This window comes from Micromonospora sp. NPDC006431 (genome assembly GCF_042870725.1).
Taxonomy (GTDB): Bacteria; Actinomycetota; Actinomycetes; order Mycobacteriales; family Micromonosporaceae; genus Micromonospora.
The window spans coordinates 57672-115342 of sequence record NZ_JBIAHQ010000007.1 but is presented as its reverse complement, the minus strand read 5'-3'; the positions used below and the strand labels follow the sequence as shown (position 1 = coordinate 115342).

Below are 57671 nucleotides of genomic sequence, written 5' to 3'. Positions count from 1 at the left end.
CGCGCGGAGGGCACAAGGTGGCCAACCTGCGCCGCCGGTTTCCCCTACGACGAGCCGCCCAGGCCGAAGAGCGAGCTGATGACGCGGCTGCGGGCGGCGACCACCGCCGACGAGATCATCGACGTGCTCGGCGAACTGGGCCGCGGCCGGCGCGGCGGTGCCGAGGAGCTGGCGTACCTGGCCGATCATCCCGATCCGGACGTACGCGACACGCTCGAAGGCATCCTGCGGGCGTACCGCGGCCGCGAAGCGCGGCGACTCCGCGAGCGGTTGCAGCTCAGCGCGTCATCGGGGTCAGATCAGAACAGCTGCTGATCTCCGTGCGGCCCAGTCGGGCGCAGCCAACAGGTGGCCGGGCAGTGTGCTTTAGCGCCGCCATCGCCGGCTGACTCCGCCGCGGTTTGGTGGCGGCGTCGGCGGGAAGCTCACGGATTTACGACCACATGGAGAGGGATTTCTCGTGACATCGACGCGTCCCGGCGGGACGTTCACGCTGGGGGATCTGACGGTCGCCCGGATGGGGTACGGCGCGATGCAGTTGGCCGGCCCGCACGTCTTCGGCCCGCCGGCCGACCGCGACGCGGCCGTGGCCGTGCTGCGCGAGGCCGTCGAGCTGGGCATCAACCACATCGACACCGCCGACTTCTACGGCCCGTACGTCACCAACGAGATCATCAGGGAAGCTTTGCACCCATACCCGGACGATCTGCACATCGTGACGAAGGTCGGATCATTGCGTGACGCCGAGGGAAACTGGCCCCGGGCGCTCGCTCCCGAGCAGCTGCGCCAAGCCGTGCACGACAACCTGGACCACCTCGGGCTCGACGTGCTCGACGTCGTCAACCTGCGCGTCGGCGGGTTCGACCGGCCCACGCCCGGCTCCATCACCGAGCCGTTCACGGTCCTCGCGCAGCTGCAGCAGGAGGGCCTGATCAAGCATCTCGGTCTCAGCACCGTCAACTACGAACAGCTCGCCGAGGCACAGTCCATCGCGCCGGTCGTGTGCGTGCAGAACTACTACAACATCGCAAACCGGGACGACGACGACGTGATCGGCTCCCTAGCCGCGCAGGGCATCGCCTACGTGCCTTACTTCCCGCTCGGCGGCTTCTCCCCACTGCAGTCCGAGGAACTGAACGCTGTCGCCGCCCGCCTCGGCGCCACACCGATGGCCGTCGCGCTGGCTTGGCTGCTCAAGCGCTCCCCGAACATCCTGCTCATCCCCGGCACCTCATCCGTCGCGCACCTGCGCGAAAACGTCTCCGCTGCCGCGCTGGCCCTTCCCGAGGACGCGTCGACCGAACTCGACAGGATAGGTTGACACTCAGCGGCGCCACCGCGTTGATCTCGGTCAACGCCGCGCTGTGCGAGATCACCGCGAGCCAGCTGGCGATTTCCTTCGGCCAGCGCGGCAGCTCAGGCAGTAGCCGCACAGCGACGCGGACCCGAAACGAAGCCCCAGGGAGGCTCGCGGTGGCCAAGGCCGTGGCATCGTGGAGGCATGTGCCGGAACATTCGAGTGCTCCACAACTTTGAGCCACCTGCGACCGATGACGAGATCGAGGCGGCCGCCATCCAGTACGTGCGCAAGGTCAGCGGCGCGACGCGGCCGTCCGCGGCCAACGAGGAGGCGTTCGACGAGGCGGTCCGCGCTGTCACGGCGGCCACCCGGACCCTGCTGGACAGCCTCGTGACGAAGGCGCCTCCCCGCGACCGCGAGGTGGAGGCCGCGAAGGCCAAGGCGCGCGCGGCTGAACGGTACGGGGTTCGAGCGACGGCCTCGGGCTGACCGCCAGGGCGGGCGGATCAGGGTCAGCGTCAATCTGGTCCGGCCGCCATCGGTACAGCCAAGGCAGCCGAAGCCCGCGGACGACGCCGAAGATCGGGCCGTCCACCTGTCCACACTCCGGGCGCGGCCACCGCAGCACGCTGGCGGTGCGCCGGCATTTTGATGAGCCGCGAAGTGGGTGTTCGAGCAATGTCGCACCCCTGTGGTGGAGTGCTCGCCATGGGCGTGCTGTATGACTACTTCCGGGCAAAGGATGACGCTGCGGCTGTCCGAATGATGGAGGATCTCGGTGGCGGGCCGGCCGCCGTCAGCGGAGACGGCGCAGCTGTCGATGCGATTGACCTCAAGGGCATCGAGCCGGCAGTGACCCTCGGCAAGCTCGTGAGCTTCGTTCGAGGCGTCGACTGGGAGGTGAATCTGGTCGATCTCAACCTGCTGTGGAGCGCGGACGACCAGGAAGGACCGTGGCTGATGTCCCTCGACGGCGCCACGCGGGACGCCCTGGCCTCGATCAACGCCGGGCAAGTGCGTGAGTTGTCGGCGCGATGGGGCCGGATCGAAGAGCTGGCGTGGAGCGGCCCGTTGCCTGAGGACGAGATGTTGCCCGTCATCGAGGAGGTCGCCGCCCTTGCCCGGCGTGCGCGAGACGCGGGCGAGGACCTGTACTGCTGGTGCTGCCTGTGACTCGTGCTATCGAGCCGCTCGCCGCCTCATCGGAGGAGTCGCGGACGTAGTCGCTCTGGTCTCGCGCTGGCGAAGGGCGTTTCCAGCGGTCAGCCGGATCCAGGCACATTTGCGGGGGCGTCTCGAATTGCCAGTGCGGCCTGGACGAGCGCCGCGTGGGTCAGCGTCTGGGGGTAGTTGCCGAGGTGGGCGCCGGTCGCGGGGTCCAACTCCTCGGCGTAGAGGCCGAGTGGGCTGGCGTGGTGGAGCATGGTCTGGAACAGTTCCTCCGCCTCGAGGCGGCGTCCGGTACGGGCGAGGGCCTGAACGAGCCAGAATGAGCACGGCAGGAACGCGCCCTCGGTGCCGGGGAAGCCGTCACGCCCCGGCGGGTAGCGGTAGAGGAGCGGACCGCCGGCGGAGAGCCGGTCCCGAATGGCCTCGATGGTGCCCCGCACACGGGGCGAGTCGACGCTGTCCATGTCCAGCAGCGGCAGGACGAGCAGGGCCGCGTCGAGGTCCTGGGAGCCGTAGTTGCGGACATAGCTGCCCATCGTCGGGTCGAAGCCGTGCGTCCGGACCTCGGCGGCGACGGCATCTCGTGCCGTCTGCCAGCGTCGACGTTGGCGCTCTGGCAGCGGGTGGGTGTCGGCGATGCGCAGTGCCCGGTCCAGGGCGAGCCAGCCCATCAGCTTGGAATGCACGTGATGGGCGGGCGAGCGGACCTCCCAGATCCCGGCGTCGGGGTCCTGCCAGCACCGGGCGACGAGGTCGGCGAAGCCGCGCACCGCCCGCCACGTCTCCGGGTAGAGGAGGTGCCCGGCCTGCGCGAACGCCCAGGCGGCGTCGATCACCCAGCCGTAGCCGTCGAGTTGGTGTTGGCCGGCGGCACCGTTACCGACCCGCACCGGGGCGCTGCCGAGATAGCCGGGCCAGCCCGGTACTTCCCGTTCCGTCGGTACGTGGCGGCCATGAAGGGTGAGCAGTGCCGGCAGGCGTGGCCGCTGCAGTCGGCTGGCGTGCAGCAACCAGGCGAGGAAACCGTGAGCCTCCTCGGGCTTGCCGACGCTGAGGAACGCACTGACGCCGATGCTGGCGTCACGGGGCCAGACGTAGCGGTAGTCCCAGTTCCGTACCCCGCCGGGATCCTCGGGCAGTGACGTCGTGGGTGCGGCCACCGGGGCTTGCGAGGGCGAGTAGGTCAACAGCCGCAGGATCAGCAGGCTTCGTGCGACGTGTTCTCGGAAAGGCAGCGATTCGTCGATTTCGGCGGTCCAGGCCCGCCATCGGTTCTCGTCCTCGACGAGCAGTTCCCAGGCCGCTGCCGGCTCGACGTGGATCAGAGGTTCGCGGTGGGCCACGGCCAGCACGATCGTGACCGGACGGCCTGGCCCGACCGTGATCGACGCGGGCCGACCCGGTTCGATGGTGAGCCTGGGTGCACTGCCCAGCGAGACCGCCAGCGACCCCCACTCACACACCAGGGCTTGGCGCCGCTGGTGGACTCGTGGCCGGCGGTGCCGTACGCCGAGGCGGGGATCGAACTCGACGACGGCGTCGACCGTTTCCACCTCGGCCGACAGGCGCCGCACGATCAGTGTCGTGGGCAGCAGGTGGCCTCTGATCTCGGCCACCATGCCCTCGGTGAGGGTGAGGCGAGCGTTGCCGACCGCCCAGGTCGTCTCCAGGGTGGCGGTGTTCTGCCGGTAGCGCCGTTCGACGACCGCGGCCGGCCGGGCCGGCCCGACCCGGAACGTGCCCGCCTCCGGGCCCCCGACCAGCCGGCCGAACAGGGGCTCACCGTCGAAGCGGGGCACGCAGAGCCAGTCGAGTCGGCCGTCACTGGCGACGAGGGCGGCGGTGCGGGTGTCGCCCAGCAGGCCATAGTCGCTGATCGGCGCCGAGGGCGGAGGGCTCGTCACGTCAATCGGCCTTGAGGAGCAGTCCGAGGACGATGCCGAACATGACGTGGACGACAGCCGTGACCGCGGGAGTCTGGATGCCGTAGTTGAGAGCGAACAGCCCGGGTGGCTCCAGCACCGCGGTGCTGGCCAGGCCGGCCCGCTGCGAGGCCATGCGTGGGTGGACACCCGGAAGCAGCGGCAGGAGCACCGTCAGTGCGATCCCGACGTGGAGCAGCCCGAGCAGCGCGCCGATCCACCAGGTGGCGCGGTGCAACAGGGCGAACGTGGCCGCGTAGCCGAGGGCGAAGCCCTGGCCGGCACAGAGGTGGATGAAGAACCCGGCGACCCGGGCCCGGTCGGGATCCTCGGTGACGAGGGTCCCGAGCACCAGGGGAAGGTCGAGGCGAGTGAGGCCGGCGAGTTGAGCGGTGATCAGCGCCGCGGTGAGCGCCGTGGTGGCGACCAGCCCGAACAACGCCCATCCGGCCCAGTCCATCTCAGCAGGGGTCGACGCCGCGGGCGTTCCGCCCGACGAGCCTGCCGACGTGGGCGGCACCAGCGCTGGCGATGCCGGGTCGCCCGGCGTCGGTCATGGCGACGCCGGCACCGGTCGGCCGCGCAGATGGCCGGGTCTGAAGTGCCGAGCAGCGGCTGCGCGCCGCAGGCACCCGGCTCGGCGACGGCCTCGCAGTCATCGGTCCACCCTTCGGCTGGACAACGTGAAAGGTTCTACTGACTTGATCGGGACGCCCGCGTCGCCCGCAGCTGCGACTACAGTGGCCATTCCGGCTTTTCACCATAAGCCACCGCACCTGTGACACCGGCCCGCTTGCGGAGATACACCTGGGATGCGCAGCCGGGTCTGTCGACGGCTCAGGAGCAGAAGTCGGCGATGGTGCTGGTGAGGCCGAGCACGGCGGTCAGTTCGCGCTCGACGCGGTCGGGACTCTCGCCCGGGACGGTGCGGCGCTCCAGGGTGATGCGGCAGTGCGCCGGGTAGGTGGAGGCCTCCTCGCCGCCCTGGATGACGGAGGCGTGCACGGTGCCGGTGCCCAGGAGGGGGTGTGCCGGGCCCGCCATGAGGCGCTGGCCCAGTTCCTCCAGCGCGACCAGGAAGTGTCCGGCTTTGGCGATGGCGTCGATGCCGAATTCGGGCCGCGAACCGTGGGCGGCGCGGCCCTCGATCTCCACCTCGAACCAGACGAAGCCCTTGTGGGCGAGCGTGACTTCGAGCTGGCTCGGCTCAGTGACGATCGCCGCGTCGGCGGTGACGGACTCCAGCACCTCCTCGGTGCCGGAACTGCCGTGTTCTTCGTCGGCGACGCAGGGAGCATGACGTCACCGCGCAGTGGACCGCGGGCGGCGCGGGCCACGGCGACCATCATGGCCGCGAGGCCGCCCTTCATGTCGAAGGCGCCGCGGCCGAACATCTGGCCGTCGCGAATCTGCGGGTCGAACGGGTCGCCGTCGTAGTCGGCCGCGCCCACCGTGTCCAGATGGCCGTTGAGCATGAGTGACCGGCCGCCGCCGGTGCCGCGGGCGATCGCGACGAGCGAGGGCCGGCCGGGGCGCTTCTCGAGTCGATGCACCTCGAAGCCGCGAGCGTCCAGCCATGCGCCGCAGAAGTCGGCGATCTCGGTCTCGCCGGCGCCACCGGGGACGAGGTCAGGATTGACGGAGTTGATGGCGATCAGCCTGGCCAGCAGGCGGCCGGGATCATCATCCGGGTCCAGGGCATCGGGGGCTGCGGGAGTGGTGGGAGTCTCGAAGAGCATCGGGGACCTTCCATGGTCATCAGGTTCCGGACGGGCGCTCGGACCTGCAGGTCCGGAGGGAGGCGGAAAGCGTCCGGCGGCTCTTCCCGGACGAGCTGCGCACTGCTCGGGTCGTTGCCGGGGTGGCGGACGGTCAGCCTTGGTTGGCGAGGCGCAAGAGAGTGGTGGCCAGGACGTCGATGCCGTGGGTGCAGGCCTCGGGGGTGGAGTATTCCCGGGGGTTGTGGCTGATGCCGTCGTACTCGCCGCGGACGAAGATCATGGCGCTGGGGCAGAGCGCGGCGATCTCCTGGGCGTCGTGCCCGGCGCCGGAGAGCAGGGAGACGTGCGCCAGATCGTGGTCGTCGGCGGCCTGCGCGATGACCTTCTGCACCCCGTCGTCGAACGGGACGTAGGCGGTCCTGGCCATTCGCCGGGTGGTCCGCGACAGGCCCGGCTGGCTGCCCTCCAGGTCGTGCAGGAACGCGGCCAGGGCCTCCTCGGCGCGGGCCATCTGGGCGTCGTCGGGGTTGCGCAGGTCCACGGTCATCTCGGCGCGGGCCGGGACGATGTTGGTCAGGTCCGGGTGGACGATGAGATGGCCGACGGTGGCCCGCAGGTCGCCGTAGTCGCCGGAGTCGACCAGGGACCGCAGGTGGACGATGATCTGGGCAGCGGCGAGCCCGGCGTCGGCGCGCAGGTGGGTGGGGGTGGTGCCGGCGTGGGCGGCGCGACCGTGGATGGTGATCTCCTGCCAGGAGATGCCCTGGACGCCGGTGACGACGCCGATCTCGACGCCGTGCTCGGCGAGGACGGGGCCCTGTTCGATGTGGCATTCGACGTAGGCGTGCGGCGCGACGAGGCGTACCTCGACGGGGCCGTCGAAGCCCGTGCGGGCGAGCTCACCGCCGAGGGTGCGGCCGTCGCGGTCCGTCAGCGCGTGGGCGTACTCCACTGTCAGGCGACCGGCGGCGACGGCGCTGCCGAGCATGGCGGTGCCGAAGCGGACGCCCTCCTCCTCGGTGAAGATGCCGACCTCGATGGGGCGGCGGGTGGTGATGCCGCGTTCGTTGAGGATGCGGATGACTTCGATGCCGCCCAGGACGCCGAGACAGCCGTCGAAGGCGCCGGCGGTGGCGACGCTGTCGATGTGTGAGCCGGTCAGCACGGGGGCCGCGGTGGGGTCGGTGCCCTCGCGGCGGCCGTAGATGTTGCCCATCTGGTCGATGCGGACGGCCAAGCCGGCCTGTTCCATCCAGGCGATCACCTGGCGGCGGCCGGCCGCGTCGGCGTCGGTCAGGGCGAGGCGGTTGACGCCGCGCAGGCCGGTGCGCTCGTCGTGGTACGCGCCGATCTCGGCGAGGTCCATCAGCGACTGCCACAGGCGCTCGCCGTTGACGGTGATCTTGCTGGGGGTGAGGCTCGTCAAGGTCTGTCTCCCAGGAGCTGTCGGTGACGGTGGAGTTGGGGGGCGAGCGGGTCAGCCGGTCGCGGTCGCGGGCTGCGGATGATCAGTGATCGAGCGTGGAGTGCGGGTTGGCGGCCGGGCCCTCGGTGCTCAACAGCACGACCACCGAGGCCGAATCGAGTCCCAGTGCCGTTCGGCGTTCTCCGGCCCCCACGCCGGTGAGCACCGCACGTAGGCCGGCGAGCGCTGCCGCCCCGCAGGGGCCCGCGTAGACACCGAGAGCGGCGAGGTCAACGGCCGCGCGGGCGCTGTCGGCGTCGGGGATGGCGACGGCGGCGTCCAGCCCGCTGTGCAGGTAGGGCCAGGCGATGCTGGACGGGGTGCCGCAGTTGAGCCCGGCCATCGTGGTGTCGCCGGTGGTGACGCTGACCGGTGCGCCGTGGGTGAGGCTTTCCAGGACGCAGGCGGCGGCCGCCGGCTCCACCGACAACAGCGCGGGCGCCCGTCCGGACGGGCGGCTGCGGTAGTGGGTGATGACGGCCTGGGCCAGCGACCCGACGCCCACCGGTACCGCGACGAGGTCAGGCCCCGCGACGATTCCCTCGGCGGTCAGCTGCTCGTCGATCTCGACGCAGAGCGTGGAGTAGCCCTCGACAATCCAGCCCGGGATCTGCTCATAGCCCGGCCAGGCGGTGTCCTGGACCAGGACCGCCGCCGGCGCGGCAGCGGCCTCCGCCGCCAGGCGGACGGCCTCGTCGTACGGCCCGGCGACCTCGGTCACCTCCGCCTGCTCGGCGACGATGGCCGCCACCGCCTGCGGATGCACACCGTGCGGCACGAACGCGTGGGCGTGGTGTCCGAGCAGGCGCGCCGTGCGGGCCACCGCCCGGCCGTGGTTGCCATCGGTGGCGGTCACCAGGGTGACCGGTTCGTCACCGCTCACGGCCCGCGTGGAGAGTACGCGGTGAACCGCCCAGGACGAACCGAGCGCCTTGAACGCGGGCAGCCCCAGCCGGCACGACTCGTCCTTGACGAAGACGCGGCCCACCCCCAGCTCCGTTGCCAGCGGCGGGAGTTCGGTCAGCGGCGTGGGCGAGTAGTCGGGCAGGGTGGTGTGGAAGCTCCGCACCTCGGCAGGTGCGGGTGTGCACCTCCAGGCGCGGGCGCCGGGCCGCGCAAGCCACGGCATCAGCACGGGGGAGGAGACATTCTCGGTCACAGCTCCAGGGTGCGACGGACTCCTATGATCGGTCCAGCGAATGTTTCCGACCTATACTCATCGAGAAAACCGACCGTTTCGGGTTGCTGCGCGACGGCGAGGAGAGCGTCCATGTTCGACCTGCATCGCCTGCGCCTGCTGCGCGAACTCAAGCATCGCGGCACGCTGGCCGCGGTCGCCGCCGCCCTGTCCTACGCCCCCTCCTCCGTCTCCCAGCAGCTCTCCCAGTTGGAAGCAGAGGTCGGCGTCCGATTGCTGGAACCGGTCGGGCGGCGGGTGAAGCTGACCGAGCAAGCCGAGATCCTCGTCGCCCACACCGAAGCGGTTCTTGAACGCCTGGAGCGTGCGGAGTCGGAGATCGCCGCCTCCCTGACCGAGCTGACCGGGACACTGCGCATCGCCTCGTTCCAGACCGCCGCCCTGGCCCTGGTCCCGGCTGCGCTCGGCCTGCTGCGCGATCGACACCCGCACCTGCGCGTCCACGTCGCTCAGCTGGAACCCGAAAAGGCCCTACCCGCCCTGCAGGCCCGCGACTTCGACCTGGTCGTGGCCGAGGAATATCCCGGCAACCCCAACCTGCGCCCCGCCGAACTCGAACAGGAAGACCTGCTCGACGACCCCCTGCACCTCGCCCTGCCCGATGACGGCCCGGACACTCACGGCCCCATGGCGGCGCTGCGCTCACTCGCGGACCACCCCTGGGTGATGGAACCCGAAGGCACCACCGCGCGGCACTGGGCCGTGAACCTGTGCCGCAACGCCGGCTTCGAACCCGACGTACGGTTTGAAACCACCGACCTCCTGCTGCACCTTCGCCTCGTCGAGCAGGGGCATGCTGCCGCCTTCCTGCCCGACCTCGTCTGGAGCGGACAACGCCCAACGGTCACACTGCGACAACTCCCCCGGGATCAGCGCACCCGCCGGGTCTTCACCGTCGTACGCCGCGGCCGCAGCCGGCACCCCGCCGTCCAGGCGTGCCGGCGCGCCCTCCGCCAGGCGGTCACCCTCCGCCCGAGTCAGGCACCCGGGCGGCAGAGCTGACCGCTGTCCGCTCCCTTGGCAGCCACACCCCGGGGAGCGGGACGAGGCGAGGCTGCGGGTCCGGCTGCCGCCCGGGCAGGACCGGGTGTCAGCCGGTCCGCGTTGGCGTCGCCCCCGGCGTCCCCGACGCCGGGTTGCGGTCAGCCGCCGTCACGCAACAGGCGGCACGAGCTCGGGTGCGCCCCAGCCGTCAGGAACGGGCAGGCCGGCCTCCCGTCGGGCCATGGCGGCCGCGCCGACCTGTGCGGCCTGGGCACCGAAGGTGGAGCGCAGCACCGGGGGCGGGGTCCGCCAGGCGAGGGCCGCCCGGAGGGCGTCGCGTACCGGGTCGAAGAACAGCGCGCCCGCGTCGGCGAGCCCACCGCCGAGAACGATGCGGGCCGGGTCGAGGGTCAGGGTCAGGGTGGCCAGGGCCGTCCCCAGAGCCTGGGTCGCGTCGTCCCAGACGGCGCGGGCCACCCGATCGGTGGCCACCGCGTCGGCGATGCCCCGGCTGTCCAACCCCGAGGTTCCGCCGAGCCGGGCATAGCGGCGGGCCAGCCCGCCGGCGGAGGCGTACACCTCCAGGCATCCCCGCTGCCCGCAACTGCACGGCTCCCCGCCGGGGTAGACCGGCATGTGGCCGACCTCGCCGGCCGAGCCGGTCGCGCCCGGCACCGGCGCACCATGCACCACCACCGCCGCGGCGATGCCGGTGCCCAGCGGTAGCAGCAGGAAGTTGTCCAGCCCGCGGGCTGCTCCGGCCACCGCCTCAGCGACGCCGGCCGCCCGTGCGTCGTGCCCGACCGCCACCGGCAGTCCGAGGTCGTCCCCGATGAGGGCGCGTAGCGGCACATTGCGGAACCGGATGTTGGCGGCGTACCGCACCACCCCGTCGATCTCGTCGACGAGGCCCGGTGTGACCACGCCGATCGCGGCGGGTGTGGCGCCGAGGGCGAGCGCGTCGTCGCGCAGCTGGAGGCACAGGGACCGGACGGCCTTGACCGGGTCGTCGTCCGCCCGCGACGGCACGGTCAGCGAGTGCCGGAACTGGCCGTCCTCGCCGACCACGGCCCCCTTGATGGTCGTTCCACCGACGTCGACGGCGAGGACGCACTGGCCTTCGGGCTGCGTCACGCGATCACCCGGTCACCACGGTGAGGTCCGCGGTGAAGTCGCGGTCCAGGGGAAACACCGGTCGCACCACACGCTGGTACGGCAGCCGCGCGAGGTCCTGGTCGACGCCGCCCGGGGTCAGCGCGAGCAGCCAGTCTCCGGCCGCGTCGAACAGTTCGGGTTCGAGGTAGCCGATCTTCACCACGACGAGATCCATCTCGTCGACCGCGATCCCCAGCCGGGCGTAGGAGTCCAGCAGGCGGTACTGCATCCGGCGGGACGTGACGAAGACGCTCAGCCCGCCGACCCGTACGCTGGCGCACCGCCCACCGTCGGGATCCTCGGCGACCGCCTCAAGGATCCCGTCGAGCGGCAGCGGGCCCGGGTCCCGGGAGTCGATCCGCCCGCCGACCGTCACCCGCACCGGCGAGCCGAGCGGCTGGTCGGCGATCTGCGCTACGGCCTGCGGGTCGACCAGCGAGGCGAACACGGCGCGTCGGGAGCCGTCGCGGATCTCGGGGCGGGCCAGCAGCCGGTCGAGGGCGAAGGTGACGTCGTCGGCGCCGCCGGCGCCAGGGTTGTCGCCCGAGTCGCTGATGAAGAAGGGTCGCCGGGCCGGATCCGCGATCGCGGCCAGGGCCCTGTCGAGGCACTCGTCCATCGAGCCGGTGGGGGCGACGAAGGCGAAGTCGTCGCGGGCCGCCCAGAAGTGCCCGCCGAGCTCGCGGGCCGCCTCGGTGGTGGCGGTGGCGTCGGTGCCGGTGACGACGACCGCGCCCCGGCAGCGCGGCTGGTCGGCCCAGGCGAACCCGATCCAGATCGCGGCGTCGACGATGCCGTCCCGGGCCTCGACCTCGGTGATCCTCGCGTAGAGCCCCCGGGCCGGCTCCTCGCGGGTGCTGGTCATCTCGCCCGGCAGCAGGATCGGCACGTGGACCAGGGCCTTGTGCGGGCGCCACTGCCGGCGCAGCGCCTCGACCAGGTTCCGGGCGGCGCGCTCACGGGTCTCCCACACGTCGATGTGCGGGGCGGTGCGATAGCAGGTGAGCAGGTCGCAGGCATCGAAAAGCACCTGCGAGACGTTGCCGTGCAGGTCCATCGCCGCGGAGACGAACGGCTCCGGCCCGAGCACCGACCGGATGGCGGTGACCAGGTCGCCCTCCGCGTCGTCGCGTCCGACGACGCTCATCGCACCGTGGATGTCCAGCAGCATGCCGTCCACCGGGCCGGCGGCAGCCAGCTGCTCCACCAGCTCGGTGGCCCAGGCCTCGTACGTCGCCGGGTCCACCGCCCCGCCGGGCAGGGCCCGGGCGTGCACGAGCGGTATCCATTCGACGTCAGCGGCCCAGGGCTCGGCGGGGGAGAGCCAGTCGTAGCGCGCCAGCAGCGCATCGCCCCGGGTGACCTCGAAGTCGTGGGCGGTGCTGAGGTGGGGCGAGAACGTGCTGGATTCGATGTGGATGCCGCCGATGGCGATGCGGAGGGGACGGGGCACGGGTGTTGCTCCTCAGGAGGGTCGTACGTCGGCCGTCGTGCGCAGCAGGTGCCCGAGGCCGACCAGGGCCGCATCGGGGCCCGCGACGCTGGCTTCGATGGTCAGGGACTGGGTCATGGACGGTAGGCAGCGCTCGTAGAGCATCCCCCGGGTCGCGGCCACGTAGACGTCGAGGCTGGACAGCGCGCCGCCGATGACGACGGCGTCGGGGTTGAGGAAGTTGACCAGGCCGGAGAGCGCCACGCCGAGCAGCCTGCCGGCGTGACGCACCATGGTCACCACGGTCGGGTCGGCGTCGCTGACCGCCGCCATGATGTCCCGGACGGTGGTCGCCGATGAGCCCTGCTCGGCCAACTGGCGGGCCAGGGCGGCACCGCTGGCAACGGTCTCCAGGCAGCCCCGGCTGCCGCAGGAGCACTCCCGCTCGCCACTGTCCGCCACGCGTACGTGGGTGACATCGCCGCTGAGGCCGCGACCGCCCCGGTAGACCTGTCCGCCGCTGACCAGACAGGCACCGATGCCGGTGCCGGCCTTGACGTAGATCATGTCGCCGAACTCGTTTCTCCGGGTGACGTACTCGCCGATCGCCGCCGCCTTGGCGTCGTTGTCGACGGCCACCGGCACCTGGAAGCGCGCGGCGAGGTGGTCCCGGGCGTCGACGCCGCTCCAACCGGGCATCCGGGCCGGGCCGACCAGCCGGCCGCCGGGGAACTCGACCGGGCCCGGTAGGGCGACGCCGACCCCGAGCAGCTCCTGGCCCGGCGCGGCCGCCGCCTGGAGCCGCGCGAATGTCGCCGCGACGACGTCGAACACCTCTTCGGGCCCGGCGGCGATGTCGAGGGCCACCTCCTCGGTGGTGCGCAGCCCGCCGTCGGGCGCGCACAACCCCACCCGGGCGTGCCGGCCGCCCAGCTCGGCGACGGCGAGGACCCCCTTGGTCTCCCGCAGGCGCAGGATCCGGGGGCGCCGTCCCCCGGTGGACCGGCCCACCCCCTCCTCCAGGATGACGCCCTCCTCGAGCAGGCGGCGTACCACGCTGGTGACGGTCGAGGGGGCGACCTGCAACGCCTCGATGAGGTCGGCGCGCGAGGTGGCCGCGCCGCTGGCCAGCAGGTCGAGGGTCTGGTCGCGCAGGGTGGCGGAGATCGATGGTTCCAAGGTGCTTCTCCTTGTTTGGGCGGTCCTCCGGCGCCGCCTCAGTGTGTCGCAGTGCCACGGCCGGTGCGCTCCGGAGCCCACGCGAAGAGTATCGGTCGATGCTTCGCCGACTTCGATCGTACCTTGGCCAAAGTCGCCGAATAAAGAGGGTAACTTTCGTTGACTCAGCACTTCGGCGCGGTTACATTCTCCGCGTCGAACGTCGAGGAGCAGCACCAGGCGGCGGGACGCATGCCGACGCCGCCGGCGCCCGGAGACGCGGGGCACGTGCACATCAATCGAGGAGACTCATGAGGAGCAGATTTCCCGGGCGCGCCCTCCGCGGCGCGGTGGCGGTAGCCAGCGCGGTCGCCCTCGGGGCGGGCCTGGTCGCCTGCGGTGGCGGCAGCGGTTCGTCGAAGGCGGGCGGGAGTCAGGGCAAGGACACCGTGACTGTCGCCTTCCGTACCCCCAACTGGATCCTGCCGATCTCGGCACCCGGCTTCACCCAGGGCGAGAACGCCATCTTCGGGCAGGCGCTGTACCGATCCCTGTACCAGTACAAGCTGGACGGCACCGCGCAGTACAACATCGACCGGCAGCGCTCGATGGCCGAGCCGCCGGTGGTGAGCGACGGCGGCAGGACGCTGACCATCACGCTGAAGGACAACACCTGGTCCGACGGCAAGCCCGTCACCACCAAGGACATCCAGTTCTGGTACGACCTGGTCACGGCGAACAAGGACAAGTGGGCGTCCTACCGGGCCGGCGGCCTCCCGGACAACATCGCGCAGTGGTCGGTCAAGGACGACAAGACCTTCTCGATCACCACGAAGGAGGTGTACAACACCGCCTGGTTCGTGGACAACCAGCTCAACAAGATCACCCCGATGCCGGAGCACGTCTGGGACAAGGACTCCGCCACCGCGGCCGTGAGCAACCTGGCCAGCACGCCGGAGGGCGCGAAGAAGGTCTTCGACTTCCTCACCGCGGCCTCGAAGGACCCCAAGACGTACGACTCCAACGAGCTGTGGAAGGTCAACAGCGGCCCGTGGAGGCTGGCGAAGTACGTGCCGAACGGCGAGGTCACCCTCGCCGCCCAGCCGAACTACTCCGGGGTGGACAAGCCGAAGCTCGCCAAGGTCGTGCTCCGGCCGTTCACCGGCGACGACGCCGAGTTCAACGTGCTGCGCGCCGGTGACATCGACTACGGGTACGTGCCGGCGGCCAACCTGTCCCAGGAGGACTACCTCAAGTCCAAGGGCTACACGGTCTCCCCCTGGTACGGCTGGTCCGTCACCTACCTGCAGCTGAACTTCAACAACCCGAAGACCGGGGTGCTGTTCAAGCAGCCGTACCTGCGGCAGTCGATGCAGATGCTCATCGACCAGCCGACGATCAGCAAGGTGATCTGGTCCGGCACGGCCGCGCCGACCTGCGGCCCGGTGCCCGCCAAGCCGGGCACCAACGGCACCGACGCCGCCGGCTGCGTGTACTCGTTCGACCCGGCCAAGGCCAAGGAACTGCTCGAGAGCCACGGCTGGCAGGTGACCCCGGACGGGCAGACCACCTGCCAGACGCCGGGCACCGGACCGAACCAGTGCGGCGACGGCATCGCCGCCGGCACGGCGCTGAACCTCACCGTGACCAGCCAGACCGGCTTCGCCGCCACGACCAAGATGTTCGCCGAGATCAAGTCGCAGATGGCCAAGCTCGGCATCCAGCTGACCATCAAGGAGGTGCCCGACTCGGTCGCGGTCACCCCGGCCTGCAAGCCGACGGACGCGACCTGCTCGTGGGACATGTCCTTCTTCGGCTCGCAGGGCAGCTGGTACTACCCGGCCTTCGCCAGCGGCGAGCGGCTCTTCGCCACCGACGCCCCGGTGAACCTGGGCAGCTACAGCAACCCCGAGGCCGACAAGCTCATCGAGGCCACGCAGTTCTCCGGCGACGAGAGCGCGCTCAAGGCGTACAACGACTTCCTCGCCAAGGACCTGCCGGTGCTCTGGATGCCGAACCCGGTGTTCCAGGTCTCGGCATACCGGGCCGGTCTGCAGGGCGTCGAGCCGCAGGACCCGATGAACTTCATGTACTTCCAGGACTGGTCCTGGAAGTAATCGATCACTGATCGTCCCGGCTCCGGCGGCGCCCACCGCGCCGCCGGAGCCCCGACCGGGAGGAGGAACCGCCCAGGTGGTCCGGTACCTCATCACGCGCTTGGGCCAGGCCCTCATCGTCGTCGTGCTCGTCACGGTGATCGCGTTCCTCATCCTGCACCTGCTGCCCGGGGGCGCGGCGCGGGCCACCCTCGGCAAGGAGGCGACGCTGGAGCAGTTGGCGGCGTTCAACCACGAGATGGGCTACGACCGGCCCTGGATCCAGCAGTACGGCATGTACGTGCAGCGCCTGCTGCACGGCGATCTCGGCTACTCGTACCAGCTCAACCAGTCGGTCGTCGAGGCAATCAGCCAGCGGCTGCCGAAGACCATGGTGTTGTCGCTGCTGTCGACCCTGCTCGCCATCGTGCTGGCGATCCCGCTCGGGGTGGTCCAGGCGGTGCGCCGCAACCGCTGGCCCGACTACACCATCACCTCGCTGTCGCTGCTGGCGTACGCCACGCCCATCTTCTTCATGGGCCTCATGATGATCATCCTCTTCTCGCAGGTCTGGCCGATCCTGCCGCCGGAGGCACCGCAAGGGTTCACGGTGGCGGAGGTGCTCGCCGATCCGGCCGGGCTGGTCCTGCCCACGGTCACGCTCGCCATCGTCACCATCGCGGTCTACTCGCGGTACGTACGCTCCGCCATGGTCGACAACCTCAACGAGAACTACGTCCGCACCGCCCGCAGCAAGGGCCTCTCCGAGCGGCGGGTCGTCCTGCGGCACACGCTGCGCAACGGGTTGTTCCCGGTCATCACACTGCTCGGGATGTACCTACCCGCGCTGTTCAGCGGGGCGTTGGTCGTCGAGTCGCTGTTCAACTTCCCCGGCATGGGGCAGCTGTTCTGGCAGGCGGCGCTGAAGCGTGACTTCCCGATCCTGCTCGGGGTCACCGTTATCATCTCGATCGCGACGGTCGTCGGCGCGCTCGTCGCCGACCTGCTCTATGCCGCCGTCGATCCCCGGGTCCGACTCCGCGGGAGCGCGTCATGACCACCCTCTCCCAGGCGGTCCGCCCAGGCACCGCCCCCGACCAGCCGGCGGACGCGGCCGAGGCGCCGGTGCGCGGACTCTGGCGGCAGGGGCTGGTCGTCTTCTGCGAGAACCGGCTCGCCCTGGTGGGCCTGGGCCTGTTCGTCCTGCTGGCCGGGATCTGCTTCCTCGGCCCGCTCTTCTACCACACCGACCAGGTGCACACGGACCTCACCGCCGTACACCTGGCCCCGGGTGAGCAGGGGCATCCGCTCGGCACCGACGGGGTCGGCTACGACCAGTTGGGGCGGCTCATGCTCGGCGGTCAGACCTCGATCATCGTCGGGCTCGCGGCCGGGATCCTCGCCACCGCCGTGGGCACGCTCTGGGGCGCCGTCGCCGGGTTCGTCGGGGGGTGGGCGGATTCGGCGATGATGCGGGTGGTCGACGCGATGATGTCGATCCCGTCGCTGTTCCTCTTCATGCTGCTCGCCGCCATCGTCACCCCGAGCGTGCCGATGCTCATCCTCATCATCGGCGCCTTCGCCTGGCTGGGGCCGGCCCGGCTGGTCCGGGGTGAGGCACTGACCCTGCGCTCCCGCGAGTACGTCCAGGCCATGCGGGCGATGGGCGGCACGGGCGGCCGGGCGGTGCGCCGGCACATCGTGCCGAACGCCATCGGGACCGTGATCGTCAACGCGACCTTCCAGGTCGCCGACGCGATCCTCTACGTCGCGTACCTGTCGTTCCTCGGCCTCGGTGTCCCCCCGCCGGCGGCGAACTGGGGCGGGATGCTCTCCGACGGCCTCGCGGACACCTACAGCGGCCACTGGTGGCTGCTGTATCCGCCCGGAATCGCCATCATCCTCATCGTCCTCGCCTTCAACTTCATCGGCGACGGGCTGAGGGACGCCTTCGAGGTCCGCCTCCGGCGGCGGTAGCAGGAGCAGGAAATGAGCGAATCGACCGACCTTCGGCACTCCTCGGCGGCCGGGCAGCCGGCAGGGGCCCAGCCCCTGCTGGAACTGCGCGATCTCGACACCGACATCGCGCTGCGCCGCGGCACGGTACACGCCCTCGACGGAGTCAATCTCGAGGTCATGCCGGGGGAGACCCTCGGCGTCGTGGGTGAGTCCGGCAGCGGCAAGACGATGACCGCGCTGTCGATCATGGGGCTGCTGCCGCCCGGCGGCCGGGTGTCCGGCGGGCAGATCCTCTTCGAAGGCCGGGACCTGCGATCGTTGCCGGCAGACGAGGTACGCCGGATCCGTGGTGTCCGGATGGGCATGGTCTTCCAGGACCCGCTCACCTCGCTCAACCCGACCATGCGGATCGGCGTGCAGGTCGCCGAACCGCTGCGGGTGCACGAGCGAGTCGGCAGGGCGGAGGCCTGGGAGCGGGCCATCGAGATCCTGCGCCGGGTCGGGATGCCACGCCCGGACCGGATCGTCGACAACTATCCGCACGAGTTGTCCGGCGGGATGCGGCAACGGGTCGCCATCGCGATGGCACTGGTCTGCTCCCCGCGCCTGCTCATCGCCGACGAGCCGACCACGGCGCTCGACGTCACCACGCAGCGGCAGATCCTCGAACTCATCGACGACCTGCGGGAAGAGTTCGGGATGGCCGTCATCCTGGTCACCCATGACCTGGGGGTGATCGCCGGCCGCGCCGACCGGGTCGCCGTCATGTATGCCGGACGGGTGGTGGAGACCGCCGCGACCGAGCAACTGTTCCGCTCGCCTCGGCACCGCTACACCGAGGCGCTGATGGAGGCGCTCCCCGAGTCGGCGATCCGGGAGAGCGGTGAACACGCCCGGCTCTACAGCATCCCAGGATTGCCGCCGGACCTGTCCCGGCCCCTGGCCGGCTGCCGGTTCGCGCCACGCTGCCGGCACTTCACCGACGAGTGCCGGACCACCGATGTGGCCCTGTCGGCCGGCGAGCACCGGCACGCCTGTCTGCACCCGGTGTCCGCCGCACCGGTCACCCCGCCGCCTCGGGTGCGGGTCGAGCCGGCCGACTCGACGGCCGGAGCAGACCAGCCGGCGGCGACCCCGGTCCTGTCGGTGCAGGCGCTGGTCAAGAACTACGCGGCGCACGGCCGCGGGCTGCTGCGCCGGTCCGCCGGGCAGGTGAGCGCCGTGGCGGGTGTCTCCTTCGAGGTCGGCCCGGGGGAGACCTTCGGGCTGGTCGGCGAGTCCGGCTGCGGCAAGTCCACCGTGGGGCGGCTGGCCGTCGGGCTGGAACGGCCGACCGCCGGGCAGATCCTGCTGGACGGCACGGACATCGCCAGCCTGGCCGGGCGGGAGCGCCGCCGGATGCACCGGCAGGTCCAATTGATGTTCCAGGACAGCTACGCCGCGATGAACCCGCGGATGCGCGTCGACTCCATCCTCGCCGAGCCGCTCGAGATCCAGAAGGTGGGCGACGGGGCAGCGCGGCGGGCGCGGATCGCGACGCTGCTCGACCAGGTGGGGCTGTCGCGGCGGGTCCTGGAGCGCTACCCCCACGAGTTCTCCGGCGGTCAGCTGCAGCGCATCGGGCTGGCCCGGTCGCTGGCCCTGCAACCCCGGCTGATCGTCGGCGACGAACCGGTCAGCGCGCTGGACGTGTCGATCCAGGCGCAGGTCCTCAACCTCATGCGGGACCTGCAGCGCGAGCTTGGCCTGGCGTACGTCTTCATCAGCCACGACCTGTCCGTCGTCGACTACATGGCGGACCGGATCGGCGTCATGTACCTCGGCAAGCTCGTCGAGGTCGGTCCCGCCCGGGACGTGGTCCGGGCCGCCCGGCATCCGTACACGCAGGCGCTCATCGACGCCGTCCCCTCGATCACGCCGAACGCCGCGACCGCTCGCGACGGCGTCACCATCCGTGGCGAGCTGCCCAGCGCGTTGAACCCGCCCACCGGGTGCCGGTTCCGGACCCGCTGCCCGCTGGCGCAGGAGATCTGCGCGACGGAGCCGCCGCTGGCCGGCGACGGGCACCAGGTGGCCTGCCACTTCCCGCTGCGTCCGGAGTCGACCAAGGCGTCCGCACGGGCCGGGGCGGCCGCATGACCACGGTGGAGATCTGCGTCAGTGATGTGCCGACCGCACTGGTGGCCGAGGCCGCCGGGGCCGACCGGCTGGAGCTCTGCGCCGATCTCGGCCAGGGCGGCACCACCCCCAGCCTGGGCACCGTCGAGGTCGCCCTGCGGACGTTGCGCCGGGTGGGGGTACGCGTCATGGTCCGTCCCCGGGGCGGTGACTTCCGGTTGAGCGAAATCGAGGAGCAGGTCATGCTCGCCGACATCGCGGCCATCCGGAGCCTGCCCAATCCGCACGGCCTCGCGGTCGGGGTGGTGGTCGGTGCGGTCACCGCCGACGGCGGCCTCGACCTGGCCGTGCTCCGGCGCCTGATCGAGGCGGCGGGGCCGCTGCCGGTGACGGTGCACAAGGCCTTCGACGAGGTCGGCGACCAGCTGGAGGCGATCGAGGAGATCATCGACCTCGGAGCCGACGCGGTGCTCACCTCGGGCGCGGCGCCCACCGCGCTGGCCGGCGCCGCGCGGATCGCTGCGCTGCGGCAGCGGGCCGGCGACCGGTTGCGGGTCATCGCCGGCGGCGGCATCCGGTCGCACAACGTCCGGCAGGTGCTCGCGGAGACCGGGGCGCGGGAGGTGCACCTGCGGGCACCGGTGCGGCGCGACGGACGCGAGGCCACCGACGGCGACGAGGTACGTCGGGTCGTCGCCGCCACACGCACCCAGTCCGGCCCAGGGGAGTGAGCGCTCCGATCCCCGGGTCAGCCGGGTACCGGCAATCGGCCGTGGGCGACGGCGTCCAGCCGTCCCCACGGGCCGGGCACGCCGAGCAGTTCGACGAGCCCGATCGTCTCCGGGACCGCCGGTTCGACCGACAGGTGCCCTTCGCAAGGTTCCACGCCCAGCAGGGTGCGTAGCAGCATGAGCGGGGCTGAGGCAGAGATGGCCTGCGGGGAGCCGATTCGTGGCAGGGTGACCGGGTACCTGGTCAGGCTCCGGCCGTATCCGGCGAACGCGCCGGGTAGTCGTCCGTCGAAACAGCTCGCCGCCGTCAGGATTCCTTCCGCGACCCGGGCCGCCTCCCGGTCATGCCCGTACCGGCGTAGGCCGTAGGCGATCAGCGCGTTGTCGAACGGCCACACCATCCCGGTGTGGGTGCCGATCGGGTTGTAACGGTGGTTGTCGGTGGCCAGTGTCCGGATTCCCCAGCCCGAATACAGCCGGTCGCTCATCAGGTGCTCGGCCACCTGGGCCGCCTTCTCCTCGGTGGCGATCCCGCTCCACAGCAGGTGGCCGATGTTCGAGGTGAGCCCGTCCACCTGGGTGCCGTCGGCCTCCAGAGCGACCGCGTAGTAACCGCGATCGGCGATCCAGAAGTCCCGGTTGAACCGGTCCTTCAGGTCTGCGGCCTCCCGCTCCAGGCGATCGGCGTACGCCGGGTCGTCCCAGACCTGCCGGGCCAGCCGGGCACCTCGCAGTTTCGCGTCGTACGCGTAGCCCTGCAGCTCGCAGGTGGCGAGGGGATAGCCGGGCAGCCGCCCGTCGCGGTAGGAGATGCCGTCCGGGGTGTTCTTCCAACCCTGGTTGATGACGCCGCACCGCTGGTTGCGCCGCTGGTACGCCACGTACCCTCGGCCGGTCAGGTCGGCGTACTGGTCGATCCAGGCCAGCGCCTTGCGCGTCTCGTACTCAAGTTCGCGCACCAGGCTCTCGTCGCCGGTCCACCGCTCGTACTCGTCGAGCAGCACCACGAACAGCAGGGTCGTGTCGGCCGCGCTGAAGTCGGCGGCCTGTGGCTGCTCCTCGAAGGCCGCGCTCTCGCCGTACCGGACCTCGTAGAAGACCTTGCCCGGATCCTCTTCCCGGAAGTCGTCTGGCAGGGTGCCGTGCCCGACCGCGCACAACCGCAGGGTGGGCACGCTCAGCTGCGGGGTGAACGAGATCGCCTGCAGGCAGGAGATGAGAGCGTCCCGGGCGATCAGGGTCATGTACCAGGGCATCCCGGCCATGGGCAGCCGCTCCCGGTAGGTCCATGTGGAGTAACGCAGCGCACCCAGGTCGATCAAGCTGCGGCGGTAGGTGACGGCCAGCGAGTCCGAGTCGGTGCGCAGGTCTGGTGCCGAGTCGAGCCATTCCTCGAGCTCGCGGCGCATCTCCGGTCGTTTCCGTCCGCGGTGGGACGCGAGGTTGGCCCGAACGTCCCGGCCGTGAGCGCCGCGCAGCACCGCGTCCACCCGCAAGGTGGTTCGCCAGCTGCCGTGCGGTCCGATGGTCACCTCGAACGTCATGCCCCGTTCGTCGACCGCCGCCGGCTCGGACGACGTCACGATCGTCTCCCGGACGAACGACTCCCGCTCGTAGGTCAGCCGCAGGCCGTCGTTGTCGACGCGGACTGAGGTGCGGCCTTGCCGTGGTCCGCCGCCATCGCGGCGCAACTCCACCGTGTCTGCGAAGTCATTGCCGATGTCCATCCTGACCCGCATCGTCACGGGTGACTTGTCGTGATTGAGCACGATCAGCTGCTCGTTGAAGGTGCCCTCGATCGAACGGTGCCGGATCACCGACACCGTCGCGTCCACGTAGTGGGTCGCCGCCCCGGGAACCAGGAAGAACCGCGTCTCGAAGAAGTTCAGCTCGTCCACGGCAAGCAGGTTCAGGCGTTTCCCGTTGACGGTCAGGGCCCACTGATTCAGAAACCGGGTGTCGAAGGAGTACAGCCCGGTCGCAACACCCGCAACGGCGGACATGTCGCCGCGGTTGTCGCTCAGGATGTAGGTGTTGCCGTCCACGGTGCTGACCAGCTTCGGATCCACGTTCAGCCCTCCGGTGTCCGAGCCGCGGTCCGGCCGGCTCCCCGAGCCGTCGGCAGCAGTTCGCGCAGCGTGGCCAGCAGGCTGATGTCGCCTTCGATGCTGAGCAGGTTCCGCCACACGGCGGCGTACACCCCCTGCTCACCGGTCAGTATCCGGGCGAACACGTCCCGCCTGGCCCGGATGACGGAGTCCGCCTCCCGGCTGTCTCTGGCGACCTGCACGTCTCCCGAGTCGAAGATCAGCACCCAGTGCTCCAGCACGTGGTCGACGGTCAGGTCGAACCGCATCGTCCCGGCGTACTTCTCGGGAAGATGCGGCCTGCTCCGTTCGATGTCGGCGAAGAACTCCTTGATCGGGTCGGTCATTCGTCCCCCCAGCCGTACGCCGGCAGGGACAGACTCACGGACGCGAGGGCGAGCCGGCGTCACCCAGATCGGGTGATTTCCGTTGTCGGCCGCCCTGGCGCCATCAGGTTCCCAGGGTCAGGGCGGCCAGTGCCGCGTTCGTGATCGATCCGGGGAGCAGGTCGTGGATCTCGTAGAGGTCGGCGACGCTGCCCGATTGTCCGAACTCGTCGACCCCGAGCGGCACCGCGGGCACGCCGAGCGCGGAGCCGAGCCACGCGAGCGCGTGACTGGAGGCGTCGTGGACGGTCACGAGGGGCGCCCGCGTCGCGAACGCGCTGCGCAACGCGCCGGGGCTGGCCGGCGCGGTCGCGGTCCGGATGCCTTGCCGCAGTGCCCGCTGCCAGGCGGTGAAGAGGCGGTCGGCGGAGGTGATGTCCACGACGTGTGCGGCGATGCCTTCCTCGGCCAGCTCGGTCGCCGCCGCGACCGTCTCGGGCAGGACGGCGCCGCTGGCGGCCAGGTAGACCTGCGGTGCCCCGGCGGCGGCCAACTCGGACGCGTCGACCAGCCGGTACGCACCGGCCAGCACCTGCCGGCGCACGACCACGTCGCCCAGCCGGCTCCGGGCCGCTTCGAACGGTGCCTGGTCGATCGGGCGGGTCGACAGCCGCAGGTAGTACGCCCCGTGGTCGCCGGCGGCGCGCGCCGAGCCCGGGTCACCGGCGGCGATGCGCGACAGGGCGTCGCACATGAGCCAGTCCAGGGCGGTGGCGTATGCGGGCTCCAGGAAGGTCACGCCAGGCAGCTCGATGCCGATGGACGCGGTGATCGTGGACTGATGAGCCCCGCCCTCGGGTGCCAGGGTCACCCCGGAAGGCGTGCCGGCCACCAGGAACCGCGAGCCGGAATAGGCGCCGTGGATGAAGGCGTCCAGCCCCCGGCACACGAACGGGTCATAGACGGTGCCCACCGGCAGGAGCGGTTGGTCGGAGTGGTCCCAGGCCAGGCCAAGCTGCCCGAGCAGCAGGAACAGGTTCATCTCGCTGATGCCGAGCTCGATGTGCTGCCCGGTCGGTCCTTCCGCCCACCTCAGCACCGGGTCGGCGTTCCAGGATCGCCGCTGGGTGGGCGCGAACACGCCGGCCCGGTTGATGAACCCCGCCAGGTTGGTCGATGTCGCGACGTCCGGCGCGGTGGTCACCAGGTACGGGGCGACTGCTTCGTCGCGCGAGAGGTCCACCAGGATCCGGCCGAAGGCCTCCTGGGTGGACACCGGCCGGGAGACCCGTACCCCGGTGGCGGTCGGCACGGTGACGCCCAGCCGAGCGTGTCGCGGCTGCCGGGCCAGTTGCCGCGCGCGTTCCTCGATCCAGCGGCCCTCGGCCGAGTCGGGATCGAAGCGATCCCATTCCCGGTCGGCGCGTACGCCGGTCTGGGCCCGCAGCGCATCGATCTGCTCACCGGAGAGCAGGGCCGAGTGGTTGCGCGGATTCCCTGCTATGGGCAGGCCCCAGCCCTTGATGGTGTAGGCGAACAGCACCGTCGGTCGGTCCGTCGCGTCGCACTCGGCCAGCCCGTCCAGCACCGCGCCCAGGTCGTGGCCGCCCAGGTCGGTGACCAGTTCACCCAGGTCGTCGTCGGTGACGTCGGCGACGAGTTCCGCCAGGCCGGCGGGAGCCCCGTCCAGGAGCCGTTCCCGCAGTGCCGGGCCGCTGAGGCCGAACAGCGACTGGTACTGCTCGTTCGGCATCGCGTCGATCCACTCGCGCAGCAGCGGACCGTTGGGGCGGGAGAAGAACGCCTGGAGTCGCCGCCCGTACTTGACCTCGACCACGTGCCAGCCGTTGGCCTCGAACGAGGCCCGCCACTGGTCGATCCGGATTCCGGGAACGACCCGGTCCAGGGACTGCCGGTTGAAGTCCACGATCCAGGTGACCCTGCCCAGCCCGTGGGTGGCAGGATCGGCCACCGCTTCCCAGACGTTCCCCTCGTCCAGTTCGGCGTCGCCGAGCAGGGCGATGAACCGTGACCGGGGGCGCGCCCCGAAGTGGGCGTCCACGTAGCGGCGCACGGCCGCCGCGAAGAGCGGCGCCGCCGCGCCGAGCCCGACGGAGCCGGTCGAGAAGTCGACCTCGTCGGGATCCTTGGTCCGCGAGGGGTACGACTGCAGCCCGCCCCGTGCGCGCAGCTTCGTCAAGTAGGACCGGTCCAGCTTGCCGAGCAGGTAGTGGATCGCATGGAAGACCGGCGCGGCGTGCGGCTTGACCGCCACCCGGTCCGCCCCGTCCAGGTGCGCGAACCACAGCGCGGTCATCACCGTCACCATCGACGCCGATGACGCCTGGTGGCCCCCGACCTTGACCCCGTCGCCGGTGTCCCGCTCACGGTTGGCCGCATCCACGATCCGCGTCGCGAGCCACAGCACCCGGCGCTGGACGACGTCGAGGACGTCCAGGTCGACGTGCGGTTCGGCGTCCGGACCAGGCGGGCGTGCGGACACCACGGGGGAGGCGGGGGAGATGTCCGGAGGCTGACCAGGCAATCGGTCGGTGGGGTGGTTGACCGTGGTGCTCATGCCGGGACCCGAGCGGCACGCGAGTTGGTGACGAACTCGGCGACGCGGGCGAGGTCCTTCTCGAAGCCGCCTCCGGGCAGCGTCCGGTTGGTCAGCGTGAGCGAGTCCACGCCCCAGGGCTGCACGGTCGCGATCGCCGCCGCCACGTTCTCGGGCGACAGGCCCCCGGCGAGGATGACCGGGATGCCGACGGACGCGACGATTCGCGCGCTGATGTCCCAGTCGTGCACCACCCCGGCGGCGCCGACGCCCGCGACCTCGTCGGTGTGGGAGTCGAGGATGAGCAGGTCACTGACCTCGGCGTAGGCGCGGGCGGTGTCCACCGCCTCGGACCCGGTGACGGCGATGGCCTGCATGATCTTGCAGTCGGGCAGCCGGCGCCGGAGCGACGCGACGGCGGACGGCGGCACGGTGCCGGGCTCGCCGCACAGGTGCAGGATGTCGGGCTGGACCCGCGTGGTCATGCGGACGATCTCGTCGAGGTCACTGGAGACGGACAGGGCCACCGAGACCGCCTTCCCACGCAGCGCACGGACGGCTTCCGCTGCGGTGTCTTCATCGATCTCTCCCGGCAGGCCGAGCCTGGCCGGGGTGAGGCCGACGTGGTCGACTCCTACCTCCGCGAGGGCGAGGGCCTCGCGAGCGGACTGCGCGGTGTAGATCTGGACGATCACTCGGTTCTCCAACTGGTGTCCGAAATAGTCAATAGGAACGCTGTGCGATGGCTTGGTTGAGTCGCTTCTCCTTCTCCAGCACGTCGTCGACGTGCCGCAGCGAGTACGCGACGTAGAGGGCGTCGAGGAGCGCCATCTGGCAGGCCCGGGCGGCCAGGGGCTCGCTGCGGGTCTCGTGGGAGACACTGACCAGCACGACGTCTCCCTGCCGCGCGACGTGGGAGTCCCGGTTGCCGGTCACGACGAGGGTGGACGCCCCGGCCCGGCGCGCCTGGGCCAGCATGTCGGCCACGTCCTTCGTGGCGCCTGAGTAGGAGATGCCGATCGCGAGATCCCCGGGGCGCAGCAGGGAGGCGTGCATGATCTGCAACTGCGAGTCGACCGGGGCGTCGCAGCGGATCCCGAGCCGGTGGCACCGCTGGTAGAAGGACTGCGCGACGACCCCGGACGTGCCGACGCCGCCGACCAGGACGTGGTCGGCGGCTTCGAGAAGGTCCAGCGCCCGCGCCATGTCCTGGCCGGTCAGCAGGTGGTGCGTGTCGCGCAGGGACTGGATGGTGCTGGCGAAGACCTTGGCCGCGACCGTCGCCGCGTCGTCGTCCGGCGTGACGTCGTCATGGATCAGTTGGGTCGGCGAGGCGAGGTCCTGGGCCAGGCCGAGCTTGAGGTCGGTGAACCCGGCGAAGCCGCTGTTGCGGCACATCCGCAGCACCGTCGTGTCGCTGACGTTGCATGCCCGTGCGACATCCAGCATCGAGCTCTCCAGCAATCCTGCCGGCTGCTCGAGGATCCAGTCCGCGACCTTCCGTTCGGTGTCGGAAAGTGCTGGTCTGGCTGCCCTCAGTCGCGCCAGGGCGCTGGTGCCGTTGGTGGTGGAGTTGGTCATTCCCTCGCCCCGTCTCGAATTGAGCAACACCCTAGACCAGGCTGGCTCGTGGTGGTAGTACTACTACCCACCAAGTTTTCAAGCAGTGGAACCACGGGAGTCTGGGATGCGAATCAGATCTGCATGGCGAGCGGCACTGGCTGCCGGTGCCGCGCTCGTGATGCTGTCGGCGTGCGCAGGCGCCGGTGGCTCGGCTGACACGTCTGGCGGCGGGAAGACTCTGGAGATCTGGCACGCCTACGCAGGCCAGAAGGACAAGGTCGAGTTCATCGAGTACGCGTTGGACACCTTCAAGAAGGCGCATCCCGACATCAAGGTGAAGGAGGTGTCGGCCGAGCAGTCCTCCTACAAGACGAAACTGCAGACGGCCATGGCCTCGGGCAACGCGCCGGATGTCTTCTACACGCTGCCGGGTGGCTACCTGAAGGCCTTCGTCGACAGCGGCCAGGTGCTCCGGCTGGACGACGAACTCGCCAAGCAGGGCTGGCGCGACAGCTTCCTGGAAAGCTCGCTGCCATCGGTCACCTTCGGCGGGTCGACGTACGCGGTGCCGATCGACATCGACGCCGCGCTGGTCTGGTACAACAAGGCACTGTTCGACGCCAAGGGATGGCAGGTCCCCACCACCTGGCCGGAGTTCCTCGACCTGGCCGAGAAGATCAAGTCGGCCGGCGTGGTGCCGGTCGCGCTCGGCAACAAGGACAGCTGGCCCGCGACCTTCTGGTTCCAGTACGCCGAGATGCGCATGCACGGCAGTGGGGTCATGTCCGGCTTCGGCGCCGGAGACAAGAACGCCACCTTCGGACCCGAGGCCAAGGACGCGGCCGGCGTCCTGCAGACGCTCGCCCAGAAGGGATACCTGCCGAAGGGCGCGAACGGCATGTCCGACGCGGAGGCCAACATCCTCTTCCTCAATAGCAAGGCGGCCATGGTCCTCAACGGCACCTGGCAGATCGGTATGTCCGCGGAGGCCCCGGCCGGTTTCGAACTCGGCTACTTCCCGTTCCCGACCTTCGCGGCCGGCAAGGGGAACCAGAGTGACGTCCTGGCCGGCGTCGCCGCCAGCTTCGCCGTGTCCGAAAAGGCCAAGGACAAGGAGGCGGCCCTGGCGTTCCTCCGCCACATCACCAGCCCCGAGGTGATGACCAAGTACGTCCAGATCCGCAAGACCATGGTCGCCCGCAAGGGGGCGACCACGCCGGAGGCGGCCGGCCCCCTGCTGGCCGGGGTGGTCCAGGACGTGATCGGCAAGGCCGAGACCCTCGACCCGTTCTACGACACCGCGATGGCCCCCAAGACCACCGAGACGTACTACTCCACCCTCCAAGGGTTGATCGACGGCTCGATCCCGCCGGCGGCGGCGTCCGAGGCCATCGAGAACGCCGCCAAGGCCGGCAAGTAACCACTGCGATCCGTTGCCCGAGCGCCCGCCCCGGTTGCGGGCGCTCGGGCGGCGACCCAGGAGGTCTCGTGTCCACATCCACGCGGTCCGTCGCCGCCCGCCGCGACGCTCGGGCAGCACTGCTGTTCCTCGCGCCCGCGGTGCTGTTCCTGGCGGTCTTCGTCGCCTACCCGCTGCTCACGGCCGGGGTCCTGTCGTTCCACTCATGGGACGGCGTCTCGCCCCGGCAGTGGACCGGCCTGACCAACTACGAGCGGCTGCTCGGCGACCGGATCTTCTGGGGATCACTTCGTAACAACGTCCTGGTCGCGCTCACCGCGATCCTGTTCCAGGTCGGCGTCGGCATGGTCATCGCGTACTGGCTGGTGCGGGTGGTGCCCCGGATCAAGCGGTTCGCCATGTTCGTCTACGTCGTGCCGGTGGTGATCAGCGAGATCTGCATCGGGTTGCTCTGGGGTTTCGTCTACAACCCCTACTTCGGGCTGCTGAACGGCTTCCTCAACGCCGTCGGGCTCGACGAACTCGCACGCGGGTGGCTGGGCGACCGGTCGACCGCCATGCCCGCGGTGCTGGTGGTCATGAACCTGACCTACCTGGGGCTGTACATCCTGCTCTTCGTCGCCGCGTTCGAGAACGTCGACGAAGCGGTGTACGACGCGGCGGCCATCGACGGCGCCGGTCACTACCGGACCTTCTTCTCCGTCAGCGTCCCGATGGTCTGGTCGAACGTCCAGGCGACGACCCTGCTGGCGGTCGTCTCCTCCTTCAAGACGTTCTCCCTCGTCTACGTGCTCACCCGAGGGGGACCGAGCAACGCCACCGATGTCGTGTCCACGTACCTCTTCCAGACCGGCTTCGGGAACTTCGAAGCCGGCTACGCGTCCACGATCGGATTCGCCCAGATCCTGCTGACCGCCGCGGTCGGCGTCTTCGTCCTCGGCCTGATGCGCCGCGGGAAGCGAGGAGAGGCGTGAGTTCCTCGACCATCCACGTCACCAGGCAGCACCCGGCGGCCGTACCGGCAACGACCGGCCGCGGGCGGCCCCGCCTCAGCACCGGCACCGCGATCGTGTACCTCATCCTGGCGGTGCACCTGACCGTGGTCATCTTCCCCTTCCTCTGGATGGCCTACAGCTCGCTGAAGAGCAACCAGGACTTCCTGGCGTCCGTCTGGTCGCTGCCCACCGACCCGCAGTGGGCCAACTACGGCAAGGCGCTCGGTGAAGGGAAACTGCTCGTCTACGCCGGAAACTCCCTCGCGGTGACGGTGGTGTCGGTCGCGTTGACCGTCGCCATGGCCACCGCCGCCGGCTACGCCTTCGTCATCTACCGCACCCGTTGGATGCCCTGGGTGGAGATCGCGATGCTGGTCGCGATGGCCATCCCGGCGTACGTCGCACTGGTGCCGCTGGTCGCGACGCTGCGCGACGCGGGCCTGCTGGACACCCGTACCGGGGTGGTCCTGCCCACCGTTGCCTTCAACCTGCCGGTGTCCGTCCTCATCATGCGGGCGTTCTTCAGCACGGTCCCACGGTCCCTGGTCGAGGCAGCCCGGGTCGACGGCGCGTCCGAACTGCGGGCCTTCCTGCGCGTCATGGTGCCGATCGCGCGACCGGCGATGTTCACCACCGCCATCGTCAACACCATCTGGGTCTGGAACGACTTCCTCTTCCCGCTGGTGCTGCTCAACACCCCCAGCAAGAAGACCTTGCCGCTGGGTCTCACCGACTACGTGGGCGAGCGGGTCACCGATTATCCCGTGCTGCTGGCGGCGGTTCTGCTCGCCGCTCTCGGTTCGTTCGTGGTGTACGTCGCCCTCCAGAAGCAGGTCATCGGCGGGCTGACCAGCGGCGCCATCAAGCAGTGACGGCCAGCCCGGCCCGCCCCAACCCCAAGGAGACACACCATGGACGACCTCGACTTCGCCAGCCGCGCCGTCTACTACGAGCCCGAGGCCAGCACGCAGTCGATCAGCTACCCGATCTACATGTCGGCCAACTACCAGTACGCCGACGACATCTACGACCAGATCGTCGACGGGGCTCGCAAGGAGGTGAACATCTACAGCCGCTGCGGCAACCCCAGCGAGTACAAGCTCGAGGAGCACGTCGCCCAGCTCGCCGGCGCGACGGCGTGCCTGGCCACCGCCTCGGGGATGGCGGCGATCTCCCACGCCCTGCTCGGCCTGCTCAAGGCCGGGGACCACATCGTCGCCGACCTCACCACCTACAGCTCCACGCACGAGTTCTTCGACCACCGCATTCAGGACTTCGGCATCGAGGTCACGTTCGTCGACGCCAGTGACATTGCGGCGGTGGAGGCGGCGATCACCGACCGCACCCGCGTCCTCTACGTGGAGACCATCGCCAACCCGACGATGAAGATCGCGCCCCTTCGCGCCCTCGCGGACCTCGCTCACTCGCGGGGAATCGTCGTCTTCTGCGACAACACCTTCGCCAGCCCGGCGGTCTGCCGCCCCCACGAGCACGGCGTCGACGTGGTGCTCGAGAGCGCCACCAAGTTCATGGGCGGCCACAACGACGCGGTGGGTGGGGTCATCACCCTGCGCTCGGACATCCTCCCTGCGGACTGGCTGGAGCAGGTCCGCTGGAACACCCTCACCAAGCTCGGCGGGGCGCTGTCCCCGTTCAACGCGTGGCTGCTGCTGCGCGGGTTGCAGACCCTTCCGCTGCGGGTCGAACGGCAGACCCAGAACGCGCTCGCCCTCGCCGAATGGCTGGAGAAGCAGCCTCAGGTCCGCAAGGTGTTCTACCCGGGCCTGCCCAGCCATCCCCAGCACGAACTGACCCAGCGGCAGTTCGACCTGCCGGGTGCGATGCTGGCGTTCAGCCTGGACACCGAGGACCAGGCGGTGCGCGTCCTCAAGGGCCTCAAGCTGGGCTCCTTCGCGGCGAGCCTGGGTGGGGTGCGGACCGTGACCCAGGTACCCGGGACGATGGCCTTCCTCGACATCCCGCCGGCCGAGCGGGAGCAGATGGGCATCACCGACGGCATGATCCGGGTATCCGTCGGCATCGAGTCCGCCCGCGACATCATCCGTGACTTCGAGCAGGCCATGCGGTAGCTCCCGGCCGGCCCGGTCGTTCCGCCGGGCCGCGGTGTCCCCACCCACCACGAGATCATCAGGACGATCGAGACATGACAACCCCAGCATCCGACCGGTGGGGCGGCCTGCCCGTCGAGGTTCATCCAGAGGTGGCCGAGGCCCTCCGCCACGGCGGGCCCGTCGTCGCGCTGGAGTCCACGATCATCAGCCATGGCCTGCCCCGCGACAGCAACATGCAGGTGGCGCGCGACATCGAGCAGTCGGTGCGATCCGCGGGCGCCGTGCCCGCCACCATCGCCGTCCTGGACGGTCGCGTCCGGGTCGGCCTCGATGAGGAGGCCCTCCACCAGATCGCGAGCCGCGACGATGTCAACAAGGCGAGCATCCGTGATGTCGCGATCACCCTTGCCCGCCGGGTTCCGGGCGCCACGACGGTGGCCTCCACGGCCTGGCTGGCCAGCCTGGTGGGCATCGAGGTCTTCGCCACCGGCGGTCTCGGCGGCGTGCACCGAGGCGCGGCGACATCGTGGGACGAGTCCGCCGACCTCATGGGGCTCGCGGCCGCGCCGATCGTCGTGGTCTGCGCCGGCGTGAAGTCGATCCTCGACGTGCCAGCGACCCTGGAACGGCTCGAGAGCCTGTCGGTGGGCGTCGTCGGATACCGCACCGACATCTTCCCCGGCTTCTACGTCCGACAGACCGAGATGGCGGTGCCGTGGCGGGTGGAGACCCCCGAGGAGGTGGCCCGGATCCACGCCGCCAACCGCGCCCTCGGCAACAGCCGGGCCCTGGTCGTCGCGAACCCGATCGAGCCGGAGAGCGAGATGGATCCGGGCCTGCACGACGACGTCCTGGCGGCAGGGCTCGCGGCGTTGCGGGAGCAGGACGTGCGAGGCAAGGATGTGACTCCGTTCCTGCTGGCCTTCTTCCATGAGCGGACCGGCGGCGCCAGCCTCAAGGCCAACGTCGACCTGGTGCTGGCGAACGCACGCCTTGCCGGCCGGACCGCGGTGGCCGGGACCGGCGGCTGAGAGGTGACAGCGCAGTGACCGCGAGCCAACTCGTGACAGAGGTCAGTGGGCAGCGGGACGCCGTCGTCCTGCTGCTCGGTGACATCAACGTCGACCTGATACTCGAGCTCGCCGAGTACCCACGGCCCGGTGGCGACGGCGTCGCATCGTCCCAGCGGATCGGGCTGGGCGGCTCCGCGGCCAACAGTGCCATCATGCTCCGCCGGTTGGGCCTGCGGCCCAGCATGCTCAGCGCGATCGGCGAGGACCGCTGGGCCGAGGTCGCGGTCGAGGCGCTGCGCGCCGAAGGGGTCGGCTTGGAGTACGTCGTCCGCGACCCGCACGAGCCGACGTCGCTCAACGTGATCGGCGTCACGCCGGACGGGGAGCGCACGATGATGGCCTACCGCGGAGCGAACCCTCGGTATTCGCCGGCCCACCTGCCGGAAGAGGCAATCGCCGCCTGCGATTTCCTGCACGTGTCCGGCTACGCCTTCCTGCAGGCGCCGCAGTCACTTGCCGCGGTCCGAGCGATCGAGGTGGCCACCGCGAACGGCGTGCCGGTCTCCCTCGACATCCCGGTGGATCCGGCCCGTCGTGAGCCGGCCACCATCCGGCGGTTGTTGAGGTTCACCGATCTGCTGGTCGTCGGCGTTCCGGAGGCCCAGCAACTGGTCGGGACGGCCGAGCCGGCGGAGGCCTGCCGGAGGCTATGCGACCTGGGGGCCAAGACCGTCGCGCTCAAGGTCGGCCGCGATGGCACCATCATCGCCACCGCCGACGAGTTGGTCGAGCTGCCCGGGCTGTCGGTGCGGACGGTCGACACGACCGGCGCCGGTGACTCGTTCTGCGCCGGCGCCATCGCGGCGACGCTGGCCGCCCTGCCGCTGGCGAAGATCGGAGCGGTCGCCAACCTGCTCGGCGCCGCCGCCGTCGAGAAACCGGGGGCCGGGCGGTCGCTGCCGACCCTCGACGAGTTGCAACGCATCGAGCAGCGTCAGCCTATCCGCCAGCCATGAAATCCGGGGCGCCGCCTTCCCGCCATGGTCATGCGTGAAGAGCCATGATGGCCACGATCTCGCACGCTAACCGCGACGCCGCGATGGCTGTTTGTTTGATCAAGTGCCCGGCCAGCGCCCGGCGCCGGCCCAGCTGCGACCCAGCGCGTCGATCCGCCCCCACCGGCCGGGGATGTCCATCAGCTCGATGCGGCCCAGCTCTTCCGGCACCGCGGGATCGATCACCAAGTGCTCGTTGAGCGGTTGCAGGCCGAGCATGGTGCGGAGCAGCAGCAAGGGCGCCCCGGCCGACCAGGCCTGCGGGCTGCACGCGGTGGGATACGGCACCGGGTACTTGGTCAGGGTGCGGTCGTAGCCGGCGAATGCCTCTGGCAGCCGGCCCTCGAAGTGGTCGGCCGCGTCGATCATCGCCTGGGAGATCCGCGCGGCCTCCTCGTGGAAGCCGTACCGGCGCAGGCCCCAGGCGATGAACGAGTTGTCGAACGGCCAGACCGTGCCCACGTGGTAGCCGACGGGGTTGAACCGGGTTTGGTCCGTCGCCAGCGTTCGCACCCCCCAGCCGGAGAACAACCGTGGGCTCATCAGCAGTTCGGCTACCCGCGCCGCCCGCGAGTCGTCGACGATCCCGCTCCACAGCAGGTGACCCATGTTCGAGGCGAGCGCGTCGACCTGGGAGCCGTCCGCGTCGAGGGCCAGCGCGTAGTACTCCCCGTTGGCTACCCAGAAGTCCCGGTTGAACCGTTCCTTCAGCTCCGCCGCGTCGCGTTCCAGCCGGTCGGCGTACTCCGGGTCGCCCCAGATTTCCCGCGCCAGCCGGGCGGCCCGCATCTTCGCGTCGTAGGCGTAGCCTTGCAGTTCGCAGGTGGCCCGGGGGAAGCTGGGCAGCCGGCCGTCCTGGTAGGAGATCGCGTCCCAGGAGACCTTCCAGCACTGGTTGGGCGACCCGTGCCGGGTGTTCCGCCGCCGGTACCAGACATAGCCGTTGCCGAGCATGTCGGCGTAGGTGTCGATCCAGTCGAGCGCCGCCCGAACGTTTTCCTCGAGGCCTTTCACCAGTTCGACGTCGCCGGACCACCGCTCGTACTCGTCGAGCAGCACCACGAACAGTGCTGTGGTGTCCGCCGCCCCGTAGTACACCGCGTACGGTTCCTCCTCGAAGGCCGCCAGCTCCCCGTACCGGATCTCCTGCATGATCTTGCCCGGGTCCCGTTCCCGGAAGTCGTCCAGCTTGGTGGACTGGTTCGTGGCGAGCACCCGCAGCGTCGGGGCGGCCAGTTCCGGCTTGAACGGCAGCGCCTGCAGGCAGGTGAGGATGCTGTCCCGGCCGAACATGGTCATGAACCACGGCGATCCGGCGACCGGCACCGGCTCCCAGATGAGGAGGGTTCGGTAGCGCAGGGCCGCCAGGTCGACCAGGCTCCGCTCGTACGTCACCGTCAAAGGCCGGGAATCGGCGAGCAGGCGGGGTGCCCCGGCGAGCCACTCGTCTAGCTGCTGGCGCATCTGCTTCTGGGTCCGGTTCGCGTAGCTGCGCAGGCTCTCTCGGATGTCCCGGCCGTGCGCCCCGGTCACCACGGCCTCCACCTGCAGGTCGGTGGCCCAGGCTCCGTGTGGCTCAACCTGGATGTCGAAGGTCATTCCGCGCTGGTCGATGGTGGCCGGGGCCGACGACGAGACGATCGTCGCGCGGGTGAACTTCTCCCGGTCGTACCTCAGGCGCAGTTGGCCGTCGGTGACCTCGGCTGTCGTCCGGCCCGGCTTCGTTGGCACGTCCGTGGCTTCGAAGAGGTCCGCGAAGTCGCTCTCGATCTGCATTCGGACCCGTAGTCGCACCGGCTTGGCGTCATGGTTGAGCACCGTTATCCGTTCCTGCATGCTCCCGCCCAGCGAGCGGTCCCGGATCACCGTCACCTTGGCATTGACGTATTGCGTCGGTTGGCCCGGGACCAGGAAGAACCGCACCTGGTAGTACTGGAGGTTGTCCAGGGAGAGCGAGTGCAGCCGCTCGCCGTCGACGGTCAGCCGCCACACCGACAGGAACCGGGTGTCAAACGAGTACAGCCCGGTGAGGTAGTCCGGCGACGGGGCGATGTCGCCGTGGCCGTCGCTGACCGCGAAGGTGTTGCCGTCGAGGACGCTGAACTGGCGGTGGCGTCTCCTCTTGCTGTCCTCCTTCGTTGGCCGCCGCCGGAAGCGGCCGGTCGGATACTCCTGTGCCGCGGTGGCGGTGGGAGCCAGGAGCCGGGGGTCCCGGGCGCCCGGCGGGTCGGGCAGCATCCGCTCCAGCAAGTACAGTCTCGTCGGGTCGCCCTCTAACGTGTAGCGGCGCCGCAGCACCGCGGCGATCAGGTTGGTCCGCCCGGTCAGCAGCGCCTCGAAGAATTCCGGGTCGGAGCGCAGGACGCAGTCCGCGGGCCGGTCGTCCGTGCTGACCGTGACGGTTCCATCCATGACCGTGAGATACCAGTGGTCGGTCCGGCCGTCCGCGCTGGCGTCGAGTCGGATCGTCCCGGATTCGTGGGTGCGCAGCGTCCTGGAGGCCCGTCTGGTGAATTCGTCGAAGAATTCATCGGTCAGCCCCACCAGGCACGCCCTCCCGCTCTGCGGCCCGGCACCGGGACGGCTGGACCATGCCGGGGCTACCCGGTTTCCCGACGATCACACGTACCGTCCTGGCTGGCAGGAGGCCTCGCCGGTCGTCACCGATGAGGAGTTGGTCAAAGACGACAGGGCGGGAGGCCCGGAGCGCGAGGGCTGCAACCGTAGGTCTCGACCTGGCCATCGCCGCCGTGTGGCGGGCCGGCGCCACCAATATCGCCGCTGCCAACCGTCACGACGCCGGCAACCCCCGCCGTCCGCTGGACCGGCTCACCTGACCGACTGTGCCGGGATTCTGACCTGCGGATCGGCGCGGAGCACGTCGACGGCCAGGGCTCGTACCGCGGCTTCGTCCACGTCGACGCCCAGGCCGGGTCCGGTGGGTACCGCGGCAACCCCGTCGCGTACCTCGACCGTGCGCCCTCCCGCGTAGGTGGACTCGATGAACTGCCGGCCGTTGAGGTCGACCGGCGTGTCGATGCCGAACGCCGCGAACAGATGCAGTGACGCAGCGAAGCCGAGGTCGGAGTCGGTGAGGCCGGAGCCCATCAGGCGCACCCCGCTGTCCTCGGCGAGGGCGCACATCCGCCGGGAGAGCGTGAGGCCGCCGCTGCGCTGCACCTTCGCGATCGCGACGTCGACCGCGTCCAAGCGTACGAAGGCGGCGAGGTCGCTGGGGTGGCGCAGGCTTTCGTCGAGCGCGACCGGCACGGGGGAGTGCTCCCGCAGCCGCCGCAGTCCGGTGATCTGGTTGGCCGGGAGTGGCTGCTCGAACGCGGTGACGTCGAGCTCGGCGAGTCGGCGGGCCACCCGCAGTGCCTGGTCGACCTGGTACGCCTGGTTGGCGTCCACCCAGATCGCCGCGCCCGGCGCCGCTTCGCGTACGGCCTCGACGAACGCGATGTCCTGCTCGATGTCGGCCAGCCCGATCTTCACCTTGAATGCTGTGTACCCGAGGGCGTGGCCCTCCGTGACGCTGTCGGCGACCGCCGCGGGGGTCTTGGCGGAGATGATCCAGCCGAGTGGGATCCGTTCGGCGCGGCGTTGCCCCCAGAGTGCGCCGAGTGGGACGCCGAGCGCTCGTCCGATGAGGTCGTGCAGGGCGATGTCGATCGCCGACTTCGCGATCGGCGCACCGATCGTGAAGCCGCGGTTGATGACCCGGTCGAACGTGGCCGTGATCGCGTCGAGGTTCCAGACCGGGACACCGAGGGTCGCGGGTGCCAGGTAGCGGTCGATGGTGGTGACGATGCTCTCGGTGGTTTCATAGGTCCACGACGGCGTCGGGGTGGCTTCGCCCCAGCCGGCGATTCCGCCCGCGGTCACCTTCACCAGCACCCGCCGGCTGGGCTGCCCGACCGTCGCGACGGTCCCCCCGGCGATCTCGAACGAACGGACCGTCGGGAGTTCGACCACGAAGGTCTCCACCCGCTCCACGACGAGACCGTCCAGTGCCCCGATGTGCAAGGGCGCATGAGTCGGCATGCCGTACCCCATCCTTCTGTGGCATCTATTTAGGAATGAATTCATGCCATGCAATTGCTGGCGTCCGGAAGCTTACCGCCCGCGCGGACCCTGTAAAGCAGGGAAAATTCTTGTCGAGAGAGGATTGACGCAGGGACGTTTACTCCTCAAGAATCCTCAGCCATGACCGGCAATGATGGCTTGGATTCATTCCCTCAGGGGACGAAATTCCGAGCCCTGGCAGCCCACCTCCGGCAGCAGATCGCCGAAGGTCGGTGGTCGGTCGACGCGCGGCTGCCCACCGAGCAGGAGTTCGCGCAGACCCACGAGGTAGGGATCAACACGGTCCGCCGCGCGATCAACCTGCTGGTGGACGAGGGGTTGGTACGTCGTCGCCAGGGCTCCGGCACCTACGTGGTGGCGATACCGGCGCAGGTCGGGCGCAGCGCCCGCTTCGTCGGCGTGCTCGTACCGTCCACCTCGTACTTCTACCCGCGCGTGATCGAGGGAATCGAGCGGGTGATGACTGCTGCCGGCGTCCGGATCATCCTCTCCAGCTCCGAGTACGACCCGGATCTGGAGGCGCAGCAGATCAACGAGCTGCTCGCCGCGGACGTCGACGGCCTGCTGCTCGTGCCCAACCTGCACCTGATCGAGAACCCGCAGCGGTACGTCGACCGGCTGCACCGGCTGCCGGTCCCGTACGTGCTGGTCGAACGGCGGCCGCCGGATCCGGCACCGGACGACGCGACACCGTACGTGTGCACCAACCACCTCGGCGGGGGCTACGCGGCGGTACGGCACTTCGTCGAGTTGGGGCACCAGCGGATCGGGCACCTCGGCCGGATCCGGACCGCGACCGCCGACATGGTGGCCGAGGGCTTCGACCGCGCGGTCGGGGACTTGAATCTGCCGCGGATTCCGGCCGCGGTGGTGCGGCGCGAGGAGTGGTCGCCTGACGAGCTCGCGGCATACGCACAGATTTGCCAGGACAACGAGATCACCGCGGTGTTCTGTCTCGGCGACCGGGACGCCGCGGGACTGCTGCCGCACGCGCGCCGGCTCGGGCTGACCGTGCCCGACCGGCTGGCGGTGATCGCCTACGACGACGAGGTCGCCGACCTCGGCGAGGTGCCGCTCACCGCCATCTCCCCTCCGAAGACCGAGGTGGGCAAGCTCGCCGCCGAGGTCCTGCTGCGACGCATCGAGCAGGGCCCCTCGGCCCCTGTGCACCAGATCCAACTGCAACCACGCCTGGCGATTCGGGCCTCGTGCGGCGCCGCCGCCCGCGACCGGTAGTCCGTGACCGGCCGAAGGCCGGGCGCACCGTCGGGGCGGTGACCGCCGGTCAGCCGAGACCGCTGTCCGCCGGGCGACCAACACAAGGAGATCCACGATGAGGATGCAACGCTTCTCGCCAGGCCGGCGTCTCGTCGCCCTGGCAGGTGTCGTGGCGCTCGCCGCGACAATGTTCGGCTGCGGCGCGGGCTCCGAGGACAGCGGCGGCCGGGTGACCATCAGGCTGGGCTACTACGCGGAGGCGGGCGGCCCGGCCGACAAGACGATGCGCTCGCTCGCCGACGAGTTCATGAAGGCGAACTCCGGCATCAAGCTGGAGCTGGAGTCGGCGCCGTACACGGACTTCTTCAAGCGGCTGCGTACCCAGCTCGCCGGCGGCAAGGGCCCTGACGTGTGGCTCTCCGACGGGGTGCTGGTGCAGGAGTACGCCGGTCGCAACAGCCTGCGGGACCTCAGCGACTTCGTGAAGACCGTCAACACCGACGACTACTACGGCGTGGACCTCAACCGCGACTCCGACGGCCACATCTACGGCTTCCCGCAGGGCGCGCAGACCCCGGTGCTCTTCTACAACAAGAAGATGTTCGCGGACGCGGGCGTCGCCGAGCCGACCGGGGACTGGACGTACGACGACCTCGCCGCGGCCGCGAAGAGGCTGACCCGGGACACCAACGGCGACGGCAAGCCCGACGTGTGGGGGATGCGCGTCTACTCGCCCGGCTTCACCGAGAGCTGGTGGCCGATGATCAAGGCGTTCGGCGGCGACGTCGTCACCGACGGGGGCCGGAAGGTCGTCATCGACAGCCCGCAGAGCCGCGCGGCGCTGGACTGGATGCTGAACGCGATGTACACCGAGAAGGCCGGCCCCGATGTGGTCACGACCAAGGCGCTGGGCAGCCCGCACACGATGTTCGCCAGCAACCGCGTGGCGATGCAGTTCGGCATCTACGCCCGTACCATCCCGGCGAACGCGGCGAAGATCGATCTCGGCGTGGCACCGATGCCGAAGGGCCCGGCGGGTCGGGGCCATGTGGCGATCGCGAACTCCTGGGTGATCAACAAGGCCGCGAACCAGCGGAAGGCCGAGGCCGCCTGGAAGTGGATCACGTACTTCGCCTCCGAGAAACCACAGACCACCTGGGCCGGGATCGGCGAGGCGATCCCGATCAACAAGAAGGTGGCGGCGTCCGAGGTGTTCCTGAAGCCGGGTACCCCGCCGGCCGACCGGCAGGCGTTCCTCGACGCCCTCGCCGACGCCGACGACCTCGGCCTCAACCCCGTGTGGACCGAGTACACCACGGCCGTGGCGAACCAGATCGACCGGGCGCTGGCCAAGGAGCGGCCCGTCGGTGACGCGCTGACCGACGGGCAACGGGATGCCCAACAGGTCATCGACCGCTTCTACGCGAACAAATGAGTCAGACCCGCCAGACCGAGGGAGGAGGTGGCGCTGTGACGACCATCGAGGACCGGGTGGAACAGGGGCGCCGCCCCTCCGTCGCGGACGGAGGGAGAACCGGGGATGAGCGGCCGGGCTTCGGTCAGCGGGCTTGGGCGACCGTGTTCGCCTTCCCGTACATGGCACACCTGGTGGTGCTGACCGCGTGGCCCGTACTGGCGCTGGCATACTTCAGCCTCACCGACTACGACACGCTGTCCTCCCCGAGATGGGTGGGGCTGGACAACTTCCGCCGCTTGCTCGGCGATGAAGCGTTCTGGCGGTCATTGCTCAACACCGCCTACTTCGCGGTGCTGTTCGTGCCCACCCAGACGTGTCTCGCGCTGCTGCTCGCGGTCGCGTTGAACCAGCGCCTGCGGTGGATCTCGTGGCTCCGCAGCGCGTACTTCGTGCCGGTCGTGTCGTCGTGGGTCGTGGTGGGGTACGTCGCCGACGCGGTCTTCAACCCGCAGTTCGGGATGGCCAACACCGTGCTGGGGTGGCTCGGCCTGCCCTCGGCGACCTGGCTGCAGAGTCCGATGCTCGTCATCCCCACGCTCGCCCTGGTCGCGGTGTGGAAGGGCGTCGGCTACGTGATGGTGCTCTTCCTTGCCGGACTGCAGAACATTCCGGAGGAGTTGTACGAGGCCGCCAAAATTGACGGCGCGTCGGCCTGGCAGCGGTTCCGCCGGGTCACGCTGCCGGGGATATCCGGAACGACCTTCCTCGTCCTGGTCCTCTCGACGATCACCACCCTGCAGGCCTTCGAGCAGGTCTACGTGATGACCGGACCGATGCGGGGCCAGCCCGCCGGCCAGCCGAACGGGGCGAGTGAGATGACCGTGCTGTTCATGTACAAGCAGGGCTTCGAGTTCTTCAACATGGGCTACGCGTCCGCGGTCGCGTGGGTGCTGTTCGCGCTGATCTTCATCTTGACGATGGTCCAGCTCCGGCTGCAGAAGAAGTGGGTGCACTATGCCTGACACCGGTCAGCGCGGCCGGGCCCGGCCGCGTCGCAACCGGCCGGGCCGTTGGTTCGCGTACCTGTTCCTCGGCCTCGGCGCGGCGGTGATGGTCGTGCCGTTCGTCGCCTCCCTCGCCAACTCGCTGAAGAACTTCGCGCAGTACGTCGCCGTGCCGCCGATCTGGGTCCCCGACCCGCCGACGTGGTCCAACTACCGCGAGGTGTGGGAACGCGCGCCGTTCGGCCTGTACGCCTGGAACAGCTTTCTCATCGCGAGCCTCGCCGTGGTCGGCAACGTGGTCACCAGCGCGATGGTGGGCCACGCGCTGGCCCGGATGAAGCTGCCGGGCAAGGAGGTGCTGCTCGCCGCGGCGCTCGGCACCCTGATGCTGCCGACCGTCGTGACCATCATCCCCAACTTCATCCTGTACAAGCACCTCGGCTGGCTCGACACCGTGCTGCCGTTGGTGGTGCCGTACTGGCTGGCGACGCCGTTCGGGATCTTCCTGATGCGCCAGACGTTCCTCGCGATCCCGCGCGACTTCGAGGAGGCGGCAGCGCTCGACGGGGCCAACCCGTGGCAGGTGTTCTGGCGGGTCCACATGCCGCTCGCCAAGCCGGCACTCGCGACACTCGGCGTCTTCACGTTCATGGCGTCCTGGGGTGCCGTGCTCGAGCCCACGATCTACCTCACCTCGCCGGAGAAGTACACCCTGCCCATCGGGGTGATGAGCCTGCAGGGCCAGTTCATGGGCAACGACCAGCTCGTCACCGCCGCCGCGCTGATGTCCCTCGTGCCCATGCTGCTGCTGTTCCTGCTCGCCCAGCGCTACTTCGTCCGCGGCGCCATGGCCAGCGGTCTCAAGGGCTGATCAGCGGTCGCCCGCCGCCCCGCTTCCGGGGGAGGAGCGTGGGGGAGAGGCCAACCGAGCGCGCCCCTGACCGCCCTTCTCCTACCGACAACACCTGTCCTGATCGAAAGGAACCTGCAGTGACCGAAACATGGGGGAACCGACCATTCCGCGTTGGGGTGGTCGGTGCGGGCAGCGTCGCCGCGCTGCACCTCGACGCGGCCGCCGGCCTGCCCGAGGTCGAGGTCGCCGCGGTCTGCGACGTGCGGCTCCCGGCCGCCGAGCAGCTCGCAGCCCGGTTCGGGGCCCGCGCATATGCCGACCACGCCGCGATGTTCGCCGCCGGCGGCCTGGACGGGGTACTGGTCACCGCGCCGCACTCGCTGCACGCACCGATCACCGTGGACGCCGCCGCGGCCGGGCTGCACGTCCTGGTAGAGAAGCCGATGGCCACCACCCTCGAGGACGGCCAGCGGATGATCGACGCCTGCACGACCCACGGGGTACGGCTCGCCGTGGGCCACGTGCTGCACTTCCTGCCGACGGTACGCGAGGCGTGGCGGATCCTGCGGTCGGGAAGCCTGGGCCGGCCCGTGGTAATCACCGAGCGGCGTACCGCGCGGTACGAGCGCGGTTCCCGGCCGGACTGGTTCTTCGACCCGGTGCTCGCCGGCGGCGGCATCGTGATGAACGTCGGCACCCACAGCATCGACAAGGCCCAGTGGCTCGGCGACGCACCCGCCACCGGCGTGCACGGGTACGTCTGGAACCAGCCGGGCGTCGAGGTCGAAACCGAGTCGGTCGGGCTGCTGGAGCTGGCGAACGGGGTACGGGTCGTGCTCTCGGTCACCGGCACCGGCCTGCCGTTCCAGGACGAGACCGAGGTGGTGTGCGAGCACGGTGCGCTGCGGCTGTCTCGGCGCGACGGGCTGTGGACGTACCGGGGGGACGACGCGGTGCAGGTGGTCGCGCCCGAGCAGGACGACATCGTGGAAGCGTTCCGGGAGCAGTTGGCGGACTTCGTCGCGAGCTGCCGCGACGGCCGGGCGCCGGCGGTCGACGCAGCGTACGGCCAGTCGGTCGTGGCCACCGCCCTCGCGCTGTACGAGTCGGCCGAACGCGTTGACACCGTACGGATCCCCCGGTTCACCATGGAGGCGGCGGCATGAGCGGCGTCGACACCGTACCGGCGTGGGCGGCGGGCCGACTCGCCTTCAGCACTCTCGGCTGTTCCGCAGAGCCGGTGGAATCGGTGCTGGAGCTGGCCCGGCGTACCGGCTGCCACGGGGTGGAGCTTCGCTGCGCCGAAGGTGAGCCGGTCGCGCCCGACACCCCGGCCGCAACGCTGCGGGAGATCGGGAAGCGGTTCGCGGACGCCGGCGTCGAGCCGATCTGCGTCGCCTCGTACGTGCGCATCGCGGCGCCGGACGGAGATCCGGTCACCGACCTGCTGCACCACGTCGAGATCGCCGAGCAACTCGGTGCCAGCTACGTGCGGGTCTTCGGCGGCCGGGACGGCCAGGCCGACCCCCATCCGGCGGCGGTGCAGCGACTCGGCGAGGTAGCCAGGAGGATCGAGGGTGGGCCGGTGACGGTCCTGCTGGAGACCCACGATGTGTTCTGCTCGGCGCGCGCCGTCGCGGCGGTGCTGGCCGAAGTCGGCTCGCCCGCGGTGGCCGCCCTGTGGGACGCGGTGAACCCGTGGCGGGTGGGGGAGAGCCCCCGCGAGGCGGCCGACGCGCTGGCGCCGTGGCTGCGCCACGTACAGCTCAAGGACGTCCGCGCGACCGACAACCTGGCTCCGGTGCTGCCAGGGCGCGGCACGGTCCCGCTGGGCCAGATCCTCACCGAGCTGGACCGCCTCGACTATCGAGCCTGGCTGTCCCTGGAGTGGGAACGGGCCTGGTTCCCAACGGCGCCGCCGCTGGACGAGGCGCTGGCCGCGTTCCGGGCGGTGCTCGCGGCGCACCAGGCGGCGGAATGACCTCGTTGATCCCGTATCCCGTGGCGGTCCGCCGGCACCCCGGCACGCTGCGGGTCGCCGGGCCGGTGCCGGTCGCCGCCGGGCCGGAGACCGAGGGGGTCGCCGACTGGCTCGCGGAGGTGCCCGGCTTCATCCGCGCCCTGGTGTCCGACGCCCCGGTGCGCCTGGCCGTCGACCATCGCCTGGCACCCGAGGGCTACCGGCTCACCGTCGACGAACGTGGGGTGGAGATCACCGGAGGCGCGCCTGCCGGGGTGTTCTACGGCGCCCAGACGTTGCGCCAACTGCTGCCGGAAGGCGGATCCGGCCAGACCGCCAGCCTCCCGTACCTCGAGGTGGCCGACGCCCCCCGGTTCGGCTGGCGCGGCGTGATGCTCGACGTGGCGCGGCACTTCATGCCCAAGGAGTTCGTGCTGCGCCTCATTGACCTGCTCGCGCTGCACAAGCTCAACGTGCTGCACCTGCACCTCACCGACGACCAGGGCTGGCGGCTGGAGATCCCGCGCTACCCGCGGCTGACCGAGGTCGGGGCGTGGCGTGCCGAGACCCTGGTCGGGCACGCCCGGCAGACCCCCCGCCGGTACGACGCGGCACGGCACGGCGGCTACTACACGCGGCAGGACATCCGGGAGATCGTGACGTACGCCGCGACGCGGTTCGTCACCGTCGTGCCCGAGATCGAAGGCCCCGGCCACTCACAGGCGGCGATAGCGGCGTACCCGCAGCTCGGCAACACCGGCCGGCAGCTCGACGTCTGGACCGACTGGGGCATCAGCGAGCACGTGCTCGACATCTCCGAGACGACGCTCGGCTTCTACCGCGACGTGCTCGACGAGGTGATGGCGCTCTTCCCCGGCAACTACCTGCACCTCGGCGGCGACGAGTGCCCCACCAGGCAGTGGCGGGCCAACCCGGCCGTCGCCGCGCGCCTGGCCGAGCTGGGACTTCCGGACGAGCGGGCCCTGCTCGGCTGGTACGTGGGGGAGCTCGCCAGCTTCGTCGCGGCCCGCGGCCGCCGTCCCGTCTTCTGGTACGACACCGACACTGCGCTGAGGGTGCCGAACGCGATCGCCATGCCGTGGCGGGGCGACGGCGCGGCCATGGCGGCCCACCAGGACGGCCACGAGGTGGTGCTCGCCTCCCACGAGCACCTCTACCTCGACTACTACCAGAGCCAGGACCGGGACACCGAACCGCTCGCGATCGGCGGATACACACCGTTGGAGCGGGTGTACGAGTTCGACGCCGACCAGCCTGTCGGGGCGCTCGGCGCCCAGTGCCAACTGTGGACCGAGTACCTGCCGCGGCCGGAGGACGTGGAGCGCATGGCGTTTCCCCGGCTCTGCGCGTTCAGCGAGACCGTCTGGTCGACCGCGCCCCGGCACTCCTTCGCCAGCTTCCACGGCCGGCTCACGGCGCACCTGCCCCGCCTCGCCGCGGCGGGCGTGGCGTACCGGCCGCTCGACGCCATCCCGTCACCCCGCACCGAGCCACAGCCATCCCTCAAGGAGGCACCGACCGATGCCCATTCACGTGGCTGACGCCCCACCGTGCAGCCTGGCCGCCCTCCGGGAGGCCCTCTCGACGCCCAGCCAGGAGGTGGTGGAGAGCCTGGCGCGGTTGGACGGCGACCTGATGCTCCTCGGCGTCGCCGGAAAGCTCGGACCCGAGCTGGCCCTGATGGCGCGGCGGGCCCTGGACCGGGCAGGCCGGCAGGCCCGGATCATCGGGGTGGCCCGCAATCCCGGTCCCGAGATGGTCGAGCGGTTGCGCGACGGGGGCGTGGAGCTGCTTCGCGCCGACCTGCTCGACGAGGCGGCGCTCGCCGGCCTGCCGGACGTGGCGAACATCGTGTACCTGGCCGGCCGGAAGTTCGGCACCGACGGCGCCGAGCATCAGACCTGGGCGCTCAACACCTACCTTCCCGGGCGGGTCGCCGAGCGGTTCCGCGACTCGCGGATCGTCGCCTTCTCCACCGGCAACGTCTATCCCCTGCTGCCCGTGGTGAGCGGCGGCGCCGACGAGGCGACGCCACCGGGCCCGGTCGGCGAGTACGCACAGTCGTGCCTGGGCCGGGAGCGGGTGTTCGAGCACTTTTCACACCGGTACGGCACTCGGATGGCGATCGTCCGGCTGAACTACGCGGTGGAACTCCGGTACGGAGTGCTGTTGGAGATAGCGCGTGCCGTATACCGGGGCGAGCCCGTGGACCTGCGGATGGGCAACGTCAACGTGATCTGGCAGGGGGACGTCAACGTCGCCACTCTCCGGCTCTTCGAGCACTGCACGGCACCGCCGTTGGTGCTCAACCTGGCCGGCCCCGAGACCGCGTCCGTGCGCTGGATCGCGCAGCGGTTCGGCGAGCTGTTCGGGGTGCCCGCGACATTCTCTGGAACACCGGAGCCGACCGCGCTGCTCTCCAACGCCGCGCGGGCGAACGAGCTGTTCGGCTACCCCGCCGTCGCGCTGCGCACGCTGATCGGGTGGACCGCCGAATGGGTGCTCAGCGGCGGCGAAACCCACGGCAAGGACACCCACTTCCAGGAGCGAGAGGGGCGTTTCTGATGTCGGCGGCACTACCGGTGGACGTCGGCGCGGCGCTGCGCGAGGGCGTCGTGATCCCGGCTCACCCGCTCGCGCTTGACGCCGCGGGGCGGCTTGACGAGCGCCGACAGCGTGCGCTGAGCCGGTACTACCTGGACGCCGGGGCGGGTGGCCTGGCGGTCGGGGTGCACACCACCCAGTTCGCGATCCGGGAGGCCGGGCTACTTGAACCGGTACTACGGATCGCCGCGGACACGGTGCGGGAGGCGCCGCGCGGCCGGCCGGTGGTGCTGGTCGCCGGGGTCTCCGGCACCACCGACCAGGCAGTCGCCGAGGCGAAGCTTGCCGCCGACCTCGGCTACCACCTCGCCATGGTGATCCTGCGTGGGTTGGCGGAGCTGACGGACGACGAGCTCATCGCGCACATCTCGGCGGTCGGCGAGGTGCTCCCGGTGTTCGGCTTCTACCTCCAGCCCGCGGTCGGCGGTCGGACTCTCGGGTTCGACTTCTGGGCTCGGCTCGCCGAACTGCCCTGCCTGGCGGCGATCAAGATCGCGCCGTTCGACCGGTACCGCACCCTCGACGTGGTCCGGGCGGTCTGCGAGTCCTCACGAGCGGCGGAGATCGCGCTCTACACCGGCAACGACGACAACATCATCGTCGACCTGCTCACCACCTACCGCTTCCCGGTGAGCGGCGGCCAGGTCAGCAAGCGGATCGTGGGTGGGCTGCTCGGCCAGTACGCCGTGTGGACCCGCCGCGCGGTGGAGCTGTTCGAGCAGGCCCGCGAGGCGGCACGGACCGGACAACTCGACGAGGAACTGCTCACGACGGCCGCGAGGTTGACCGACGCCAACGCCGCCGTCTTCGACGTCGCCAACGGCTTCGCCGGCTGCGTCGCCGGAATCCACGAGGTGCTGCGGCGGCAGGGACTGCTGGACAACGTACGGCTGCTCGACGAACAGGAGCGGCTCTCGCCCGGGCAGGCGGCGGAACTCGACCGCGTGGTCCGGGCGTGCCCCGACCTGCAGGACGACGCGTTCGTCGCCGCGCACCTGGACCGCTGGCTCGACACATAGCAGGGAGCAGCCATGATCGTCCCCCACGCCGTCCTGGCCGCCGTGCTGGCGGTGGCGTCGGCCACCCTGGCGGTGGCCCCGTGACTTCGTCATCTCCTGACCCCCCTGAGAGGAGCACCCCTTGTCCCTGACCCGAAGCAAGTCCTGGCGCTCCCGGCTGGCGCTGTCCGCCGCCGTGTTGGCCGCACTGCTGCTGCCGCCCGGGCAGCCCGCCTCCGCCGCCGGCCCCTCGGTCACCATCGACTCGCACGCCAGCGGTGACGCGGTGCCGGCCGGGACCGTCCGCCTGTCGGGCAGCTACACCGACGCGTACGAGCTGACCATCGTGCTCGACGGACGCAGCGCTCCCCCGGTGCACACCGTGGACCCGGATGGCGACGACACCGGCACCTGGTACTACGACCTGGACACCACCGGCGTGGACGGTGAGATCGAGGTCGCGGTGCGCGCCAAGCGCACCGACACCCGTTACGGTGTCTGGTCCTCGTTCGTCACGCTGCGAGTGGACAACCCGGTCGCCAACGTCCCGATCGTGACAGTGGCCAGTCCCGATGACGGGGGCACGGTGCGGCACCCGGCGCCGGTCCGCGTCTCGGTCGCCGCGCGTAACGCCGTACGCGAGGTGTCGGTCCGCGTCAACGGCGGAGCCTGGCAGCCGGCGCTCGGAGCGAAGGGCACCTACACCTATCTGTGGGATCCCCGCGAACTCGGCGACGCGATGGCAAGCATCGAGGCCAGAGCCGTCGACGCGTACGGCAACACCGGCTACAGCCCGACCGTCTACGTCACGGTCGGCGCGGGCGCTGCCGAACCGGTACGGGTCGGCCCGCAGGACCGGGCGATGTGGATCTGGGAGCGGGCATCCTACGGCCTGATCCTCAACCCGGGATCCCGCCGGCTGCTCGAGACCACGGCGCGCGACGTCGACACCTTCGGCTCGCGGCCGATCACCACGCTCTATGTCGGCGTGGACCGGTACGGCGACCTGGACATGCTCAACGACAAGCGCGCCGAGGTACGGGACTTCGTGAGCTGGGCCCACGCGCAGGGCTTCACGGTGTACGCCACCATCGCCGGCGGCACCCAACCACCGTTCCTCGGCGGGCTGGAGCGCTACCACCCCCGCGCGGTCCGGGAGATGGAGAAGATCCTCAACTACAACCTCGCCTCCCGACCGGGGGCACGGTTCGACGGGGTCAACGTCGACATCGAGCCCTACATCTATCCCGGGTTCGCGGCCGAGAAGCCGGCCCTGCAGCTGCAGTGGCTCGAGATCCTGGAGCAGATGATCCAGCGCAGGAACACGGCGGGTTCGCCACTGGCGTTCGGCCCGGCCATCCCGCGCTGGCTGGACGTCAACACCTGCTGCACCGACATCACCTGGAAGGGCGCCACCAAACCGCTCAGCGAACACATCCAGGACCTGACCGACTACATCTCGATCATGGACTACCGGGACACCGCAGAGGGTTCGGTCGGCATCATCGACCAGGCGCGGTCCGAGATCGCGTACGCCGAGGCGATCGGCAAGCCGAACTCGGTGGTGATCGGAGTCGAGACGCTGGACATCGCCTGGAGCGGCGACCCGGAAACCATCACCTTCCGCGAGGAGGGACGCGCCGTCGCCGAGCGCGAGCTGCAGAAGGTGTACGAAGCCTTCGCCGGCAGCCCGGCCTTCGGCGGCATCGCGATGCACCACTACGACTCCATCCGCTGGCTGCCGTCGGTGTGGGGACCCAATGCCGTGTACCCGCCGCTGCCGGCCGACGCCAGCCCGCCCAGTGCGGTCGGCTCGCCACCGACGGCGAGCGCCTTCGACCACCAGAGCATCGATCTCGCCTACGGTCGGGCCTTCGACGACACCGAGGTGGAGCAGTACAACATCTACCGGTCCACCGATCCGCGCTTCACGCCCGACCCGGACAACCTCGCCGGGCAGTCGCGGGGCCTGAGCTTCACCGACTCCGGCCTGCTGCCGGACACCAGATACCACTACCGGGTCGCCGCCGTGGACGTACACGGCAAGGTCGGGCCGGCCTCGCTGGCTGTATCCGCCACCACCGCCGGCACCGACCTGCGGCCGCTGATCGTCTCCGAGCTGACGGTGACCGCCGTGGGCAGTCCGGCGACCGTGCGGATCCGGGTGACCGATCTGGTCACCGGGAAGCCGGTGGCGGCGGCCGTACATGGCCGGTTCACCAAGATGGCGGGCCGGTACCTGACGATGAACGCGAACCCGGACGGCCAGGCGTCCGGCGTTTCGGAGGCGATCGGCTCCCAGGCCGGCGAGGTCGGTTTCCAGCCACTGCGGATCACCGCGCCCGGCTACTACTGGGCCTCCGCCCACGACCGGGCCCGGAACGTGGAGACCAGGTGGCAGACCACGACGCCGGTGATCGCCGACACCTTCGTACGCGCCGGTGCATACGCGGACGCCACCCACGGCTCCGCCAGCGCATTGGAGGTCGCTGACCTTCCCGACGCGCAGAGTCCGGACGGCGACCGGATGGCCTATCTGAAGGCCGGGCTCGGCGGCTACCCAGGCACTGCGACTGTCTCCGCCCGGCTGTACTTCCATGTCAGCGCGGTGGCGCCGGGCAGTGGCGCCGTACCGGTAACGGTGCGGGCGCTGGCCGACGACTCATGGTCCGAGGGCGGTGCGACCTGGAACAGCCGCCCGTCCAGCGCGGGCGCAAGCGTGCTAGGGACCGTCCGTGTGGAGCGCCCCGGCTGGTACTCGGTCGACGTCACCGGAGCGGTCAACGCCCACCTGGCCGGCGGAGCCCTGACGCTGCGACTCTCCGACGACACGACTGCCGGGCGGCCACTCGCCGTGGACAGCCGGGAAAGCGACCAGCAGCCGTACCTGATCGTCTACTGATACCGGTGGTTCTGGCGCCCGTCCTTGGAGACATCGACGGGCGCCAGACGTCGATGGTGACAGGCCGCGGGCGCTGCGCGGCGCGGCCGCTGGCCGGGCTACCGCGCCGTGTAGTGTTGATCATCCGATTTAGACCACTGGCGCCTGACCCGTGCGTGATCTTCGCGCCAGAGCTTTGGAGGACTGTGTGCGCGTACTAGCGCGACGACTGTCGATCTCGGCACTCGCAGTGGCGGTTGCGGTGGTGACGTTCGGGTCGCCGGCCCACGCCGCGACGAACCCGTTCACCCCGGCACAAGCCTGCAACAACGACTTCGGCGGCTCGTGGGCCCAGGCTTCCGACGGTCACCGGTCGATCTACTCGGGCGGCACGAAGGTGGGCGACGTCTACCTGATGTACAACAGCGCAACCGGGTACAACTGCGTCGCCACCCTCAAGGCGGTGGCCGTCGGATCGACGACCGGGGTCGCCGCCAGCTTGCGAGTTGAGGGCAGCTCCTGGGCCACCGACTCGGGCAACTACAAGTACTACGCCGCGAAGCAGCGCGCTGCGCGGGACACCTGCGTCATGTACGAGGGAGAAGTCCTGTACGGCACGATGTGGGTGGGCAACGGTAGGTACACCTGGGGTAACTGCGGCTGAGCGGCCATGAGGCTGCGGGTACGCGTGCGCGTACCCGCAGTCAACCCCGATGCGGGGAGCGGCCGCGCGCGTGAAGCTGGCCGAGACCAAGGCCGCTGACCTGGGCCGGCACGATAGCGTCGGGGCGATGCAGACCCCTTCCGAACCAGCCACGCTGACCACCGCCGAACGCGCGATCGATACCCGCTTCCGCGCGGTCCTGGCGCGGCTGCCCCAGCGTGGGCCGATCAGCTGGCTGATCGAGTTCGCGGTCTTCGGACTCAAACAGGCATGGGCGTGCGTGTTCGGTGGGGCGATGCTGGCGGTCATCTTCGCGGCGCATCTCTGGTACCCGACGGACGCGGTGTTCGCCCGCAACGACCTCCTGACTCTCGCCGCGGTCGCCATCCAGATCGCCATGGTGGCCGGACGCCTCGAAACCCTGCGGGAACTGCGGGTAGTTGTCCTGTTCCACCTTGTCGGCACAGCCATGGAGTTGTTCAAGACGCACATCGGCTCGTGGTCGTACGCGTCCGACGGGGTGCTGCGGCTCGGCGCGGTGCCCCTCTTCAGTGGCTTCATGTACGCCGCGGTCGGCTCTTACCTGGTCCGCGTCAACCGGCTGTTCGACCTGCGTTTCGCGCGCTACCCGAAACGCTGGGTGACGGCTGCGGTGGCCGTCGCCATCTATGCCAACTTCTTCACCAACCACTACGTCTTGGACGTCCGGTGGCTCCTCATCGCCGTCGTCGCGCTCGTGTTCGGGCGTTGTGTCATGCAATTCCGCATATTCCGGTTCCGTTGGCGCATGCCGCTCCTGCTCGCCTTCGTCCTCGTCGCCTTCTTCATCTGGCTCGCGGAGAACATCGCCACCTGGTCGCATGCCTGGCTCTACCCCAGCCAGATGGGCGGTTGGCAGCCGGTTTCGCCGGCGAAGCTGGCATCATGGCTCCTCCTCATGATCATCTCGGTCGTGATGGTCACCTGGATCTCACCGCCGCAGCCGCCCGACGACCGGCAGTCGCCCACAGCGGTGGACGCGGCGGAGCTTCCTCCTGTCTCAGCGTCCCGGTCGCCGAGGTGATCCACGCAGCTGTATTCAAGGTCGAACTCGACTCGAGCCAAACTTGAGAGGAGCCCACCGGCCGGACCGTACGCTGGCGGGATGATCTACAAGATCCTGGTCCGGGCGGAGTGGTCGGCGGCGCTGGCCGAGGGCCGGTACGACGGCTCGGCGACGGACCGGCAGGACGGATTCGTCCACCTCTCGTCGGCCGAGCAGCTCTCCGGCACGGCCGAGCGGTACTTTGCCGGTCAGCCTGATCTGCTGGTGCTCGCGGTCGACCCGGACCTGCTCGGCGATGCGCTGCGCTGGGAGCCGTCGCGCGGCGGTGCGCTGTTCCCGCACGCCTACGGCCCGCTGCCGCTGGCCGCGGTGGTCGGCACCGCGAGGCTGCCGGAGGGGATCCCCGCCGCGGAGGCGGTGGCGGCCGCCCTTGCCGCACTCGCCTGACCGTCCCCGCCGGCGACCGGACCTGGACTGCCCGGGGCTGGGGGAGGGGTGGCCGGGCCGCGCCCGGCGGGGCGTTACGCACGGGTGCGCTGCCCCGCGTGAATTGTTCGCCAATCGATCAAGGCATAGTAGATCGTCAATGTTAAATGGGCAATACGGAGAGCTTGTGAATCACCTCGCTTGGTGAGGGCTGGTAGCCGAAACTGTTATTTGCTTGACTGTGCGGCGGTGCCGTAGAAGAGCAGCGGCATGACTGGAGGCTGTGCCGCGTGAGCAAACCGGATCCGGAAAAGACAGTCGGCAACGTGCACGAGGCACTCAGCCGGCCGCTGTTCAACCCCGTGTTGAAAGTGACGGTCGGCGAAGGAAAGCTCGACTACGAGATCTACCTGCGCACCGCCGATCTGCTGCGCCTGCAGACACCCAGGCCTGAGCTCGTCGACGCGGACGAGCTCATGTTTCAGGTCGTGCATCAGGCGCAGGAACTGTGGCTGAAACTACTCGCCCACGAGGTGGCCGAGGTCGTCGACGATCTCGATGGTGATCGCCTGTGGGAGGTGGCCGCTCGGCTGGACCGAGCTGTGCGGATCACGCACTGCCTGTCGCAAGAGCTTCGCGTGCTGGAGACCCTCACACCCGACACCTACCAGGTGATACGCCGGCATCTCGGTAACGGCAGTGGGCAGGAATCCCCCGGCTACAACGCCGTACGGGTGGCCGCGTCGTACGCCGCCGAGGCCCTGGACCGGCTCCTCGCGCGGCACGAGGTCGCGCTTGCCGACGTCTACGCCGGTCTCCGACCCGAACTGAAGCGGGTCTGCGAGCTCCTCGTCGACCTCGACGAGGGCTACCAGACGTGGCTGTTCACCCACTACCTGCTGGTGCGCCGGACGATCGGGGTGGGCCGGGACGTCGCGGCGCTGGACGGGGTGCCCACCCAGATTCTCGTCGGGCGGATGACCCAGCCACTGTTCCGGGCACTCTGGGCGGTCCGCAACCAGCTCACCGCCGAGTGGCAGCGGGAGGGCGGTCTGCCGCCCGGGGCCGACCGCCGGGAAGCGCGGGTGCCGGCGTGACCACCCAGCTACGGCACCACTTCCCTCTGCTTGAGACCTGCGTGTACCTGAACAGCAACTCCACCGGCGCAGTGCCCCGCGGGGCCGAGCCTGTTCTCCACCGGTACTGGGAGACGCTCTGCGCCTGGCGCGACGACGTGTGGGACGAGTGGCTCAAGGAGCTGCGGGCCTACGGCGACGCCGTCGCGCGGTTCATCGGCGCTCCGCCGGGCAGCGTGGTCACCGACGCCAACGTCAGCACCCTCCTGGGCCGCATCGCCTCCTGTTTCGACTATCGTCCGCCCCGCAACCGGGTGGTCACGACGCACCTGGAGTTCCCCACGGTGCCGTTCATCTGGCGGGCGTTCGGCCGCTACGGCGCCCGACTCGACGTCGTCGACGCCGGCGGGCCCGGGTTCGACGAGGATGCCCTGGAGCGGCGGATCGACGAACGTACGCTGTTGGTGTGCGTGCCGCACGCCAGCTACGCCACCGGCGCGGTGATCGACCTGCCCCGTCTCGTCAAACACGCACACGACGTCGGCGCACTCGTTGTCGTCGACGCCTTCCAGACCATCGGCACGGTCCCGTTCGACGTGGCAGCGCTGGACGTCGACTTCGTCCTCGGCGGCGCGCACAAGTGGCTGTGCGGCGTCGGGGCGGCGTTCCTGTACGTCCGGCCCGAGCTGCTGCCGACCCTGCGGCCAGCGGCGACGGGATGGTTCGCCGGCGACGCCGCGCTGACCTTCCGCCCTTCGTCGGACTGGGCCGGCGACGCCCGCCGGTTCGCCGGTGGAACCCCGTTCCCGCTCAGCGCCCAGATCTCCAGAGTCGGACTGGACCTGCTGGCCGGTGTGGGCATCGACGCCATCCGCGAGCACTCACTGAACTGCACCGAGCGGATAGTGCACCGGGCCGCGGCCGCCGGCATCCCCGTGCTCGGCCCCACCGCGCCCGCGCAACAGGGCGGTGTCGTCTGCCTGGCCGTCCCGGACGGTGAGGCGGTCAAGCGCAGCCTCGCCCGGCGGCAGATGATCTGCAGCTGGCGAGGGGCCCTGCGGGTGGCCCCGCACATCTACAACACCATCGACGAGGTCGACGCGTTCATGGACGCCCTCGAACTGGAGTTCCGGCAGGTCAGATCATGACCGGCGCACCGCTGTCCCCGAGGGCACTCATGAGCCTGCTCGCCAACGGCGCCAAGGCCATCGACGTGCTGGAGACCGCCCTGAACATCGGGCTGCTCGACGCGCTGGAACCGGGCCCGGTGCGCCTCGAGCAGCTCAGCGCCCGCTTCGACCTGCGCCCGGGTCGGCTCTACAAGCTCCTTGACTGCTTGGAAAGCCTCGGTTTCGTGCACCGCGACGAGCGAACCGACGACATCAACGACACCGAGTACCGCGCTGTCCCGGGGCTCAAGGACGCCGTCGTCGAGGTGGTCGGGCCCGACGCGATCGAACGCGACCGCGACAAGTACCCGTGGCGGCAGCTGCACGGCAGGCTGGCGGACACCCTTCGCGGGCAGCTCAGCATCACCGAGAACGACTTCGCCTGGCCACCGAGGACGGCAGCCCAGATCGCCGACTTCGAGAGGAGCATGGCGGCCGGCCTGGGCCCGATCATCGAGGCGTTCCGCACCCACGCACCGCGGCTCTGGCCCGACCGCCACCGGCTGCTGGACGTGGGAGGCGGCGACGGCACCCTCGCCACGTACCTGCTCGCAGATACGCCCGACCTGACCGTCGACGTCTACAACCTGCCCCCGGTCCAGCCCCTCGTCGACGAGACCCGGGTACGGTCCGGCCACGAAACCCGGCTCGGGTTCGTCGGCGGGGACTTCCTCACCGAAGCGCTGCCCACCGGCTACGACACCATGGCGTTCGTCCGCGTCCTGCACGACTGGCCGGCGCGCGTCGCCCACCGCCTGATCGAGAACGCCTACCAGGCGTTGCCGCCCCGCGGCCGCCTGCTGATCTGCGAGGAGTTCCGCACCTCGGAGCGGCTGGCCATGCAGTTCTTCTGGTCCTACTTCCTGATCGGCGTCGACAGTTGCGCCAGCCGCCTGCGGGAAACCACCTTCTACATCGGCGCGTTGCGGCAGGCCGGCTTCGACGGGATCGAGGTGTTGCCCGGCCGGTTCGAACTGATCTCGGCACGCAAGCCGTGACCGGGCATCACGGCTGGGGCTCGAGGTCGAGGCGGCGGGTGAACGGGCGGCGGGTGAGGCTGGCGTACAGCATCCGGGTGAGGGTGACGATGTCGAAGACCGGCACCCCGAGCCGGGCCTGGATCCGGTGCGCGAACGGCACCAGATCCGTGCACTCGATCACCAGCGCGCCCAGCTCCGGGTGGGCCCGGGCGAGGGCCTCCACCTGTTCGTCCACTTCGGCGGCCAGCCGGTCGACGTCGAGGGTGTCGCGGCGTCCCTCCAGCATCACCTCGCGGAACTCGCGTTGACCGGCCATGCCGGTGACTGCGAGCGGCACCTCCCGCGCCCCGACCGCGGCGAGGTGTCGGGGGGTCAGCGCCGCCTCGTCGGCGACCAGCAGCCCGACGGTGCGGCCCGGCCCGATCATCTGGTGCACCAGAGGTAGCTGGATCAGGCTGGAGGACCACAGCGGTACGTCCACCGCGGCGGCCAGTTCCGCCTGGAAGAGCACGAGGAAACCGCACGCCCCGGTGATCCCCGCGACGCCGGCGGCCTGCAGGTCCCGGGCGGCCTGGAGGAACGGCTCCAGCAGCGTCGGGTCGGCCTCGCGGACCAGCCGGCGGGGAGTGGCGCCCCGGACCACCCGGTAGTGGACCGGGAAGTCGAAGGTGGCCGGGTTGCGGATGTGGCCGGGGATCTTGTCGAAGCTGGTGTCGAGGCAGAGCACCCCGATCGCCGGCCCATCGGTCATCGAATCCTCCCGAACCGGTCCAAGGCGAACGTCTCCAGCGGCAGGTCGGGCGCCACGCCGCCGATGATCTGGGCGAGCAGCTGGCCGCCGGCGGGGGCGAGGCCCATCCCGATGTGCCCGTGCCCGGTCGCCACGCTGACGTTGCGGTACGCCCCGGCCCGGCCGATCAGCGGCAGACTGTCCGGGGTGCACGGCCGCAGACCGCTCCAGACGTGCAGCCGCCGATCGGTGTCCAGCCCCGGCAGATACGACCGCACCGTGCGCAGGATCCCGTCGACCCGTCGCGGCGACACCGAGGTGTCCAGGCCGGACAGCTCCAGGGTGCCGCCGACGCGTACCCGGTCGCCCAGCGGCATCACCGCCACCTTGCCCTCGCTGAGCAGCAGGGGCCGGGTCGGCGTGCCCGGCCCGGCGGCGACGGTGACGGTGTAGCCCTTCGCGGGTTGCAGCATCAGTCCGACGCCGAGCGTGCGGGCGCAGGCCAGCGACCACACCCCGGCGGCGATCACCACCTCGGCCGGGTGCAGGTCGCCCCGGCTGGTGCGGACGGCGCGTACCCGCCGCCCGGTCACCTCGAAGCCGCGAACCTCGGCGCCGGTGATGATCTCCACACCCCGCTCCCGCAGGGCGCGGGCGAAGCCGACCAGAAAGGCGGGGATGCGCAGCGCGGCGCCCTCCTCGTTGAGCAGCGCCCCGGCGATGGCGAAGTCCACCCCGGGTTCGAGCCGGGCCAGCTCCGCCCGGTCCAGTTCGCGCAGCGGCACCCCGCGCTCGACCGCCGCGGGGATGCCGCGCCGGGCCTGCGCGTACCCCTGCTCGGTCTTGCAGGCCAGCACCATGCCACGGGCGGTGAGGGTGTCGGCGAGGTCGCCGGCGCAGACCTCGTGAAGGATGGCCAGGCTGCGCTGCTTGAGGGCGAGCAGCACCTCGAACCCGGCGCGGGCGTGGCGCTCGGTGCAGTACCGCCGGAAGTGCCACAGCCAGGCCAGCAGCCCGACGTCCGGGCGCGGCCGGACGTGGA

General features: G+C 70.3%; 49 protein-coding genes and 1 pseudogene (1 of these 50 only partly in view). 32 read left to right on the top strand and 18 right to left on the bottom strand.

Going from position 1 to position 57671, the window contains the following annotated elements; genetic code table 11:
• The first annotated feature begins 78 nt into the window (after window positions 1-78).
• From ACFYM6_RS15215 to ACFYM6_RS15200, 4 genes are all read left to right on the top strand, one after another.
• Window positions 79-315, top strand: coding sequence for a hypothetical protein (locus ACFYM6_RS15215; protein WP_387275758.1), 237 nt, complete (start codon window positions 79-81; stop codon window positions 313-315).
• Between the two features lie 145 nt (window positions 316-460).
• The gene (locus ACFYM6_RS15210) at window positions 461-1321 is read left to right on the top strand and encodes an aldo/keto reductase family oxidoreductase (RefSeq protein WP_387275756.1); all 861 of its coding nucleotides are present in this window, start codon (window positions 461-463) and stop codon (window positions 1319-1321) included.
• Window positions 1322-1501: 180 nt separating this feature from the next.
• On the top strand, window positions 1502-1789 hold the full coding sequence (locus tag ACFYM6_RS15205) for a DUF2277 domain-containing protein (protein WP_073838320.1): 288 nt from the start codon (window positions 1502-1504) through the stop codon (window positions 1787-1789).
• Window positions 1790-2008: 219 nt separating this feature from the next.
• Window positions 2009-2473 carry a hypothetical protein gene (locus ACFYM6_RS15200; protein WP_387275754.1) on the top strand — a complete coding sequence of 155 codons (465 nt, stop codon included), beginning with the start codon at window positions 2009-2011 and terminating at the stop codon, window positions 2471-2473.
• 89 nt (window positions 2474-2562) lie between these two features.
• Here ACFYM6_RS15200 and ACFYM6_RS15195 read toward each other — a convergent pair whose 3' ends face one another.
• The 6 genes and pseudogenes from ACFYM6_RS15195 to ACFYM6_RS15170 form a co-directional block, all read right to left on the bottom strand.
• Complete coding sequence (locus ACFYM6_RS15195; RefSeq protein ID WP_387275752.1) at window positions 2563-4374, bottom strand: glycoside hydrolase family 15 protein; 1812 nt, start codon at window positions 4372-4374, stop codon at window positions 2563-2565.
• A 1-nt stretch (window position 4375) separates the two neighbouring features.
• Entirely contained in the window at window positions 4376-4852 is a 477-nt protein-coding gene (locus ACFYM6_RS15190; protein WP_387275750.1) for a hypothetical protein, read from the bottom strand.
• Window positions 4853-5229: 377 nt separating this feature from the next.
• Complete coding sequence (locus ACFYM6_RS15185; RefSeq protein WP_387275748.1) at window positions 5230-5640, bottom strand: peptidase dimerization domain-containing protein; 411 nt, start codon at window positions 5638-5640, stop codon at window positions 5230-5232.
• A 59-nt stretch (window positions 5641-5699) separates the two neighbouring features.
• A pseudogene (locus ACFYM6_RS15180) lies at window positions 5700-5867 on the bottom strand (M20/M25/M40 family metallo-hydrolase); the annotation flags it as partial.
• 397 nt (window positions 5868-6264) lie between these two features.
• Window positions 6265-7539: a Zn-dependent hydrolase gene (locus ACFYM6_RS15175; protein WP_387275746.1), complete on the bottom strand. Its 1275-nt coding sequence runs from the start codon at window positions 7537-7539 to the stop codon at window positions 6265-6267.
• An 82-nt stretch (window positions 7540-7621) separates the two neighbouring features.
• Window positions 7622-8737 (bottom strand): diaminopropionate ammonia-lyase, encoded by a 1116-nt coding sequence (locus tag ACFYM6_RS15170; RefSeq protein WP_387275744.1) that lies wholly within the window; start codon window positions 8735-8737, stop codon window positions 7622-7624.
• A gap of 111 nt (window positions 8738-8848) precedes the next feature.
• On the opposite strand from ACFYM6_RS15170, the gene ACFYM6_RS15165 reads away from it, so the two are divergent.
• Complete coding sequence (locus tag ACFYM6_RS15165) at window positions 8849-9778, top strand: LysR family transcriptional regulator (protein WP_387275742.1); 930 nt, start codon at window positions 8849-8851, stop codon at window positions 9776-9778.
• Between the two features lie 150 nt (window positions 9779-9928).
• Here ACFYM6_RS15165 and ACFYM6_RS15160 read toward each other — a convergent pair whose 3' ends face one another.
• The 3 genes from ACFYM6_RS15160 to ACFYM6_RS15150 are packed head-to-tail and all read right to left on the bottom strand — an operon-like array spanning window position 9929 to window position 13526.
• Complete coding sequence (locus tag ACFYM6_RS15160) at window positions 9929-10894, bottom strand: ROK family protein (RefSeq protein WP_387275740.1); 966 nt, start codon at window positions 10892-10894, stop codon at window positions 9929-9931.
• A gap of 4 nt (window positions 10895-10898) precedes the next feature.
• Window positions 10899-12368 (bottom strand): M81 family metallopeptidase, encoded by a 1470-nt coding sequence (locus ACFYM6_RS15155; RefSeq protein ID WP_387275738.1) that lies wholly within the window; start codon window positions 12366-12368, stop codon window positions 10899-10901.
• A 12-nt stretch (window positions 12369-12380) separates the two neighbouring features.
• On the bottom strand, window positions 12381-13526 hold the full coding sequence (locus ACFYM6_RS15150) for an ROK family transcriptional regulator (RefSeq protein ID WP_387275736.1): 1146 nt from the start codon (window positions 13524-13526) through the stop codon (window positions 12381-12383).
• A gap of 290 nt (window positions 13527-13816) precedes the next feature.
• On the opposite strand from ACFYM6_RS15150, the gene ACFYM6_RS15145 reads away from it, so the two are divergent.
• The 5 genes from ACFYM6_RS15145 to ACFYM6_RS15125 all read left to right on the top strand — a co-directional run bounded on the left by ACFYM6_RS15145 (window position 13817) and on the right by ACFYM6_RS15125 (window position 20409).
• Window positions 13817-15622, top strand: a complete 1806-nt coding sequence (locus ACFYM6_RS15145; RefSeq protein WP_387275734.1) for a peptide ABC transporter substrate-binding protein — start codon at window positions 13817-13819, stop codon at window positions 15620-15622.
• A gap of 76 nt (window positions 15623-15698) precedes the next feature.
• Window positions 15699-16658: an ABC transporter permease gene (locus ACFYM6_RS15140; protein ID WP_387275732.1), complete on the top strand. Its 960-nt coding sequence runs from the start codon at window positions 15699-15701 to the stop codon at window positions 16656-16658.
• The gene (locus tag ACFYM6_RS15135) at window positions 16655-17578 is read left to right on the top strand and encodes an ABC transporter permease (RefSeq protein ID WP_387275731.1); all 924 of its coding nucleotides are present in this window, start codon (window positions 16655-16657) and stop codon (window positions 17576-17578) included. The genes ACFYM6_RS15140 and ACFYM6_RS15135 overlap by 4 nt, the downstream gene beginning before the upstream one ends.
• A gap of 12 nt (window positions 17579-17590) precedes the next feature.
• Entirely contained in the window at window positions 17591-19699 is a 2109-nt protein-coding gene (locus ACFYM6_RS15130; protein ID WP_387275729.1) for a dipeptide ABC transporter ATP-binding protein, read from the top strand.
• Entirely contained in the window at window positions 19696-20409 is a 714-nt protein-coding gene (locus ACFYM6_RS15125; RefSeq protein WP_387275727.1) for a copper homeostasis protein CutC, read from the top strand. The genes ACFYM6_RS15130 and ACFYM6_RS15125 overlap by 4 nt, the downstream gene beginning before the upstream one ends.
• A 17-nt stretch (window positions 20410-20426) precedes the next feature.
• Here the strand turns inward: ACFYM6_RS15125 and ACFYM6_RS15120 are convergent, their stop codons facing one another.
• The 5 genes from ACFYM6_RS15120 to ACFYM6_RS15100 all read right to left on the bottom strand — a co-directional run bounded on the left by ACFYM6_RS15120 (window position 20427) and on the right by ACFYM6_RS15100 (window position 26960).
• The gene (locus tag ACFYM6_RS15120; RefSeq protein ID WP_387275725.1) at window positions 20427-22478 is read right to left on the bottom strand and encodes a glycogen debranching N-terminal domain-containing protein; all 2052 of its coding nucleotides are present in this window, start codon (window positions 22476-22478) and stop codon (window positions 20427-20429) included.
• A 2-nt stretch (window positions 22479-22480) separates the two neighbouring features.
• The gene (locus tag ACFYM6_RS15115) at window positions 22481-22843 is read right to left on the bottom strand and encodes an SCP2 sterol-binding domain-containing protein (RefSeq protein WP_387275723.1); all 363 of its coding nucleotides are present in this window, start codon (window positions 22841-22843) and stop codon (window positions 22481-22483) included.
• Between the two features lie 103 nt (window positions 22844-22946).
• Complete coding sequence (locus ACFYM6_RS15110; protein WP_387275721.1) at window positions 22947-25400, bottom strand: pyruvate dehydrogenase; 2454 nt, start codon at window positions 25398-25400, stop codon at window positions 22947-22949.
• Window positions 25397-26074, bottom strand: a complete 678-nt coding sequence (locus ACFYM6_RS15105; RefSeq protein ID WP_387275719.1) for a phosphoribosylanthranilate isomerase — start codon at window positions 26072-26074, stop codon at window positions 25397-25399. The genes ACFYM6_RS15110 and ACFYM6_RS15105 overlap by 4 nt, the downstream gene beginning before the upstream one ends.
• Before the next feature lie 28 nt (window positions 26075-26102).
• Entirely contained in the window at window positions 26103-26960 is an 858-nt protein-coding gene (locus ACFYM6_RS15100; RefSeq protein ID WP_387275717.1) for a MurR/RpiR family transcriptional regulator, read from the bottom strand.
• A gap of 106 nt (window positions 26961-27066) precedes the next feature.
• Here ACFYM6_RS15100 and ACFYM6_RS15095 point away from each other — a divergent pair, with 106 nt between their 5' ends.
• The 6 genes from ACFYM6_RS15095 (at window position 27067) to ACFYM6_RS15070 (ending at window position 33458) form a co-directional block, all read left to right on the top strand.
• The gene (locus tag ACFYM6_RS15095) at window positions 27067-28362 is read left to right on the top strand and encodes an ABC transporter substrate-binding protein (protein ID WP_387275715.1); all 1296 of its coding nucleotides are present in this window, start codon (window positions 27067-27069) and stop codon (window positions 28360-28362) included.
• 68 nt (window positions 28363-28430) lie between these two features.
• Window positions 28431-29336: a carbohydrate ABC transporter permease gene (locus tag ACFYM6_RS15090; protein WP_387275713.1), complete on the top strand. Its 906-nt coding sequence runs from the start codon at window positions 28431-28433 to the stop codon at window positions 29334-29336.
• Window positions 29333-30229 (top strand): carbohydrate ABC transporter permease, encoded by an 897-nt coding sequence (locus tag ACFYM6_RS15085; protein ID WP_357436170.1) that lies wholly within the window; start codon window positions 29333-29335, stop codon window positions 30227-30229. Before ACFYM6_RS15090 ends, ACFYM6_RS15085 begins: the two co-directional genes overlap by 4 nt.
• A 39-nt stretch (window positions 30230-30268) precedes the next feature.
• Entirely contained in the window at window positions 30269-31447 is a 1179-nt protein-coding gene (locus ACFYM6_RS15080; RefSeq protein WP_387275711.1) for a trans-sulfuration enzyme family protein, read from the top strand.
• Between the two features lie 74 nt (window positions 31448-31521).
• A complete protein-coding gene (locus ACFYM6_RS15075) occupies window positions 31522-32460 on the top strand; it encodes a pseudouridine-5'-phosphate glycosidase (RefSeq protein WP_387275709.1) in 939 nt (312 codons plus the stop codon).
• A 14-nt stretch (window positions 32461-32474) separates the two neighbouring features.
• Window positions 32475-33458: a carbohydrate kinase family protein gene (locus ACFYM6_RS15070; RefSeq protein WP_387275707.1), complete on the top strand. Its 984-nt coding sequence runs from the start codon at window positions 32475-32477 to the stop codon at window positions 33456-33458.
• Window positions 33459-33557: 99 nt separating this feature from the next.
• Here the strand turns inward: ACFYM6_RS15070 and ACFYM6_RS15065 are convergent, their stop codons facing one another.
• Window positions 33558-36041, bottom strand: coding sequence for a glycogen debranching N-terminal domain-containing protein (locus tag ACFYM6_RS15065; RefSeq protein WP_387275705.1), 2484 nt, complete (start codon window positions 36039-36041; stop codon window positions 33558-33560).
• Between the two features lie 285 nt (window positions 36042-36326).
• Window positions 36327-37541: a mandelate racemase/muconate lactonizing enzyme family protein gene (locus tag ACFYM6_RS15060; protein WP_387275703.1), complete on the bottom strand. Its 1215-nt coding sequence runs from the start codon at window positions 37539-37541 to the stop codon at window positions 36327-36329.
• A gap of 180 nt (window positions 37542-37721) precedes the next feature.
• On the opposite strand from ACFYM6_RS15060, the gene ACFYM6_RS15055 reads away from it, so the two are divergent.
• The 16 genes from ACFYM6_RS15055 (at window position 37722) to ACFYM6_RS14980 (ending at window position 55917) form a co-directional block, all read left to right on the top strand.
• On the top strand, window positions 37722-38819 hold the full coding sequence (locus tag ACFYM6_RS15055) for a GntR family transcriptional regulator (protein ID WP_387275701.1): 1098 nt from the start codon (window positions 37722-37724) through the stop codon (window positions 38817-38819).
• Window positions 38820-38916: 97 nt separating this feature from the next.
• The gene (locus tag ACFYM6_RS15050; protein ID WP_387275699.1) at window positions 38917-40236 is read left to right on the top strand and encodes an ABC transporter substrate-binding protein; all 1320 of its coding nucleotides are present in this window, start codon (window positions 38917-38919) and stop codon (window positions 40234-40236) included.
• A gap of 35 nt (window positions 40237-40271) precedes the next feature.
• On the top strand, window positions 40272-41240 hold the full coding sequence (locus ACFYM6_RS15045) for a carbohydrate ABC transporter permease (RefSeq protein WP_387275697.1): 969 nt from the start codon (window positions 40272-40274) through the stop codon (window positions 41238-41240).
• A complete protein-coding gene (locus tag ACFYM6_RS15040) occupies window positions 41233-42093 on the top strand; it encodes a carbohydrate ABC transporter permease (protein WP_387275695.1) in 861 nt (286 codons plus the stop codon). Before ACFYM6_RS15045 ends, ACFYM6_RS15040 begins: the two co-directional genes overlap by 8 nt.
• 119 nt (window positions 42094-42212) lie before the next feature.
• On the top strand, window positions 42213-43241 hold the full coding sequence (locus ACFYM6_RS15035) for a Gfo/Idh/MocA family protein (RefSeq protein ID WP_387275694.1): 1029 nt from the start codon (window positions 42213-42215) through the stop codon (window positions 43239-43241).
• On the top strand, window positions 43238-44056 hold the full coding sequence (locus ACFYM6_RS15030; protein ID WP_387275692.1) for a sugar phosphate isomerase/epimerase family protein: 819 nt from the start codon (window positions 43238-43240) through the stop codon (window positions 44054-44056). The genes ACFYM6_RS15035 and ACFYM6_RS15030 overlap by 4 nt, the downstream gene beginning before the upstream one ends.
• Window positions 44053-45597 (top strand): beta-N-acetylhexosaminidase, encoded by a 1545-nt coding sequence (locus tag ACFYM6_RS15025; RefSeq protein ID WP_387275690.1) that lies wholly within the window; start codon window positions 44053-44055, stop codon window positions 45595-45597. Before ACFYM6_RS15030 ends, ACFYM6_RS15025 begins: the two co-directional genes overlap by 4 nt.
• Entirely contained in the window at window positions 45578-46621 is a 1044-nt protein-coding gene (locus ACFYM6_RS15020; protein WP_387275688.1) for an NAD-dependent epimerase/dehydratase family protein, read from the top strand. Before ACFYM6_RS15025 ends, ACFYM6_RS15020 begins: the two co-directional genes overlap by 20 nt.
• Complete coding sequence (locus tag ACFYM6_RS15015; RefSeq protein ID WP_387275686.1) at window positions 46621-47679, top strand: dihydrodipicolinate synthase family protein; 1059 nt, start codon at window positions 46621-46623, stop codon at window positions 47677-47679. The genes ACFYM6_RS15020 and ACFYM6_RS15015 overlap by 1 nt, the downstream gene beginning before the upstream one ends.
• Before the next feature lie 121 nt (window positions 47680-47800).
• Window positions 47801-50560, top strand: a complete 2760-nt coding sequence (locus ACFYM6_RS15010) for a DNRLRE domain-containing protein (protein ID WP_387275684.1) — start codon at window positions 47801-47803, stop codon at window positions 50558-50560.
• 244 nt (window positions 50561-50804) lie between these two features.
• Window positions 50805-51203, top strand: coding sequence for a hypothetical protein (locus ACFYM6_RS15005; protein ID WP_387275682.1), 399 nt, complete (start codon window positions 50805-50807; stop codon window positions 51201-51203).
• A gap of 127 nt (window positions 51204-51330) precedes the next feature.
• Window positions 51331-52266, top strand: coding sequence for a DUF817 domain-containing protein (locus ACFYM6_RS15000; protein WP_387276032.1), 936 nt, complete (start codon window positions 51331-51333; stop codon window positions 52264-52266).
• Between the two features lie 81 nt (window positions 52267-52347).
• The gene (locus tag ACFYM6_RS14995; RefSeq protein ID WP_387275680.1) at window positions 52348-52695 is read left to right on the top strand and encodes a DUF952 domain-containing protein; all 348 of its coding nucleotides are present in this window, start codon (window positions 52348-52350) and stop codon (window positions 52693-52695) included.
• Between the two features lie 269 nt (window positions 52696-52964).
• Window positions 52965-53771, top strand: coding sequence for a tryptophan 2,3-dioxygenase family protein (locus ACFYM6_RS14990; RefSeq protein WP_387275678.1), 807 nt, complete (start codon window positions 52965-52967; stop codon window positions 53769-53771).
• On the top strand, window positions 53768-54898 hold the full coding sequence (locus ACFYM6_RS14985) for an aminotransferase class V-fold PLP-dependent enzyme (protein ID WP_387275676.1): 1131 nt from the start codon (window positions 53768-53770) through the stop codon (window positions 54896-54898). Before ACFYM6_RS14990 ends, ACFYM6_RS14985 begins: the two co-directional genes overlap by 4 nt.
• The gene (locus tag ACFYM6_RS14980) at window positions 54895-55917 is read left to right on the top strand and encodes a methyltransferase (protein WP_387275674.1); all 1023 of its coding nucleotides are present in this window, start codon (window positions 54895-54897) and stop codon (window positions 55915-55917) included. Before ACFYM6_RS14985 ends, ACFYM6_RS14980 begins: the two co-directional genes overlap by 4 nt.
• 7 nt (window positions 55918-55924) lie before the next feature.
• On the opposite strand, the gene ACFYM6_RS14975 is transcribed toward ACFYM6_RS14980, so the two are convergent.
• Both ACFYM6_RS14975 and ACFYM6_RS14970 read right to left on the bottom strand, forming a co-directional pair.
• Complete coding sequence (locus ACFYM6_RS14975) at window positions 55925-56650, bottom strand: aspartate/glutamate racemase family protein (RefSeq protein ID WP_387275672.1); 726 nt, start codon at window positions 56648-56650, stop codon at window positions 55925-55927.
• Window positions 56647-57671, bottom strand: the 3' portion of a protein-coding gene (locus tag ACFYM6_RS14970; protein WP_387275670.1) for an NAD(P)/FAD-dependent oxidoreductase. It continues 253 nt past the right edge of the window; only the last 1025 of its 1278 coding nucleotides appear in the window; the start codon falls outside the window, past its right edge; it ends in the stop codon at window positions 56647-56649. The genes ACFYM6_RS14975 and ACFYM6_RS14970 overlap by 4 nt, the downstream gene beginning before the upstream one ends.

Bases quoted from the DNA above. Each gene is read 5' to 3' on its own strand.
- ACFYM6_RS15215 (WP_387275758.1), top strand. From the start codon at position 79: ATGACGCGGCTGCGGGCGGCGACCACCGCCGACGAGATCATCGACGTG.
- ACFYM6_RS15205 (WP_073838320.1), top strand. From the start codon at position 1,502: ATGTGCCGGAACATTCGAGTGCTCCACAACTTTGAGCCACCTGCGACC.
- ACFYM6_RS15200 (WP_387275754.1), top strand. From the start codon at position 2,009: ATGGGCGTGCTGTATGACTACTTCCGGGCAAAGGATGACGCTGCGGCT.
- ACFYM6_RS15190 (WP_387275750.1), bottom strand. From the start codon at position 4,852: ATGGACTGGGCCGGATGGGCGTTGTTCGGGCTGGTCGCCACCACGGCG.
- ACFYM6_RS15165 (WP_387275742.1), top strand. From the start codon at position 8,849: ATGTTCGACCTGCATCGCCTGCGCCTGCTGCGCGAACTCAAGCATCGC.
- ACFYM6_RS15145 (WP_387275734.1), top strand. From the start codon at position 13,817: ATGAGGAGCAGATTTCCCGGGCGCGCCCTCCGCGGCGCGGTGGCGGTA.
- ACFYM6_RS15135 (WP_387275731.1), top strand. From the start codon at position 16,655: ATGACCACCCTCTCCCAGGCGGTCCGCCCAGGCACCGCCCCCGACCAG.
- ACFYM6_RS15130 (WP_387275729.1), top strand. From the start codon at position 17,591: ATGAGCGAATCGACCGACCTTCGGCACTCCTCGGCGGCCGGGCAGCCG.
- ACFYM6_RS15125 (WP_387275727.1), top strand. From the start codon at position 19,696: ATGACCACGGTGGAGATCTGCGTCAGTGATGTGCCGACCGCACTGGTG.
- ACFYM6_RS15115 (WP_387275723.1), bottom strand. From the start codon at position 22,843: ATGACCGACCCGATCAAGGAGTTCTTCGCCGACATCGAACGGAGCAGG.
- ACFYM6_RS15110 (WP_387275721.1), bottom strand. From the start codon at position 25,400: ATGAGCACCACGGTCAACCACCCCACCGACCGATTGCCTGGTCAGCCT.
- ACFYM6_RS15100 (WP_387275717.1), bottom strand. From the start codon at position 26,960: ATGACCAACTCCACCACCAACGGCACCAGCGCCCTGGCGCGACTGAGG.
- ACFYM6_RS15095 (WP_387275715.1), top strand. From the start codon at position 27,067: ATGCGAATCAGATCTGCATGGCGAGCGGCACTGGCTGCCGGTGCCGCG.
- ACFYM6_RS15080 (WP_387275711.1), top strand. From the start codon at position 30,269: ATGGACGACCTCGACTTCGCCAGCCGCGCCGTCTACTACGAGCCCGAG.
- ACFYM6_RS15075 (WP_387275709.1), top strand. From the start codon at position 31,522: ATGACAACCCCAGCATCCGACCGGTGGGGCGGCCTGCCCGTCGAGGTT.
- ACFYM6_RS15060 (WP_387275703.1), bottom strand. From the start codon at position 37,541: ATGCCGACTCATGCGCCCTTGCACATCGGGGCACTGGACGGTCTCGTC.
- ACFYM6_RS15050 (WP_387275699.1), top strand. From the start codon at position 38,917: ATGAGGATGCAACGCTTCTCGCCAGGCCGGCGTCTCGTCGCCCTGGCA.
- ACFYM6_RS15040 (WP_387275695.1), top strand. From the start codon at position 41,233: ATGCCTGACACCGGTCAGCGCGGCCGGGCCCGGCCGCGTCGCAACCGG.
- ACFYM6_RS15030 (WP_387275692.1), top strand. From the start codon at position 43,238: ATGAGCGGCGTCGACACCGTACCGGCGTGGGCGGCGGGCCGACTCGCC.
- ACFYM6_RS15025 (WP_387275690.1), top strand. From the start codon at position 44,053: ATGACCTCGTTGATCCCGTATCCCGTGGCGGTCCGCCGGCACCCCGGC.
- ACFYM6_RS15020 (WP_387275688.1), top strand. From the start codon at position 45,578: ATGCCCATTCACGTGGCTGACGCCCCACCGTGCAGCCTGGCCGCCCTC.
- ACFYM6_RS15015 (WP_387275686.1), top strand. From the start codon at position 46,621: ATGTCGGCGGCACTACCGGTGGACGTCGGCGCGGCGCTGCGCGAGGGC.
- ACFYM6_RS15000 (WP_387276032.1), top strand. From the start codon at position 51,331: ATGCAGACCCCTTCCGAACCAGCCACGCTGACCACCGCCGAACGCGCG.
- ACFYM6_RS14995 (WP_387275680.1), top strand. From the start codon at position 52,348: ATGATCTACAAGATCCTGGTCCGGGCGGAGTGGTCGGCGGCGCTGGCC.
- ACFYM6_RS14980 (WP_387275674.1), top strand. From the start codon at position 54,895: ATGACCGGCGCACCGCTGTCCCCGAGGGCACTCATGAGCCTGCTCGCC.
- ACFYM6_RS14975 (WP_387275672.1), bottom strand. From the start codon at position 56,650: ATGACCGATGGGCCGGCGATCGGGGTGCTCTGCCTCGACACCAGCTTC.